At 73.2% G+C, this 52672-nt stretch carries 48 protein-coding genes (1 of these 48 only partly in view); 27 read left to right on the forward strand and 21 right to left on the reverse strand.

The genetic code is table 11. The features are described from left to right. Positions 1-434, reverse strand: partial view of a hypothetical protein gene (locus ACIQGQ_RS22405; protein WP_402398393.1) — the 5' portion only. The gene continues 217 nt to the left of window position 1, outside the view; 434 of the gene's 651 nt are visible here — the first part of the coding sequence; it begins with the start codon at positions 432-434; its stop codon lies off the left edge, out of view. A gap of 965 nt (positions 435-1399) precedes the next feature. Here ACIQGQ_RS22405 and ACIQGQ_RS22410 point away from each other — a divergent pair. From ACIQGQ_RS22410 to ACIQGQ_RS22425, 4 genes are all read left to right on the forward strand, one after another. Next, positions 1400-2614 carry a helix-turn-helix domain-containing protein gene (locus ACIQGQ_RS22410; protein ID WP_402398394.1) on the forward strand — a complete coding sequence of 405 codons (1215 nt, stop codon included), beginning with the start codon at positions 1400-1402 and terminating at the stop codon, positions 2612-2614. A gap of 213 nt (positions 2615-2827) precedes the next feature. Further along, positions 2828-3091, forward strand: coding sequence for a hypothetical protein (locus ACIQGQ_RS22415; RefSeq protein WP_366298186.1), 264 nt, complete (start codon positions 2828-2830; stop codon positions 3089-3091). A 65-nt stretch (positions 3092-3156) separates the two neighbouring features. Further along, on the forward strand, positions 3157-3984 hold the full coding sequence (locus tag ACIQGQ_RS22420) for a hypothetical protein (RefSeq protein ID WP_402398395.1): 828 nt from the start codon (positions 3157-3159) through the stop codon (positions 3982-3984). A 58-nt stretch (positions 3985-4042) separates the two neighbouring features. Then, complete coding sequence (locus ACIQGQ_RS22425; RefSeq protein WP_402398396.1) at positions 4043-6130, forward strand: MDR family MFS transporter; 2088 nt, start codon at positions 4043-4045, stop codon at positions 6128-6130. A gap of 38 nt (positions 6131-6168) precedes the next feature. On the opposite strand, the gene ACIQGQ_RS22430 is transcribed toward ACIQGQ_RS22425, so the two are convergent. From ACIQGQ_RS22430 to ACIQGQ_RS22445, 4 genes are all read right to left on the reverse strand, one after another. Then, positions 6169-6603, reverse strand: a complete 435-nt coding sequence (locus tag ACIQGQ_RS22430; RefSeq protein ID WP_402398397.1) for a YchJ family protein — start codon at positions 6601-6603, stop codon at positions 6169-6171. 85 nt (positions 6604-6688) lie between these two features. Continuing rightward, positions 6689-7498 carry an SAM-dependent methyltransferase gene (locus ACIQGQ_RS22435; RefSeq protein WP_402398398.1) on the reverse strand — a complete coding sequence of 270 codons (810 nt, stop codon included), beginning with the start codon at positions 7496-7498 and terminating at the stop codon, positions 6689-6691. A gap of 125 nt (positions 7499-7623) precedes the next feature. Next, on the reverse strand, positions 7624-7860 hold the full coding sequence (locus ACIQGQ_RS22440) for a DUF397 domain-containing protein (RefSeq protein WP_352274759.1): 237 nt from the start codon (positions 7858-7860) through the stop codon (positions 7624-7626). Then, complete coding sequence (locus tag ACIQGQ_RS22445) at positions 7860-8720, reverse strand: helix-turn-helix transcriptional regulator (RefSeq protein ID WP_352274760.1); 861 nt, start codon at positions 8718-8720, stop codon at positions 7860-7862. The genes ACIQGQ_RS22440 and ACIQGQ_RS22445 overlap by 1 nt, the downstream gene beginning before the upstream one ends. 206 nt (positions 8721-8926) lie before the next feature. Here ACIQGQ_RS22445 and ACIQGQ_RS22450 point away from each other — a divergent pair, with 206 nt between their 5' ends. The 3 genes from ACIQGQ_RS22450 to ACIQGQ_RS22460 all read left to right on the forward strand — a co-directional run bounded on the left by ACIQGQ_RS22450 (position 8927) and on the right by ACIQGQ_RS22460 (position 13591). Beyond that, positions 8927-9385, forward strand: coding sequence for an ATP-binding protein (locus ACIQGQ_RS22450; RefSeq protein ID WP_402398399.1), 459 nt, complete (start codon positions 8927-8929; stop codon positions 9383-9385). Next, positions 9379-9810 carry a hypothetical protein gene (locus ACIQGQ_RS22455; RefSeq protein WP_402398400.1) on the forward strand — a complete coding sequence of 144 codons (432 nt, stop codon included), beginning with the start codon at positions 9379-9381 and terminating at the stop codon, positions 9808-9810. The genes ACIQGQ_RS22450 and ACIQGQ_RS22455 overlap by 7 nt, the downstream gene beginning before the upstream one ends. A 202-nt stretch (positions 9811-10012) precedes the next feature. Continuing rightward, the gene (locus tag ACIQGQ_RS22460; protein ID WP_402398401.1) at positions 10013-13591 is read left to right on the forward strand and encodes a WGR and DUF4132 domain-containing protein; all 3579 of its coding nucleotides are present in this window, start codon (positions 10013-10015) and stop codon (positions 13589-13591) included. A 57-nt stretch (positions 13592-13648) separates the two neighbouring features. Here the strand turns inward: ACIQGQ_RS22460 and ACIQGQ_RS22465 are convergent, their stop codons facing one another. The 6 genes from ACIQGQ_RS22465 to ACIQGQ_RS22490 all read right to left on the reverse strand — a co-directional run bounded on the left by ACIQGQ_RS22465 (position 13649) and on the right by ACIQGQ_RS22490 (position 19764). Next, on the reverse strand, positions 13649-14995 hold the full coding sequence (locus ACIQGQ_RS22465) for a 6-phospho-beta-glucosidase (RefSeq protein ID WP_402398402.1): 1347 nt from the start codon (positions 14993-14995) through the stop codon (positions 13649-13651). Positions 14996-15138: 143 nt separating this feature from the next. Next, positions 15139-16713 (reverse strand): cytochrome P450, encoded by a 1575-nt coding sequence (locus tag ACIQGQ_RS22470; protein ID WP_402398403.1) that lies wholly within the window; start codon positions 16711-16713, stop codon positions 15139-15141. A gap of 64 nt (positions 16714-16777) precedes the next feature. Next, positions 16778-17392 (reverse strand): ATP/GTP-binding protein, encoded by a 615-nt coding sequence (locus ACIQGQ_RS22475; RefSeq protein WP_352274766.1) that lies wholly within the window; start codon positions 17390-17392, stop codon positions 16778-16780. Beyond that, positions 17373-17744, reverse strand: coding sequence for a DUF742 domain-containing protein (locus ACIQGQ_RS22480; protein ID WP_402398404.1), 372 nt, complete (start codon positions 17742-17744; stop codon positions 17373-17375). Before ACIQGQ_RS22480 ends, ACIQGQ_RS22475 begins: the two co-directional genes overlap by 20 nt. Then, on the reverse strand, positions 17741-18148 hold the full coding sequence (locus ACIQGQ_RS22485; protein WP_402398405.1) for a roadblock/LC7 domain-containing protein: 408 nt from the start codon (positions 18146-18148) through the stop codon (positions 17741-17743). The genes ACIQGQ_RS22480 and ACIQGQ_RS22485 overlap by 4 nt, the downstream gene beginning before the upstream one ends. Further along, entirely contained in the window at positions 18145-19764 is a 1620-nt protein-coding gene (locus ACIQGQ_RS22490; RefSeq protein WP_402398406.1) for an ATP-binding protein, read from the reverse strand. The genes ACIQGQ_RS22485 and ACIQGQ_RS22490 overlap by 4 nt, the downstream gene beginning before the upstream one ends. Before the next feature lie 420 nt (positions 19765-20184). On the opposite strand from ACIQGQ_RS22490, the gene ACIQGQ_RS22495 reads away from it, so the two are divergent. Continuing rightward, positions 20185-21051, forward strand: a complete 867-nt coding sequence (locus ACIQGQ_RS22495; RefSeq protein ID WP_402398407.1) for an IclR family transcriptional regulator — start codon at positions 20185-20187, stop codon at positions 21049-21051. A 26-nt stretch (positions 21052-21077) separates the two neighbouring features. Here ACIQGQ_RS22495 and thrS read toward each other — a convergent pair whose 3' ends face one another. The 3 genes from thrS to ACIQGQ_RS22510 form a co-directional block, all read right to left on the reverse strand. After that, positions 21078-22292 (reverse strand): threonine--tRNA ligase, encoded by a 1215-nt coding sequence (gene thrS, locus ACIQGQ_RS22500; protein ID WP_402398408.1) that lies wholly within the window; start codon positions 22290-22292, stop codon positions 21078-21080. 214 nt (positions 22293-22506) lie between these two features. Further along, a complete protein-coding gene (locus ACIQGQ_RS22505) occupies positions 22507-23013 on the reverse strand; it encodes a MarR family winged helix-turn-helix transcriptional regulator (protein ID WP_402398409.1) in 507 nt (168 codons plus the stop codon). Further along, positions 23010-24671, reverse strand: a complete 1662-nt coding sequence (locus ACIQGQ_RS22510; protein WP_402398410.1) for an FUSC family protein — start codon at positions 24669-24671, stop codon at positions 23010-23012. The genes ACIQGQ_RS22505 and ACIQGQ_RS22510 overlap by 4 nt, the downstream gene beginning before the upstream one ends. A 139-nt stretch (positions 24672-24810) precedes the next feature. On the opposite strand from ACIQGQ_RS22510, the gene pcaB reads away from it, so the two are divergent. Continuing rightward, positions 24811-26187: a 3-carboxy-cis,cis-muconate cycloisomerase gene (gene pcaB / locus ACIQGQ_RS22515; RefSeq protein WP_402398411.1), complete on the forward strand. Its 1377-nt coding sequence runs from the start codon at positions 24811-24813 to the stop codon at positions 26185-26187. A gap of 118 nt (positions 26188-26305) precedes the next feature. On the opposite strand, the gene ACIQGQ_RS22520 is transcribed toward pcaB, so the two are convergent. Next, positions 26306-27508 carry an amidohydrolase gene (locus ACIQGQ_RS22520; RefSeq protein WP_402398412.1) on the reverse strand — a complete coding sequence of 401 codons (1203 nt, stop codon included), beginning with the start codon at positions 27506-27508 and terminating at the stop codon, positions 26306-26308. A gap of 32 nt (positions 27509-27540) precedes the next feature. Then, positions 27541-28254, reverse strand: coding sequence for a GntR family transcriptional regulator (locus tag ACIQGQ_RS22525; protein ID WP_402398413.1), 714 nt, complete (start codon positions 28252-28254; stop codon positions 27541-27543). 233 nt (positions 28255-28487) lie between these two features. On the opposite strand from ACIQGQ_RS22525, the gene ACIQGQ_RS22530 reads away from it, so the two are divergent. The 5 genes from ACIQGQ_RS22530 (at position 28488) to ACIQGQ_RS22550 (ending at position 33259) form a co-directional block, all read left to right on the forward strand. Beyond that, positions 28488-30005: an APC family permease gene (locus ACIQGQ_RS22530; protein ID WP_402398414.1), complete on the forward strand. Its 1518-nt coding sequence runs from the start codon at positions 28488-28490 to the stop codon at positions 30003-30005. 86 nt (positions 30006-30091) lie between these two features. Continuing rightward, positions 30092-30514, forward strand: coding sequence for a hypothetical protein (locus ACIQGQ_RS22535; protein WP_402398415.1), 423 nt, complete (start codon positions 30092-30094; stop codon positions 30512-30514). Positions 30515-30606: 92 nt separating this feature from the next. Continuing rightward, positions 30607-31251 carry a DUF3105 domain-containing protein gene (locus tag ACIQGQ_RS22540; RefSeq protein ID WP_402398416.1) on the forward strand — a complete coding sequence of 215 codons (645 nt, stop codon included), beginning with the start codon at positions 30607-30609 and terminating at the stop codon, positions 31249-31251. Between the two features lie 50 nt (positions 31252-31301). Further along, positions 31302-31916, forward strand: coding sequence for a DUF305 domain-containing protein (locus ACIQGQ_RS22545; RefSeq protein WP_402398531.1), 615 nt, complete (start codon positions 31302-31304; stop codon positions 31914-31916). A 98-nt stretch (positions 31917-32014) separates the two neighbouring features. After that, a complete protein-coding gene (locus ACIQGQ_RS22550; protein ID WP_402398417.1) occupies positions 32015-33259 on the forward strand; it encodes an ROK family protein in 1245 nt (414 codons plus the stop codon). A gap of 25 nt (positions 33260-33284) precedes the next feature. Here ACIQGQ_RS22550 and xylA read toward each other — a convergent pair whose 3' ends face one another. Beyond that, positions 33285-34454: a xylose isomerase gene (gene xylA, locus ACIQGQ_RS22555; RefSeq protein ID WP_402398418.1), complete on the reverse strand. Its 1170-nt coding sequence runs from the start codon at positions 34452-34454 to the stop codon at positions 33285-33287. Positions 34455-34660: 206 nt separating this feature from the next. Between xylA and xylB the strand changes: the two genes are divergently transcribed. From xylB to ACIQGQ_RS22580, 5 genes are all read left to right on the forward strand, one after another. Then, positions 34661-36142, forward strand: a complete 1482-nt coding sequence (xylB, locus tag ACIQGQ_RS22560; RefSeq protein WP_402398419.1) for a xylulokinase — start codon at positions 34661-34663, stop codon at positions 36140-36142. A 75-nt stretch (positions 36143-36217) separates the two neighbouring features. Next, a complete protein-coding gene (locus ACIQGQ_RS22565) occupies positions 36218-37492 on the forward strand; it encodes a VWA domain-containing protein (RefSeq protein WP_402398420.1) in 1275 nt (424 codons plus the stop codon). Next, positions 37492-38355 carry a hypothetical protein gene (locus ACIQGQ_RS22570; protein WP_402398421.1) on the forward strand — a complete coding sequence of 288 codons (864 nt, stop codon included), beginning with the start codon at positions 37492-37494 and terminating at the stop codon, positions 38353-38355. The genes ACIQGQ_RS22565 and ACIQGQ_RS22570 overlap by 1 nt, the downstream gene beginning before the upstream one ends. Positions 38356-38573: 218 nt before the next feature. After that, a complete protein-coding gene (locus tag ACIQGQ_RS22575) occupies positions 38574-39941 on the forward strand; it encodes a cytochrome P450 (RefSeq protein WP_402398422.1) in 1368 nt (455 codons plus the stop codon). Positions 39942-40122: 181 nt separating this feature from the next. After that, positions 40123-40656 (forward strand): DUF4232 domain-containing protein, encoded by a 534-nt coding sequence (locus ACIQGQ_RS22580; protein ID WP_402398423.1) that lies wholly within the window; start codon positions 40123-40125, stop codon positions 40654-40656. Between the two features lie 18 nt (positions 40657-40674). On the opposite strand, the gene ACIQGQ_RS22585 is transcribed toward ACIQGQ_RS22580, so the two are convergent. After that, entirely contained in the window at positions 40675-41931 is a 1257-nt protein-coding gene (locus ACIQGQ_RS22585) for a cytochrome P450 (protein WP_402398424.1), read from the reverse strand. Next, positions 41928-43232 carry a cytochrome P450 gene (locus ACIQGQ_RS22590; protein ID WP_402398425.1) on the reverse strand — a complete coding sequence of 435 codons (1305 nt, stop codon included), beginning with the start codon at positions 43230-43232 and terminating at the stop codon, positions 41928-41930. Before ACIQGQ_RS22590 ends, ACIQGQ_RS22585 begins: the two co-directional genes overlap by 4 nt. A gap of 283 nt (positions 43233-43515) precedes the next feature. Between ACIQGQ_RS22590 and ACIQGQ_RS22595 the strand changes: the two genes are divergently transcribed. The 7 genes from ACIQGQ_RS22595 (at position 43516) to ACIQGQ_RS22625 (ending at position 50247) form a co-directional block, all read left to right on the forward strand. Beyond that, the gene (locus tag ACIQGQ_RS22595) at positions 43516-44328 is read left to right on the forward strand and encodes an SAM-dependent methyltransferase (protein ID WP_402398426.1); all 813 of its coding nucleotides are present in this window, start codon (positions 43516-43518) and stop codon (positions 44326-44328) included. Between the two features lie 199 nt (positions 44329-44527). Next, positions 44528-45508 (forward strand): sphingomyelin phosphodiesterase, encoded by a 981-nt coding sequence (gene sph, locus ACIQGQ_RS22600; protein WP_402398427.1) that lies wholly within the window; start codon positions 44528-44530, stop codon positions 45506-45508. A gap of 62 nt (positions 45509-45570) precedes the next feature. Further along, positions 45571-46287 (forward strand): response regulator transcription factor, encoded by a 717-nt coding sequence (locus ACIQGQ_RS22605; RefSeq protein WP_402398532.1) that lies wholly within the window; start codon positions 45571-45573, stop codon positions 46285-46287. Then, on the forward strand, positions 46277-48265 hold the full coding sequence (locus tag ACIQGQ_RS22610) for a sensor histidine kinase (RefSeq protein WP_402398428.1): 1989 nt from the start codon (positions 46277-46279) through the stop codon (positions 48263-48265). The genes ACIQGQ_RS22605 and ACIQGQ_RS22610 overlap by 11 nt, the downstream gene beginning before the upstream one ends. 101 nt (positions 48266-48366) lie before the next feature. Next, complete coding sequence (locus ACIQGQ_RS22615) at positions 48367-48813, forward strand: hypothetical protein (RefSeq protein WP_402398429.1); 447 nt, start codon at positions 48367-48369, stop codon at positions 48811-48813. Between the two features lie 100 nt (positions 48814-48913). Next, positions 48914-49564 (forward strand): class F sortase, encoded by a 651-nt coding sequence (locus tag ACIQGQ_RS22620; RefSeq protein WP_402398430.1) that lies wholly within the window; start codon positions 48914-48916, stop codon positions 49562-49564. A gap of 191 nt (positions 49565-49755) precedes the next feature. Continuing rightward, complete coding sequence (locus ACIQGQ_RS22625; protein ID WP_402398431.1) at positions 49756-50247, forward strand: hypothetical protein; 492 nt, start codon at positions 49756-49758, stop codon at positions 50245-50247. Positions 50248-50328: 81 nt separating this feature from the next. On the opposite strand, the gene ACIQGQ_RS22630 is transcribed toward ACIQGQ_RS22625, so the two are convergent. Next, entirely contained in the window at positions 50329-51135 is an 807-nt protein-coding gene (locus ACIQGQ_RS22630) for a RimK family alpha-L-glutamate ligase (protein ID WP_402398432.1), read from the reverse strand. Next, a complete protein-coding gene (locus tag ACIQGQ_RS22635) occupies positions 51132-52079 on the reverse strand; it encodes a RimK family alpha-L-glutamate ligase (RefSeq protein WP_402398433.1) in 948 nt (315 codons plus the stop codon). The genes ACIQGQ_RS22630 and ACIQGQ_RS22635 overlap by 4 nt, the downstream gene beginning before the upstream one ends. Positions 52080-52540: 461 nt before the next feature. Between ACIQGQ_RS22635 and ACIQGQ_RS22640 the strand changes: the two genes are divergently transcribed. Beyond that, positions 52541-52672: tectonin domain-containing protein (locus ACIQGQ_RS22640; protein WP_402398533.1), on the forward strand; the 132-nt coding region annotated here is incomplete at its 3' end.

The following is a 52672-nucleotide window of genomic DNA, read 5'->3' on the forward strand; positions in this document are numbered from 1 at the left end:
ACGAGGTTGACCTTGACCCCGCTCAGGGATCCGGAGGAGATGCCCCCGCTGTAGCTGGCGGCATCGATGCTGATGACGGCACCGGAGGCGAGCGAGGCCTGGAAGCTGGAGCCGAGCGGTCCGGGGCACGGGGAGGCGGCGGAGCCCCAGGTCACCGCGGTGATCTTCGCGAGTCCGGCGCCGGTGCCGTACGTACCGCTCGGGGCGGTGCCGCTGGCGGGGGACACCGAGCAGTCCACCTGCTGGCCGGTGGTGGTGTCGACCAGGGTCGCCGACGTGCCGGCCTTGAGCGACGCGGTGAAGGTGCCGGCCGAGTTGGCGTTGGTCACGGTCCACCCCGCGAGGGCGGTGGCCGAGGCGGACGTCGCGGCGAAACCGAGTGCGGCGGCGGCGACGGTGGTGGCGAACAGGGCGCGGCTGAGGGTCTTACTCACGGAACTTACCTCCGGGAAGTGGAGTTGGACGTACCCGATTACCTCGCTCCGGAGCCAGGGAATGGCTCGCGGCGAGGGCGGCTCACATCGTGGAACGCAGCGGTCGATGGACTCGACTGCGTGATCGAACTCCGTGCGGCTCGAACGTTACGAGCCAGTAGACCGACGCGGCAATACCCGACGCAGAAATTCCGCGGCCGGGTCGGTAAAAGCATTCCAGCTTAGCGACAACTCAGCAGATCGCCGCGATCTTCTATCGGAAAGTGAGTAGTTACGGCCATGTCATATGCCCCTCGGGGGTCCCGACACTCACCCCGGACACACTCGGCGGTACCCGTCGCGACCCCCGATCACCCTCCTACCCGCCGGTAAGATCGTCCCTTGCGCGGCCGAATGACGCTCCGGCCAGGCATGCACCATCCACCGGCCCCGCACGCCCGGCCGTCGCGAGGCAGCGGCCCCGCACGCCCGTAACCGGACGTTCCCCTTCCGTCAAAAGCTCCGACGAATTACCATTCCGATCGATCGGACGATCCCCCGGACCGTGAATCCCGGAGTATTTTCCGGGCAATGAATACACGCCCCCGAATACCCGTCCCACCAGAAGTGCGACCACCCGCACACCATCCCCGATCGCACCACTCCGGACGGATGCGCACCAGCCGCACGAATCCCCGCCAATCCCCCGGCCAAGAATCCGTTACCCACGGTTACTTTCTTGTCGCCCCCGGAGTAGTTGTCCGAAAAACATTGTCTTGAAGTGAGCAGTCGCGTCCCACCTGCACCGAAGCACCACAACAAGGCCGGGATATGTGCCCCTTGCACTTCGATCTTGCCGAAGTGGTGGGCACGGTCGCCGACTTGGTCTATCTTCATCGCGAACTTGGTACGCACCTGATCGGTTCGTGGGAGCGCTCTCCCCCGCCTGACCCCCCACCGGGCGCCGGATAAACGAGGGGACAGTCATGCCAGCACTCGTACAGCCGTCGGACACGGGGGATCCGCTCGGACCGCTCCCGCAGGAGTTCGCCGCCATCATGCGGCCCGAGCTGCCGAGCCTCATCAAGGAGATCGGCGTCGAGGTCACCCGCGCCTATCCGGAGTACGCCCGGCTGCTGAACGGCCCCAACGGACAGGCCATCCGGGTCGGCGTGGAGCAGAGCCTCTCCTCCTTCGTGGACCTGGTCGCCGAGCCGACCGCCTCCACCTCGCTCCGCGACGACATGTGCCGCCGGTTCGGCCGCTTCGAGGCGTACGAGGGGCGCACGATGGAGACGCTCCAGGGCGCGTACCGGCTCGGGGCCCGGATCGCGCTGCGGCGGGCCAAGAAGGTCGGCAAGAGCTACAACTTCTCCCCCACCCTCATGCTCAGCTTCGCCGACGCGCTCTTCGCCTACATCGACGAGCTGGAGTCCCTGTCGCGCGAGGGCTTCCTGGAGGTGCAGTCGCAGTCCGGCGAGCAGAGCGAGGCCATGCGCCGCCGGCTGCTCCACCTGATCCTCGCCGGGCGCCCCGCGCCGCGCACCGCCATCGCCGAGCTCTGCGAGCAGACCGGGTGGGCGCTCCCCGAGCAGGTCACCCTGGTCGCCGTACGCCCCCCGGCCACCCTGGACCGGTCCGTGGTGGACCGCGACATACTGGCCGATCTCAGCGACCCACAGCCGCACTTACTCATCCCCGGCCCCTTCGACGAGGCCCGCGGACGCATGCTGGACGAGGCGCTGCTCGGCGCCCACGCCGCGATCGGCCTGACCGTGCCCACCGCCCTGGCCTCGGACTCGATCCGCTGGGCCCGCCGGGTACTCGAACTCGTCGACACCCAGGTCATCGACGACGCACCGGTCGTCCTGTGCGAGGACCACCTCACCACCCTGTGGCTGCTCTCCGACCCGGCACTGGTCGACCAGCTCGCCCAGCGCGAACTCGCCCCGATCGCCGGGATCAGCACCACCCGCCGGGAGCGGCTGGTCGAGACCCTGCGGATCTGGCTCGACACCCGGGGCACCGCGGCCCACATGGGCGAGCTGCTGGACGTACACCCCCAGACCGTCCGGTACCGGATGCGCAACCTGGAGTCCATCTTCGGCCGGCAACTGACCGACCCCCAGAGCAGGTTCTCCACCGAGGCCGTCCTGCGGGCGCTCCAACTGCGTTCCCGCAGCGAGGAACCGACACCCTGAACCGCACTCCGCGCCGAATCACTTTCCTCGCGCCACGTCAACTTACCTGCGGGTAATGGTAAATAGCCGGTCACTCTCAAACGGTTGCCACACGGAGACGTTCTCCACGCGAAACCCGGAACTGCGTCCCGTACACATGGAGGGGTCGGTCGCCGCACCCGGCGGCCTCGCCCCGCACCACCTCCTGGTCGACCATTTCCGAGAGGGCCCCACATGACCGCCTCCCATCTGCTCGTCCCCGTGCCGATCCCCGACCGGGTCGTCGCGCTGATCGGGTCCTGCATCCCGCAGCACATCCTCCAGGCGGAGTTCGAGGCCGCGTGCGCCGCGCGCGAGGTGCGCGGCTTCCGCGGGCCGCTCCTCTGCGACGAGGACCGGGCCGACCGCGAGCAGGCACTCTCCGAACTGGCCCGCGCCAACAAGATCCTCGCCGCCCACCACCCCCGTCTCCCGGTACGCCCCGACAGTTCCTGGTGAACACCCCGGGGGGAGAATGCCGGGCACGATCCACCGCCCGCCGCTCCCTCCCCGAAGGAACCGCCATGCCCACCGGACCGCGCCCGTCCGTCCTGTACGTCACCGACCTCGCCTACCCGGCCCGCGGCCGGCGCTACGGGGACGAGGACATCTCGCTGACCGCGCGGCTTCGGGAGGACTTCGCCCTCGCGCTCTGCCACCCCCGGGACGCCGCCGCGCTGCTGGACGGCTTCGACGCGGCCGTCATACGCAACAGCGGCCCGGTCCTGGACCACCAGGAGGCGTACGCGGCCTTCCGTTCCCGGGCCCGGGAGCTGGGCACCCGGGTCTACAACCCCCTGCACGGCCGCGGCGACATGGCGGGCAAGCAGTACCTGGTCGATCTGAGCCGGGCCGGACACCCGGTGATCCCGACGGTGGACCGCTCGGCCGACCTGGGAGAGCTGCCCGACGCCCCGGAGTACGTGGTCAAGCCGAAGCTGGGCGCGGACTCGGCCGGGCTCCGGTTCGTTCCGGAGCCCGGCCTCCCGGACGGCGAGGACGGCACCTGGCTCGTCCAGCCCCGGATCGACTTCCGCTACGAGGTGTCCTTCTACTTCATCGACCACGACTTCCAGTACGCGCTGTACGCGCCGGACCCGGAACGGAGGTGGGAGCTCGTGCCCTACGCACCGGACGCGGCGGACCTGGCGTTCGCCCGCGGCTTCGTGGAGTGGAACAGCCTGGACCACGGTATCCAGCGGGTCGACGCCTGCCGGACCGCCGGGGGCGAACTGCTCCTCGTCGAGCTGGAGGACCTCAACCCGTACCTCTCGCTGGACCGGGTCGACGCGTCGGTGCGGGAGGCGTTCGCCGTACGGATGACGGCGTCGCTGCGGGACCTGCTGGGCTGACCACCCGTCCGGCCGTCCCCCACATGCGCGAGGCCCGGGGCGGTGTGAGGGTGCAGGCGTGACCACTGCCAGCGAGACCGCCCCCGCCACGCGGAGCGCCACCGCTCCGGCCGTACTCGATCCGCGCCGCCGGAACATCGTCTTCGCGACGATCGTGCTGGGCATCCTGCTGGCCGCCCTGGACCAGACGATCGTCGGCACCGCGCTGCCGACGATCGTCTCGGACCTGGGCGGCGCCGCCCACATGTCCTGGGTGGTCACCGCGTATCTGCTGGCGGAGACGGTGGCGACGGTCCTGGTCGGCAAGTTCGGCGACCTCTTCGGCCGGAAGATCATCTTTCAGTTGTCGGCGGTCATCTTCATCACCGGCTCGTTCCTCTGCGGCCTGGCGACCAACATGACCCTGCTGATCGTCTGGCGCGGCCTCCAGGGCATCGGGGCGGGCGGGCTGATGGTCACCTCGATGGCGCTGATCGCCGATGTGATCCCGCTGCGCGAGCGCGGGAAGTACCAGGGTGCGATCGGCGCGGTCTTCGGGGTGTCGACGGTGGTGGGGCCGCTGCTCGGCGGGCTCTTCACCGACCATCTGAGCTGGCGCTGGGCCTTCTACGTCAATGTGCCGATCGCGATCGCGGTGGTCGTCGCGGCGGCCCGGACGATCCCGGCGGTGAAATCGGCGGGCCGGCCCGTGATCGACTACCTGGGCATCGCGATGGTCACGGTCGGCGCGAGCGCGCTGATCCTGGCGACGAGCTGGGGCGGGAACGAGTACGCCTGGGGCTCGCCCGTCATCCTCGGGCTCTTCGCGGGCGGCCTGGTCGCCCTGGTGCTCTTCTGCCTGGTGGAGTTCCGGGCCGCCGAGCCGATGCTGCCGATGCGGCTCTTCCGGAACCCGGTGTTCACGGTCTGCTCGGTACTGAGCTTCGTCGTGGGCTTCGCGATGCTCGGCGCGATGATCTTCCTGCCGACGTATCTCCAGTACGTGGACGGCGACTCGGCGACCCTGTCCGGGGTACGGACGCTGCCGATGGTGATCGGGCTGCTCGTCGCCTCCGTCTTCAGCGGCAACGTGGTCTCGAAGACCGGCCGGTACCGGATCTCCCCCATCGTGGGCTCGGCCGTGATGGCGGTGGGGCTGTACCTGCTGTCCCGGATGGGGCCGGAGACCGGGGTCTGGCTGGAGTCGCTCTACATGCTGATCCTCGGCGTGGGTATCGGGCTGGCCATGCAGGTGCTGACCATCGCCGTGCAGAACACCGTCGACTACGCGGACCTGGGGACGGCGACGTCGGGCGTGACGTTCTTCCGTACCCTCGGCAGCTCCTTCGGCACCGCGGTCTTCGGGACGATCTACGCCAACGCCCTCAAGCCCAACCTCACCGACGGCATCACCGCCGCGGCCCAGGCCGGTGGCGACCCGGCGACGCTGGCGAAGGCCGCGCAGAGCCCGGCCGGGCTGCACGCCCTGCCGCCCGCCCAGTCCGCGCCGCTGGCCCAGGCGTACGCGGACAGTCTGCACACCGTGTTCCTGTGGACGGTTCCGGTCGCGGTGCTGGGGCTGGTCGTGGCGTTCTTCCTGAAGGAGGTGAAGCTGCGGGACACCGCCCGGGTGGGCTCGACGGACATGGGCGAGGGCTTCGCGCAGCCCAGCGCCGGCGACTCGGCCCGGCTCCTCGAATTCGCCGTCGCCAAGATCCTGCACGGGGCCGGTCCGGAGACCGCCCGGCAGATCGTCGCCGAGTCGGACACCCGGCTGGACATGGCGGGCGCCTGGGCGGTGATGCAGGTCGAGCTGTTCACCCGGATGGTGGGCCACGCGGGGCTGCGGCTGATCGCGGCCCGGCACCGGCTGCCCCACGAAGTGCTGGTGCCGGTCTTCGACCGGATGATCGAGGAGGGCTATCTCACCGGGGACGGCCATCTCTTCGCGCACACCGCGGCCGGGCGCCGGGAGGCGGCGGTGATCACCGAGGCATGGGCGCGGTGGCTCGGCGAGCGGCTGGACGAGCACGGGGCGCGCCCGGACGACCGGCGGCTGCGGGCGGCGGTGGACGTGATCGCCAAGCGGCTGCTGGCCGAGGACCTGGAGCAGGCGCTCTCGCCGTCACCGCCGCGGAAGAGGGCGCTGGCGGGAACGGGGGGCTGACCGCGCGTCCGCCCGGTCAGGGGCCGCCCGGCAGGCTCTCAGTCGAGGAACTCCCCGTCCACGTAGACCCAGGCGCCCTCGTGGCGGGCGAAGCGGCTCTTCTCGTGGAGGGTGCCCGGCCGTCCCCGCTCGGTGAAGTGGGCGCGGAAGGTGACCGTGCCCGTGGCGTGGAACGGGCTGCCGTCCGTCGTGCCCAGCACCTCCAGACGCACCCAGCGCGTTCGGGGGTCGAAGTCGACGGCGGGCGGCCGGGTGCCGGGGTGCCAGCTGCGCAGCAGATACGCCTCGTCCCGGACCACGAAGGCCGCGTACCGGGAGCGCATCAGCGCTTCGCAGGTCGGCGCGGCGACTGCCCCGGTGTGCATCCGGCCGCAGCACTCCGCGTACGGGGCGGGCAGGCCGCACGGGCACGGGGACTGCGCGGTGACCTCGGGGGTGGTGCTCCGGGCGGGGCGTGTGGGGCGTCGTGACATGGGTCCATTGTGGCCCGCGCCCCGGCCCGTCCGGGGCGCCGGGGTACGGCGGCCGCGGACGGGGCGGACCGGTGGGCGGACGCGGTCAGGGCTTGCGGGCCACGCCCGCGTAGCCGGGGATCGGCTCGTCGCCGGGGACCTCGACGACCTCGCCGAGCTCGGGGTGCCAGTCCGCGGACAGGGAGAGGCCGGGTTCGACGAGGTCGAGGCCGTGGAAGAACTCGGCGATCTCGGCGTGCGAGCGCAGCCGCAGCGTCATCCCCCGGGACCGGTACATGGCGGACGCCTGCTCGGCGCGCTCCGGGTCGAAGTCGCCGGTGGTGTGCGAGAGCACCAGGTAGCTTCCGGAGGGGAGCCGCTCCACGAGGCGGTCGACGAGTTCGGCGGCGCCGTCCTCGTCGTCCACGAAGTGGAGCAGGGCGAGCAGCGACAGGGCGATCGGCCGGTCGAAGTCGAGGACCTTCCCTGCGGCTTCGAGGATGGTCTCCGGCCTGCGGGCGTCGGCCTGGATGTACTCGGTGGAGCCCTGCGGGGTGGAGCGCAGCAGCGCCGCCGCGTGGGCGAGGACGATGGGGTCGTTGTCGCAGTAGACGATGCGCGCGTCCGGGGCGGTGCGCTGGGCGATCTGGTGGAGGTTCGGCTCGGTCGGTATGCCGGTGCCGATGTCGAGGAACTGGCGGATGCCCCGCTCGGCGAGCCACCGGGTGGCCCGGTGCATGAAGGCGCGGTTCACCCGGGCCATGTCCCGCCCCCGCGCGTCGAGGGCGAGCAGTTGGCGGGCCATCTCCTCGTCGACGGGGTAGTTGTCCTTGCCGCCGAGGAACCAGTCGTACATCCGGGCCGGGTGGGGCTTGGTGGTGTCGATCTCGATACTCAGGGGGTCGTGCCCGGTCATAGCGCGCTCCGTGGGTGCGTAGGTCGGGGGGACAGCATCGGTGGACAACAGGATTCCGCGGGCGGGACGGCTGCGGCGCAACGGATTCGGGCGGCCCCGGGCCGGGGCCCGGGACCATCCTCGGTTCAGGTGAGTAGGAAGTCCGCCTGGCCGGACTTGGCGCCCTGGATGAAAGCCGCGATCTCCCGGGGGGTGTATATGAGGGCGGGCCCGTCGGGGTCCGCGGACTGGCGTACGGCGACCCTGCCGTCGGACAGCTTCATCGCCTCGACGCAGTTCCCTCCGTTCCCCCCGCTCCACGGCTTGTGCCAGCCCTCGGTGCCGAGTGCGGCGGCCGGCATGCCGTTGTAAATGGGATCCATCACAGCTCCTTGCGGAAGTCCCGGAGGATTTCCTTCGTGCGTTGTGCAGTCGCGGCCTGGGCCGCCATGCGGTCCATGACTTCGAGGTAGGAGGCCACCTCGGGGCGCGCGTCGAAGTAGACGGCGCCGGTCAGGTACTCGCTGTAAACCATGTCGGGCAGTTCGGGGACGGCGAAGCGGAAGAGGACGAACGGGCCGTAGGTGCCCGGGTGGTGCCCCGTCGAGAACTCCGCGATCTGGAGCGTCACATGCGGCATCTCGGTCGCTTCGAGCAGCCGGTCGATCTGCGCGCGCATGGCGTCGACGCTGCCGACGGGCCGGCGCAGCACCGTCTCGTCCATGATCACCCAGAGCCTCGGGGCGTCGGGGCGGGTGAGCAGGGACTGGCGCTCCATCCGCAGCGCCACGTGGCGTTCGATGTCCTCGGGCCTGGTCTGTCCGACGGCTCCGGTGCGCATCACCGAGCGGGCGTAGTCCTCGGTCTGGAGCAGTCCGGGCACGAAGTGCGGCTCGTACATGCGCAGCAGGCTCGCGGCGCCCTCCAGGCTGACGTACATGCTGAACCAGTCGGGCAGCACGTCGTGGAACCGCTGCCACCAGCCCGGCTTGTTCGCCTCCTCGGCGAGCTCCACGAAGGCGTCCGACTCGTCCTCGGGCACCCCGTAGGCCTTGAGCAGCACCTGTACGTAGGGGATCTTGAGCGCGACCTCGGCGGTCTCCATCCTGCGGATGGTCGCGGGCGCGACTCTGAGCACCTTGGCGGCCTGGTCGCGGCTCAGGCCGACGCGCTGCCGCAGATCCTGCAGGCGCTTGCCGAGAACGACCTGACCCACGGTCGGGGCGGACCGCGGTTCGCTCACTTCAGACCTCCCCATGCGCTGTTCCGAGCAGTGTGCCATGCGTCGGCCGAGCAGAACACAGCCACTCTGAAATTTTCAGAGTGCCCCTTGCCAAGTGTTCACGACAGGGGGAGAGTTGGTGAGTGAACCAGTTCACGAAGTCTCGCCCGCCCTCATTCGCGTGGGAGCGCGGAGCGTGACGCAGCCCCCACTGTGAGGAATCGGTTGTGGCACCTGGCAGTGCGCTCATCCCCCGGCTCATGGATCTCAGTCCCGGGACGGAGGCGCTCCGGTACTGCTTCGCCCTGCCCGCGTGCCCCGAGTCGGTGGCCGGTGCGCGCAGACTGACCCGGGCCCGGCTCGACCAGTGGCGGCTCGACGCGGATGCCCGCGACTCGGCGATCCTGATCGTCTCGGAGCTGGTCACCAACGCGGTGGTGCACACCATGAGCGCCCGGGTCGTCTGCGAGCTGCGCCGTCTCGACCGGAAGCTGCGGATAGCCGTGCAGGACCAGGGACACCAGCCGGGCGGACCGCGGCTGCGCCGGGGTTCCGACGACGAGCACGGGCGCGGTCTGGTGCTCGTCGACGCGATGTGCAGCGCCTGGGGTTCGCGCGACGCGGGGAACGGCTCGGGCCGCATCGTCTGGGCCGAGCTGGCGCACGGCCCGGGGCTCCCGTGCTGAGGGACGCGATGTCGCATCTGCTCACGGGCTGGCGGGGGGCCGATCCGGGCCCGTCCGGGACGGTACGGCTGCCGGTGCCGCCCTCGCTCTCGGCCACCCTGGGCTGCGACGCGGTGGGGGTGCCGGCCCGGTACGGATTCCGGCTGCTGTCCCATCTGCCGCGCACCGGCTGCGTCTTCGCGGAGGACGACCACTGGTGGTGGATCGTGCCCGCCGGTTCCGACCTGGACCTCGACTGGCCCGCGCAGACCGCCTACGCGAAGGGGGCGTTCGTCCCCGCTGCCCGGCCCCGGCTGATCCACCGGCCGGACAGCCATACGCCGTACACCCCGCCGATCCCCCTGTTCCTGATGGTGTGCCAGGTGATGGGTGTGGCGCCGTCGTGGGCACAGTCGGGGGACGAGCGCGCCGTCTCCGCCCCCTGACCCGGCGGGTCCGTGATTGACTCCGGCCGACGTTCCGGGCCGTCCCTCCGTCCGGCCGGTCCTGCCGACCGCTCCGGCAGCACCGGGACGACCGCCGGACGTTCTGGTCACGCTGCGTTGTCAGTGGGTCGTTCTACTGTGGCATGAGTGATCGAAAGACCCGCGCGGGAGCGGGCATCGGGCGGAAAAAGGGGGCGGAGCCGTGCGCCGCTGGGAGTTGGTCGAGGGCAGTACGTCGAAGTTCTGGGAGACCGGGGCCGAGGGCGCCGTGGTGACGGTCCGGTACGGCCGGTGCGGCAGCGGCGGACGCACCCGGTCCAAGGAGTACGCCTCCCCCGAGGCCGCCGCGGCCCAGATCGCCCGGACGATCGACGAGAAGGAGAAGAAGGGCTACCGCGAGGTCGGTTCACCGGACGCGGCGCCCCCGTCCCGGGCCTCCGACGCTCCGGTTCCGGCCCGGGGCCCCGTCGTCCTCCCCGACGAGGACACCTTCGTCCTGCCCGCCGAGTGGAAGCGGGTGATCCACCCTCGGCGCGGCGGAACGCACGGCGCCCCCGTCGAGCGGCAGCCGGAGATCCACGACCTGCTGGACGCGAGGATCAAGGACGAGGCCGTCTGGATCGAGGAGTTCGTGCGCTCGCCGCGTTCGGACCCCTCGCTGGCCGAGGCGCTGCGGGCCCATCTCGACGGCTCCCCCTCCCCGCTCGGCGCGGCCGCGCTGACCGCGGTCCTCAACGGCTCCGGCTGGGCGGAGTACTGGGCCGCCCGGTACGGACTGCCGTTCGCCGCACGGGCAGCCACCGAGGTGTTCTCGGTCGACGCCGACTGGCGGCAGAGCGGCCGCAGCCGCACCGACCACCGGCTGCGGGCCCTTCCCGGCCCCCGCCAGGCCCACTGGGCCTGGCACCACCGCACGCCGATCGACCGGGTCCGCGCCCTGCTCGCCGCGGCGGACGAGGACGTCTACCGGGCCACCGTCGAGGCGCTCGCCCCGTGCCGCACCGACACCCTGCGCACGATCGTCGTCTCCTACCTGGTGCCGGGCGAGACCGGCTGGGTGGACGAGCTCTGCACGGACCCCGGGGTCGGCGCGGAGCAGGACCGCACCCTGCGCTCCATGGTGTTCAGCTCGCTCTACTTGGCGGACCAGCTGGCGCTGCTCCCCTACGCCCCGGACTTCACCCTCGGCCTCTCGATGATCGCCACGGTCGCCGAGGGGGTGGGTACGGCCGTCGCCGGGCCACTGGCCGAATCGCTCGGCGGCAGCCACTACTACGCGGACAGCATGAAGCTCGCCGCCGAGGCCCTGGCCGAGCTCCCCACCGACGAGGCGTTCCTCGGGCTGCTGACCCACGCGGACTCGAAGCACGTCCGCCCCTCGCTCCTCGAAGCCATGCGCCGCTACCCGGTGCGCGCCGTACGGCTGCTGGCCTCCGCGGCGAGCGGCCGGCCGGCCACGGCCTCCTGGTCGTCGCAGCTGTTGCGGAGTCATGTCGGAGCCCGGCGCGAGGTGGTGTCGGCGGCGCTCGAAAGCCTCGCTCCCGAGGTCGTGAGGATCGTCGAACCGCTGCTCAACCCGGTGGGCCTGATCCCGGACGCCCCGCTGGACGCCCTGCCGCCCCTACTGACGGCGCCGCCGTGGTCGCGCCCCCGTACCGCCGCGAAGCCCACGGTCGTGCCCGGCCTGACCCCGGTGTCCGAGCCCCGCGTGGAGTGGCTGCCCGGGGAGCGGGAGTCCTGGGCGTCCGCCTCCAGCTGGTACACCGCCAGGCGCGGCGACCTGGCGGAGACGCTCGACGCCGTGCGCCACGATCCGTCCGGGGACGGGCTGCGGCCCGCCTGGGCGTTCGTCCACGGCCCCGAGGAGACGGTCGCCCCGCTGCTCGCCGTCTGGGACCCGACCGATCTGTGGGAGGGCGAGGACACCCTCAGGCCGATCGCCGCCCGGTTCGGCCCGGCCGCGCTGCCCCTGCTGGTACGCGCCGTGCCCCGGCAGCCCGGCCCCCTCGCCCCGCTGCTCCTCCCCTTCGTCGACGTGCCCGTCGCCCGGCTCATGGCGGACTGGGCGGTGCGGCTCAAGTCCACCGCGACGACCGCCCGTTCCTGGTTCGCCCGGCACGGTGTCGCGGCCGCCCCGCTCCTGGTCCCGGACGCCGTGGGCCGGGCGGGCGCCGCCCGGCGGGCCGCCGAGCAGGCGCTGGCGCTGATCGCCTCGGTGCACGGCGACGACGTGGTGCGCGGGGCCGCCCGGACGTACGGCACGCAGGCGGCGGCAGCGGTGGAGGAGCTGCTCTCGGTGGACCCGCTGGAGCGGGCGCTGCCCGCCAGGATGCCGGTCCTGCCCGGCTGGGCGGATCCGGCGGTGCTGCCGCAGATCGTGGTCCGCTCCGGCGGGGCGCTGCCCTCCGCGTCGGTGCGGCACGCCCTGATGGCGCTGGCGCTGTCGAAGCCCGACGAGGTGCATCCCGGCGTCGCCGCGCTGACCGGGACGGCCACCGCCGCCTCGCTCGCCGGGTTCGCCTGGGCCCTGTTCGAGCAGTGGCGGCTGGCGAACATGCCCGCCAAGGAGTCGTGGGCGCTGCACGCGCTGGGCCTGCTGGGCGACGACGGGACGGTCCGCCTGCTCACCCCGATCGTCCGGACCTGGCCCGGTGAGGGGGCGCACCACCGGGCCGTGGAAGGGCTCGACGTGCTGGCGTCCATCGGCAGCGACGTGGCGCTGCTGCATCTGCACGGCATCTCGCAGCGGGTGAAGTTCAAGGCGCTCAAGGTGCGGGCCCGGGAGAAGATCGCGGAGGTCGCCGCGGGGCTCGGGCTGACCGGGGAGCAGCTGGCCGACCGCCTGGTCCCGGACTTCGGTCTGGACGCCGACGGTTCGACCGTCGTCGACTACGGCACCCGCTCGTTCCGGGTCGGCTTCGACGAGCAGCTGCGGCCGTACGTGGTGGACGGTGACGGCAAGCGCCGCAAGGACCTCCCGAAGCCGGGTGCCCGGGACGACGCCGAGCTGGCCCCCGCCGAGCGCAAGCGCTTCATGGCGCTGAAGAAGGACGTCCGTACGGTCGCCCCGGACCAGGTGCGGCGGCTGGAGGCCGCGATGGTGGGCGGCCGTTCCTGGACCGCCCAGGAGTTCCGGGAGCTGTTCGTCGGTCATCCGCTGCTGGGGCACCTGGTGCGCCGCCTGGTGTGGCTGAGCGGGGCGGAGGATGCCGGCCCCGTCGCGTTCCGGGTCGCGGAGGACCGTACGTTCACGGATGTCGAGGACGGCGTCTTCGCGCTGCCGGACGGGGCGGCGGTGCGCCTCGCGCATCCGCTGCACCTCGGCGACGCGCTCACCGCCTGGTCGGAGGTGTTCGCCGGTCACGGGATCCTCCAGCCCTTCCCGCAGCTCGGGCGCGCCGTGCTCACCCTGGCCGAGGAGGAGTCCGGCGGGTACCGGCTTCCCCGGTTCGAGGGGGTGGAGGTGCCGGTCGGGAAGGTGCTCGGGCTGGAGCGGCGAGGCTGGCGGCGCGGGGCGCCGCAGGACGCCGGGGTGGAGCGCTGGATCTCCAAGCAACTGGCGAACGACTGCTACCTGGTGATCGCGCTCGATCCCGGGATAGCGGTCGGTGTGGTCGACATGTTCCCCGAACAGACCCTGGAGACCGTCTGGCTCGACGACCGCCCCGACGACCACTGGCGGGTCCGCGACCACGCGCTCCGCTTCGCCGGGCTGGACCCGGTCGCCCTCTCCGAACTCCTCGGTGATCTGACCGGGCTCACCGGGGGCATGGCGCCGTAGGGAGGAGTTCCCGGGGCCCGCACGAGCCGGGCCCCGGGAGCGCGCCGCGAGCGGGGCTCAGGGCCGGTCGAGGTAGCCGAGGCCGGGGTGGACCTTGGTGTAGTTGTCGAGGAGCCGTTCGGCCACGGACACCGAGTCGACCAGCGGGTGGAGGGCGAAGGCCTTCACGGCGGCGGCCCGCGAGCAGCTCTCCGCGGCTTCCAGCACCGCGCGTTCGACCGCCTTGACGGCGGTGACGAGCCCGACGGCGTGGTACGGCAGCGGGTCGGCGGCGACCGGGCGGGCGCCGTTGGCGTCGACCAGGCAGGGCACTTCGACCACGGCGTCCTCGTCCAGCACCGGGAGCGTCGTGCGGTTGCGGACGTTGAGGATGAGCGAGGTCCGTTCGTTGCGGGCGACGGCCCGCATGAGGGCGAGCGCGACCTGCTCGTAGCCGCCGGACTCCAGGTCGCTCTCCTCCCGCTCGCCGGCCCCGGCCACCTCCCGGTTCTCCGCCATGTAGGTGGCCTCCCGCTCGGCCCGGGTACGGTCCCAGGCGTCGAGGGCGGGGGTGTCGGGGTTCTTCATCCGGGCGTAGAAGCCCTCCTGCTGTTCGCGGAGGAAGGCGCCCCGGGTCTGCTCGGCGTCCTGGTAGGCGCGGACCGCCTCCCGGTTGAAGTAGTAGTAGTGCAGGTACTCGTTGGGGACGGCGCCCAGCGACCGCAGCCAGTCGGCGCCGAAGAGCCGCCCCTCCTCGAAGGATTCGAGGAGTTCCGGATCGGCGAACAGCCTCGGCAGCTCGTCCCGGCCGTCGACGTACAGGCCCCGCACCCAGCCCAGGTGGTTGAGCCCGACGTAGTCGATCCGGGCCCGGTCCGGGTCGGCGCCCAGCACCCGGGCGATGCGGCGGCCGAGGCCCACCGGGGAGTCGCAGATGCCGATGACCCGGTCGCCCAGATGGCGGGACATGGCCTCGGTGACCAGGCCCGCCGGGTTGGTGAAGTTGATGACCCAGGCGGCCGGGGCGATCCTGGCGATGCGCCGCGCCAGGTCGACGGCGACGGGCACGGTGCGCAGCCCGTACGCGATGCCGCCCGCGCCGACCGTCTCCTGGCCGAGTACGCCCTCGTCGAGGGCGACCCGCTCGTCGGCGGCCCGGCCTTCGAGGCCGCCGACCCGGATCGCGGAGAAGACGAAGTCGGCACCGCGCAGCGCTTCGTCGAGTTCGGTGGTGGCGGTGACGGCGGGGGCGTCCGGCATCCCGGCGGCCTGTTCGGCGAGGACCCGGGCCACGGCGGCGAGCCGGTCCCGGTCGGTGTCGTGGAGGGTGACCGCGGATACGCGGCCTTCGGCCCGGTCGGCGAGCAGCGCCCCGTACACGAGTGGAACCCGGAATCCGCCGCCGCCCAGAATTGTCAGCTTCACGCTTCCGCATGGTACGGGGCGGGACCGGGCGGGGGCGGCTTCCGCCGGCGCGGGCGGGAACGCCGTCCGGCCCGGCGCCCGTGGACCACTCGGGTCCGCGGGCGCCGGGCCGGGTGCCGTCCGTCGCGGCGTGTCTTCCGGGGTCAGTCGCCGCTCCACCAGCGGGAGACGGCCCGCCACAGCCGCGCCGGGGCGGAGGCTCCGCGCTGCTGCGGGATGTGCCCGACGGTGGAGGAGCCGAAGGCCGTGCGTCCGTCCGGATCGACGGTGGCGGTGGCCGTCGCCGTGACCGCCTCCGCGGCGGCCGCGGGGGCGACCGGCGGGACGGGCGCGCGCCCCGGGGCCGTGGTGGTGTGCCGCGTCGTGGACTGCACCTCCCAGTCCGTGCGCTGCGGGTTGGGCCGCCCCATGGACGGCGGTTCCTTGTCGTCCTGCGGCGGGCGGGCCGCGAAGTCCGCCGGAAGGTCGACGAGATGCCTGCCCATGAGGTTCCCGACCCAGCGCAGTTCGCTCTCCTCGACGGCGAGTTCGAGGTCGGGCAGGCGCATCAGCAGGGCGTCGACGCCGACGTCCGCGATGGCCCGGCCGATGTCCTGTCCGGGGCATTCGTGGGGGCCGCCGCTGAACGCGAGGTGGGCGCGGTTGCCCGCCATGTCGGCGTTCAGGTCGGGCCGGACCTCCGGGTCCATGTTGGCCGGTGCGATGCCGACGATCAGCGCGTCACCGGCCTTGATCTGCTGGCCGCCGAGCTCGGTGTCGCCGACCGCCCAGCGGCCGAAGACCGAGGTGAACGGCGGCTCGTCCCAAAGGGTCTGCTCGACCGCCTCGGGCACCGTCATGTGACCGCCGCTGAGCCTGGCCCGGAAGCGCGGATCGGTGAGCACCATCCGGAGCACATTGGCGATCAGGTTGGCGGTGGCCTCGTACGCGGCGATGAGGACGAGCCGGAGGTGCTCGCTGACCTCCTGGTCGTTCAGCCCGGAGTGGTGCTCGACGAGCCAGGTGGTGAAGTCGTCCGAGGGTTCGCGCCGGCGGCGCTGGACCAGCCGGGTCAGCGCGTCGATCACGTAGGCGTTGCTGGCGACGGCGGTCGCCGTGCCGCGGGTCATGTCGCGGGCGGCCTGGACCATCCGGTCGTTGTACTCCTCGGGCATGCCGAGGATCGCGCACATCACCATCATCGGCAGCCGTTCGGCGAACTGGGAGACCAGGTCGACGCGGCCCTGCTGGCAGAAGTCGTTGACGAGCCGGTTGCTGTAGCGGTTGACGTGGCGGCGGACGCCGCGGGTGTCGATCCGGCCCATGCTGTCGGTGACGGCGCCGCGCAGGCGTTCGTGCGCCGCGCCGTCGGCGAACACGCACACCGGCTGCCAGGTGAAGATCGGGGCCAGCGGGTGGTCGGGGGCGACGCTGCCGTCCTGCAGGGCCCGCCAGCGGCGGGAGTCGCGGGAGAACTGCGAGGGGGTGCGGGTCATGTGCAGGTTCTCGCTGTGCCCGAGGACCAGCCAGGCGGGCACGTCCCCGTGCAGCAGCACGGGGGCCACGGTGCCGTGCTCGGCGCGCAGCTTGTCGTAGAGCCCGTGCGGGTCCCGCTCGGCCTCAGGGCCGTAGAGCCGGCGCAGTCCGCCGGGGCCGATGCCCAGGCCGTGGGCCGGGCATTCGGGGGGCGGGACCGGCCCGGAGGCCGCTCCGGGCTCGTATGGGAAAGGGGTGGTCACGATCGCTCCAGGGATCAGGTTTCCGGGAACCGGACGGGTGGGATGCGCGCGGGAGGGCCTGCGGTCAGGCGAGCGGAAGGGCCAGACTGTGCAGATAGCGCATCAGGGTCATCAGCACGTCGCGGCTGGAGCCGCGCAGCCGGGCGTCGCAGTCGATCATCGGTACCTCGTCGGGGAGGTCGAGGGCGCTGCGCAATGCCTCGACGGGGTGTTTCGGGGCGTCGGGGAAGGTGTTGATGGCGACGACGAACGGCACGCCGCGCTCCTCCAGCCGCCCGATAACGTCGAAACTGACCTCCAGCCGCCGGGTGTCGATGAGGACCACCGCGCCGAGGGCACCCTCGAACAGGCCGTTCCACAGGAACCAGAACCGTTCCTGGCCCGGGGTGCCGAACAGGTAGAGGATCAGTTCCTCACTGATCGAGATCCGGCCGAAGTCCATGGCCACGGTGGTGGCGGTCTTGTTCTCCACCCCGTAGTTGTCGTCCACGCCGACCCCGGCCTGGGTCATGGTTTCTTCGGTGGTCAGTGGCCGGATCTCGCTGACGGATCCGACCATGGTCGTCTTGCCGACCCCGAACCCGCCGACGATCACGACCTTCACCGCGGCTGTCGCCGTGGTCGGAAGGACGTCCTCGCTCCGGGGGCCGGTGATCGTGTCAGAGCTTCTGAAGTCCATGCATCACCGCTTCGAGAAGGGACCTGTCCGGGAGAGTGGCGCGGACGATGGGTGCGCGCGATTCGATGAGCTCGGCAGCCAGGAGCTCGGTGAGCAGCGAGGTCACCACGCTGAAGGGCAGCCCCAGGTACGCCGAGAGCTCCGCGACGGATAAGGGCGCCTGGCAGAGCCGTAGGATCACGGCCTGTTCGGGCTGGACCGTCGGGGACGGCAGTGCCTGCGCCACGATCATCGTGACCAGGTCGAGATGGGCCCGCTCACTGCCGTCCAGGTCGCCGGTGATCACGTACAGCCGTTCCGGATCGCTCAGCTCCGGATCGGCCTTGCGGCGTTCTCGTCGTGGGTGACTCATCCTGTCTGCCCGCCGTGGCGGGGCGGACTCGACAGATGGGCCCCGATCCTGACGACCAGGTCGCGCATCCGCGAACCGACGAGCCCCGCGTCGACCGTCTCACCGGCGAGGACCGCCAGGTAGGCACCGGTGCCCGCGGCCATCAGGTAGAAGAAGCCGCCGGTGACCTCGATGACGACCAACCGCATGATCCCGTCGCTGTACGGGATCTCGGAGGCGACGGCGGCGGCCAGGCTCTGCAGTCCGGCGCAGGCCGCCGCGAGGCGGTCGGCGACGTCCGGGTCACCGCCGTGCTGGGCGATGCGCAGGCCGTCGGCGGAGAGCACCACGATCTGGTGGATGTCCGGTACGTCCTCGGCCAGTTCCTTGAGCATCCAGTCCATGTTTCCCCGCTGCTGGATCACTTCAGGTCTCCCTTGTCCCACGCATCGTCAGAGTCTTCGTCGGTACTGGGGTCCTGCGGCACGCCGTTGACCGCGTTGGTGAAGGCCTCCAGCCAGAGACCGGGCGGCTGTTCCTTGGGGCCCGAGCCGCCGGGACCGCCGGCTCCGTGTCCGTTGGCGTGGCCGTTGTGCCGGCCGGCGGTGGGATCGGTGGACTGGGCCGGGAGGTTGTGCGAGCCCAGCGGCGCCCGGCCGCGGCTGCGCCGCTGCGGAAGGCCGCCCGCTGTCCACTCGGTCACCACGGGGGCGTCGTCCTCCAGGGCCGCCGCGGGGGCGGCGTGCCGGGCGGCGGGAGCGACCGGCCCGGTGGCGGGGCGCTGGGCCACGGGGGTGCGGGGCTTGCGACGGGCCGGCACCACGTGCTTCATCGCCTCCTGGTCGATGTCGCTGGTGGGCCTCGACGTGGCGCCGATGCCGTGCGCGATGCCGGGAGCCGGTCCGGTGGTGATCATGGCGCGGGGCACGATGAGCACGGCGCGGACACCGCCGTACGCGGACTGCCTCAGCGAGACCTGGAGGTCGTACATCCGGGCGAGGCGGCCGACGACGGCCATGCCGAGCCGGGGGGACTCGCCGAGGTCGTTCATGTTGGAGCCGGCCTGGGCCCTGGCGAGCATGTTCTCGGCCCGGGAGCGGGCCTCCTCGCTGAGCGAGACGCCGCCGTCCTCGATCTCGATGGCGATGCCGGTCTGCACCTCGACGGCGGTGACATGGACCCGGGTCTGCGGGGGCGAGTAGCGGGTGGCGTTGTCCAGGAGTTCGGCGCAGGCGTGGATGAGCGGCTCGACGGCGGTGCCGACGATGGCGACCTTGGCGATCGAGTGCAGGTCGACGCGGGGGTACTCCAGGATCCGCGACATGGCGCCGCGCAACACGCTGAACAGCGGTACGGGCTTGGGCCACTGACGGCTGGGGCGGGCACCGCCGAGCACCGCGATGGAGTCGGCGAGGCGGCCGATCAGCGCGGTGCCGTGGTCGATGCGGAGCAGGTCGTCGAAGACGTCGGGGTTGCGCCCGTGGTGCTCCTCCATCTCGCGCAGTTCGCTGGCCTGGCGGTGGACGATCGCCTGGACACGCCGGGCGACGTTGACGAAGGCGCGCTGCGCCGAGTCGCGCATCGCCTCCTCGTTGTCGATGATCGTCAGCACCGTGTAGACGAGGCTGCGCTGGGCGTCGGGGAGTTCGCGGTACGCCTCGTCCGCGTCGACGACGTCCCGGAGCACCTCTTCGGGTGAATTTCCCACGCGCAGCCGGTGGATGGCGGCGGGCAGGAGCTCCTTGCTGATGCGTACGGTCTCGTCGTCGTGGGTGGCGATGCGCCGCTCCAGATCGGCGAAGCGCCGTTCGTACGTGGTGCGCTGGGCGCGCAGGTCGCGGGCGCGGCGGGCGAGTTGGACGCTCAGCGCGACCACCACGACGGTGGCGACGGCGCCGCACCAGACGACCGGTATGCGGGCGGCCCCGGAGATCAGTGCCGCCGCGGCGGCGGTGGCACCGCCCATCAGGAGCACGGGCAGGAGCACGGCACGGGCGACGGGGACGTCCCGGCCGCTCGGCGGTGATTCAACACGAACCATCTAAGACCTCTGGCGGTTGATTCGGGAGGTAAGCGCGCTTGCAGGACAGTTGGGAACAAGCGCTCGAATTCATATCAACTCGACTTCACTCCGCGTGAGCTTAGTCAGATCGAATCAGTGCTTCGGCATATTCACCCAACCCCCTGCGCGAGCGCTCCGGCGGTAATACACTCACCAGTTTTTGCACGCATAGCTTCCGACCGCACACGGGGAGTTACTTTCGGCCCGGCATGGCGCGAATCCAGGGAGCCCGCCCCGGAGGGCGGGACGGGATACGGCAGTTCGGGCAGGGTTACCCCATCGGGCTGGTGCGGAGGGCGCAGTGACGTTGCGTCAACAGCGCCGCATATGCCACTGCTCATGTCCCGCAGGGCAGGACATGAGCACATGCGAGCGAACGAACTCGAAAGGAGCACACTCATGACGCGTACCCGGGTGGACGGCACGGACGACGGAGTGACGGGCCGGGCGGCCGCCGCCGAAGGCGCGCACCCCGCGCGCGGCGCCGGGAACGGGCGGGATCCGGACGGCCCCGGGGCGAGCCGGGGTTACACCATCGAGTCGCTGGACACCGGGCTGCGGCTGATGCGGCTCTTCCTCACCCATGACGCGCTCACCGTCTCGGAGGCGGCCGCGCTCCTGGCCGTGGGCCGGTCCACCGCGCACCGGGTGCTCAGCACCCTGGAGGGCCGCGGCTTCGCGATCCGCGACCTCTCCGGCCGCGGCTACTCGGCCGGTCCGGAGCTGGTAAGGATCGGCCGCCCGGCCGGCTTCGGCGCGACGGTCCGCGAGCGGGTGGCGGCGGTCCTCGCGGACGCGCTGCGCCGCACCGGCGAGACGGTGCAGTCCACGGCGCTGCTCGGCGACCGGGTCCTGGTCACCGACGGCCGCGAGTCCGCGCATCCGGTGCGGGTGGCCCCGCAGGTGGGTGGCACGTTCCCGGCGCACGCCACGGCGGGCGGCAGGATGCTGCTGGCCCGGATGACGCCGGAGCAGGTCCGCGCCCTCTACCCGGACGAGGCGCTGCCCGCGGTGGCACCGGCCGCCGCGGGCTCGCGCGCCGCGCTCCTCGCCGAGCTCGACGGGGTCCGGGCCCGGGGCTACGCGGTCGGCCGCGGGGAGGCGGTCCCGGGCCTGCACACCGTGGCGGTGCCGCTGGCCGGGGCGGGCCGGCGCGACCGGCTCGCCCTGATGGCCTCGGTGCCCGCCGACCGCGGCGGCGACCCGGCCCTCGCCCGGCTCGCCGGGGAACTCGCGCTCTCCGCAGCGCTGTTGGGCGGCGCCTGAGCCGGTTCCGGGAGGCCGGACACGGGTTACCCCCGCAGCTCGACGGCGTACGCGTCCAGTTGGGCGGTGATCCCGGCCAGCGCCTCGGCCACGGGCCGGGGTTCGAGCCGGGTGCCGTCGCGCAGCCGGAGGGCCACCTCCCCTCCGGCCGCCTCCCTGGGCCCGACGACCGCCTGGCAGGGCGCCAGCCGGGCCTCCCGGACGCGGGCGCCCAGGGTGCCGCGGTCCGGGCCGGCGATCCCGGCGCGGAGCCCGGAATCCGCACACCGCCGGGCGAGCGCCTCGGCTTCGGGCAGTTCGGCGTCGGAGACCGGGAGGATCACGAGCTGGGTGGGGGCGAGCCAGGCGGGGAGCGCCCCGCCGTGCACCTCGACCAGTTGGGCGACGGCCCGCTCCACACTGCCGATGACACTGCGGTGGACCATGACCGGCCGGTGCTTCGCGCCGTCCGGTCCGGTGTAGTGCAGATCGAAGCGGACCGGCTGGTGGAAGTCGACCTGCACGGTGGACAGGGTGGACTCGCGGCCCGCGCCGTCGGCCACCTGGACGTCGATCTTGGGACCGTAGAACGCGGCCTCGCCCTCGGCCGCCTCGTACGGGAGGCCCGAGCCGTCGAGCACCTCTCTCAGTACGGAGGTGGACCTCCGCCACATCGCGGGGTCGTCGACGTACTTGCCTCCCGGACCGGGCAGGGAGAGCCGGTAGCGGGCCGGGGTGATGCCCATCGCCCGGTACGCCCCGCCGATCAGTTCCAGTGCGGCCCGCGCCTCGTCGGCCACCTGGTCCGGGGTGCAGAAGATGTGCGCGTCGTTGAGCTGGATGGAGCGGACCCGGGTCAGCCCGCCGAGCACCCCGGACGGCTCGGAGCGGTACATCGCGCCCAGCTCGGCCATGCGCAGGGGGAGTTCGCGGTAGCTGTGGGCGCGGGAGCGGAAGACGACCGCGTGGTGCGGGCAGAGGCTGGGCCGGAGCACGAACCGCTCCCCGCCCAGCTCCATCGGCGGGAACATGTCGTCGCTGTAGTGCGACCAGTGCCCGGAGATCTCGTACAGCTCCCGTTTGCCGAGCACGGGCGAGTACACGTGGCGGTAGCCGGCCCGGCGTTCGGCGGTCCGGACGTACTCCTCCAGGGTGTGGCGGACGGTGGCGCCGTCGGGCAGCCAGAACGGCAGGCCCGCGCCGATCAGCGGGTCGGTGTCGAACAGGCCGAGTTCGCGGCCGAGTCTGCGGTGGTCGTGCACGGCGGTTCTCCTCGCGGTCGCCGGGCGGGTGACCGGGGAACAGCACGAAGCCCGGGGCACTCGCCCCGGGGCTTCGTCACTGCACAGTCGTCAGCGCGCCGGGACACTCTCCGGCGTCGTCGTCATGGCAGCGCGCTTCATGCCGTGGACGGTAGCAGCGGCGCCCCGCCCTCCGCGCGGCCTTTTCCGCGCGCCGCCGCCCGGCCGCCCCGGTTCACCGCCGGGCGCCGCCGATACGTCCCTCCAGCTGCACCAGCAGCTCGCTGAGCTGGGCGCTGAGCCGGTCGCGGGACCGCTCGTCCAGGCCGGACAGCACAGTGCGTTCGTAGGCGAGCTGCCGGGGCAGCAGCATGTCCACCAGTTCGCGGCCCCGCTCGGTGAGGCGGATGTGGTTGACCCGGCGGTCCCGGTCGTCGCCGCGCCGGTCGAGCAGGCCGCGTTCCTGGAGGACCCGCAGGCGTTTGGTGACCGCGGCTCCGGACGAGAAGGTCTCCCTGGCCAGCTCGCCGGGGGTGAGTTCGCGGTCGGTACGGCGTACGGCCCCGAGCAGGTCGAACTCGGCGCGGGTCAGGCCGGCAGCGCGCAGCGGGGCGTCCTCCGCCTGCTGGAGCAGGGCCGCGCAGCGGTTGATGCGGCCGATGAGTTCCATCGGTCCGGTGTCCAGTTCCGGGTTGACGGCCTGCCACTGCCGTACCACCGAGGCGACGATGTCGTCGGTCACACCGCTCCGTTCTCCGGGACGCGGGCGGTCGAGGCCCGCCGGGTCGCTGTCTCGGCGAGCGTACGGTGTGCGGCCTGCTCGGCGGCGCGCACCTGCGCCTGGGGCAGGGCGCGCTGCCACCATTCGCCCGCGGCGGTGTCGTCGGCCTCGCGCAGTTCGACGAGCGATCCGGCCAGTTCGCGGTGGGCGGCGTCGAGCGCCTCGGGGCCGGTCTGCGGGGCGGCCAGTGCCCGGACGGCTCCGAGGCGGGCCCGGTCGGTGGCGGCAAGGGCCTGCTCCAGCCGTCCGGCGGCCCGGCGGTTGGTGACCAGCATGGTGGCGAGCAGCCCCGCCGCGGCGCCGATGACGGTGTCCAGGACCCGGTCCCCGACGAGTTCGCCGGCCGGGTGGGTGGCGGCGAACTCCAGGACCAGCAGGGCCATCGGGGTCACGGCGACGGAGCCGAGCCAGTAGTTGCGGGTGATCAGTGCCTCGGCCATGAAGGCGAAGAACAGGCAGAGGCCGATGAGGGCGAGCGGGGTGAGACGGCTGAGCGGGAGGACGGCGGCGAAGACGAGCACGCCCAGCAGGTTCCCGAGGGTGCGCTGGACCGCCCGGTGCCAGGAGAGCGTCACGTTGGCCTGGAAGAGGGCGGCGGCGGTGACGATCGCCCAGTAGGGCCGGCCGACACCGGCGGCCTGGGAGGCGTATCCGGCCAGGGCGCAGCCCAGGAGCGCGCGGGCGCCGATGGGGAGCAGCGGGGAGCCCGGGGCGAGCCGGCGGAGCAGGGCGCGGCGGTCGGGGCCGCGCCGGACCGCCCGTTCGGCACCGGTGCCGGGGAACTCCTCGGGCGTGCCGGGGACGGGGCCGCGGGCACGGGTCGCCCGGGCCCGGGCGCGGAGCCGTTCGGGGGTGGCGGGGTCGGGGTCCGGGGCGGTGGCGAGGGCGGCCTCGGCCTCGGCGACCAGGCGTTCGAGGGCGCGGCGGGTGGGGGTGGGGCGGCCGGTGTCGAGGAGGGTCTGCCGGGCCGCGTGCACGGCGGCGGCCGCGGCGTGCCGGGTGCGGGGGCCGGGGTGGGCGAGGTGGGCCGCGGCGGCGTCGAGGGCGCGGGCGGCGGCACGGCGCTCGGGGCCCTCCCGGCGCAGCAGCGCGGGGCCGGCCGTGACCAGCCAGGCGAACGCGCCCCCGGCGAGGGTCAGCGCGAGATGGCCGGGCACCTGCCCGAGGTGCTGCGGGGCGAAGAGCGAGGCGGAGGTGACGAACGTGAAGATCACCGGTCCGGGCGGGCCGATCCGGGTCGCGTCGCAGAGCGTCTTCTGCACCGCCGCGAGCAGCGCCCCCACCGCGATCAGCACGGCGACCGAGCTGGTGAGGGAGGCCGCCACCAGGGCGGCCGCCATGCCGAGGACCATGCCGAGAACGACACCGGCGACGGCCCGGGCGCGGCGGGCGTAGGGCAGGTTGTGGCCGTACAGCGCGCAGAGCGATCCGGCCATCGTGTACATCACGAGGTCGAGCCGGTCGACGGCGTACAGCAGCAGGTCGGGTACGGCGGTGGCGACGACCACGCTCAGTGCCGGTTTGAACCACATGTCCGAGGGCCGGGCGAGGCGCAGCGGGGCGACCAGCGGGAGTCTGCGGACGGAGGGCTGCCGGGACCAGGTAGTTGTATCACTCACTCACATACCTTAGCAGGTATTACACCCGTAAAACATATGGCCCGGATGGCCGCCGGGCGCGCCAGGCTCTAGCGTGCGGAATGCGCACGCAGCGGCGCCCGGCATCGGCGCGCCCCCGCAGCCACGGAGGGACCCCCGCATGCAGCCCACCGACCCGGCGGCCGAGAGCGACGCCGGGCTGCTCGCCCCCGGCCGGGCCGGCTCCCCCGCCGAGGCGGCCGCCGGCGACCGCGCCTTCCTCCAGGCGATGCTCGACGCCGAGGCGGCGCTCACCCGGGCCCAGGCCGACCGCGGGCTCGCTCCGGCCGAGGCGGGGCGGGCCGTCACCGAGGCGGCCGACGCGGACCGTTTCGACGTACGGGAGGTGGCGCTCGCCGCCGTACCGGGCGGCGACCCGGTCCTCCCGCTGGCCCGGAGGCTCGCCGCGGCGGTGGCACCGGAGGTCCGGCCGTACGTGCACCGGGGCGCGAGCAGCCAGGACATCGTGGACACGGCCGCCATGCTCGTCGCCGCCCGGACCCTGGCCCCGGTCCTGGACGACCTGGCGCGGGCCGCGGAGGCGGCGGCCCGGCTGGCCGTCGCGCACCGCGACACCCCGATGGCGGGCCGCGCCCTCACCCAGCAGGCCGCACCGACCACCTTCGGGCTCAAGGCCGCGGGGTGGCGTTCGATGATCCTCGACGCACGGGACCGGCTGCTGGCCGTCCGCGCGTCGCTGCCCGCGCAGCTCGGCGGCGCGACGGGCACCCTGGCGGCCTTCGGGGCGTACGCGACCACCGTGGACCTGGACGGCATCGATCCCGGGCTGCCGCTGCTCCAGGCGTACGCCAACGAGCTCGGCCTCGCCGAACCGCTGCTCCCGTGGCACGCCCTGCGCACCCCGATCGCCGACCTGGCCGGGGCCCTCGCCTTCACGGCGGGCGCGCTCGGCAAACCGGCCGCCGACGTGCTCAGCCTCTCCCGCACCGAGATCGGCGAGGTCGCCGAGGAACACGGCGGCGGCAGACCCGCCATGGCGCACCGGAGCCACCCGGTGAGGGCCACCCTGATCGTGGCGGCCGCCCGCCGCGCCCCCGGGCTGGCGGCGACGCTGTACGGCTCGCTCGCGGCCGAGGACGAACGGGCGGCCGGGGCCTGGCACGCCGAGTGGGAGCCGCTGCGCGAGCTGCTGAGGCTGGTCGGCGGGGCGGCGCGGCACACCGCCGGGCTCCTCGACGGGCTGCGCGTCGCCCCCTACGCCATGCGGGAGAACCTCCAGCTCACCGGCGGGCAGATCGTCGCGGAGCGGCTGGCGGCGGTCTTCGCCGAGCGGCTCGGCCGCAGGCGGGCCGAGGAGGTCCTGGTGAACGCCGCCGAGCGGGCCCGCGCGGAGACCACCGACCTGTCCGACATCCTCGCCGACGTGCTCGACGAGGAGCCCGGACTCGCCGGGCTCGATCTGCGCGATCTCACCGACCCCGCCCGCTACACCGGCTGCGCCGGGCCCCTCACCGACCGCGCGCTCGACCGGGGCTGAGCATCCGGCACCGGGGCCGGGCGCTCACGACTGCCAGCACGGCACCCGGCACGGCCCCGCACCGTGCCACCGGGTATCCGTGCGGCTGTCTCCTCCCGACGCGCCGCACGGACGCGTTTCAGACCAGCCGGCCGTCGCGGGCGACGGTCCGGCCTCCCCGCACCACCAGGGACGGCACCGGGCGGTCCACCACGGCCTCGGCCACCGACCCGGCGGCCACCAGGACGAAGTCCGCCGGGTCCCCCGCTTCCAGCCGGGAGGCGGGCAGCCCCAGCAGGGCGGCGCCCTCCTGGGCCACCGCCTCGTAGCAGGCGGCGAGTTCGGCGTCGGTGCGGGCGTCCGTGCGGTAGGCGAGCAGATGGGCGCGGGCGATCATGTCGCCGTCGCCGAACGGCGTCCAGGCGTCGCGCACCCCGTCCGAGCCGACGCCGAGCCGCACCCCGTGCGGGGCGAGCAGCGCCGGGTCCAGGACCGGGTCGGCGCCGAGCGCGCAGGTGACCAGGGACACGCCCGCCTCGGCCAGCAGCCGGGCGACGGGCTCCAGTTCCGCACCGGCCAGCTCGGCCACGGCGAAGGCGTGCCCGATGGCGACCCGGCCCTCCATCCCGGCGGCGACGGTGCGCCGGGCGATCTCGGTGACCTGGCGGATGCCCTCGGGGCCGCCGTCGTGGAGGTGGATGTCGAGCGGGGCGCCGGTGCGGGCGGCGAGGCCGAAGACGAAGTCCAGGTGGCCGTCCAGGTCGCCGTCGATGCCGATCGGGTCGAGGCCGCCGATCACGTCGGCGCCCTCGCCGAGCGCCCGTTCCATCAGCTCGGCGGTGCCGGGCTCGCTCAACAGGCCGAGCTGCGGGAAGGCGACGACCTGGACGTCCAGGAGGTCCTTGCGGGCGTCGGCCGCCGCCCTTACCCCGCGCACCCCGTCCAGGCCGTGGACGGGGGCGACGTCCACATGGGCCCGCATGGCGCGGGTGCCGTGGGCGATCGCCCGGTCCATGAGCGCGCCGACCCGCTCCTCCACCGGCGCGGTGATCGCGGCGCGGGCCCGTACGTCGCCGTCGATCAGGTCGCGGAGGGTCGCGGCGGGCTCCCTGCTGAGCCAGGGGCCGCCCCAGGTCGACTTGTCGGGGTGGATGTGCGCGTCGACCGGCGAGGGCAGCACGAGGGCCCCGGCGGCGTCCACCCGGGCGCAGCCGTCGGGGAGCTCCGCCGGGTCGTGGCCGGCGATCCGGCCGTCGGAGACCAGCAGATCGCCGGTGCTCCCGTCGGGGCGGCGGACGGCGGTGAACAGGACGTGCGCGGGGGCGGGGACGGGTGAAGCCATGGGGCGGGTCTCCTTCGGTGGTTCGGGGGCGGTCAGGGGCAGGGAGCTGCGGACTCGGCGGCGGCGAGCATCCGCAGGGCGGCCTCGCGCGTCCCGGCGACATGGAGGCGGGCGATCCGCTCCGCCGCCTCGGCGTCGCCGCTGCTGATCGCCTCGTAGAGCCGTTCGTGCTCGCCGCACATCACGGGCCCGTCGTCCGGCTCGGAGGTGAGGCCGAAGAGCCGGCGCAGCCGCCCGTCGAGCGGGGCCATCAGGCCCTGGAGCAGCGGGTTGCCGGACATGAGGACGATCTGCTGGTGGAAGTCGGCGTGGACCGAGCCCAGCTCGTGGGTGCGGCGGGGGGAGTCCGCGACGCGGCGGGCACGCTCCAGGAGCCGTTCCAGGGTGCGCAGTCCGTCCCGGTCGGCGCGGCGGGCGGCCAGCGAGGCCGCGAGCGCCTCCAGGCGCTCGCGGATGTCGAAGAAGTCCGCGGCCTCGGCCGGTCCGAGCGGTGCCACGACCGCGCCCCGGCGCGCCCGGACGGCGATGAACCCCTCGGTCTCCAGCCGCTGGATGGCCTCCCGCACGGGGATGCGGGAGACGCCCAACTCGTCGGCGAGCTCCCGTTCGACGACACGGTGCCCGGAGGAGTAGCGGCCGTCGATGATCCGCTCGCGCAGTTCCCCGTAGACCTGTTCGCCGAGCGACTGGTGGGCCGCACCGATCGTGCCGGTGACGGCGGGGCCGGCGGTTCGGCTGCTGCTCATGGACTCGCTTCCTCATCCTGCCCGTCGGAGCCGGTCCCTTCCGGCTCCCGTGCCGCGATCATCGCAGATTCCGAAAAGCTTCCGCACCCCCTTGCCTGGTATTCGGTATACCAGATAGCTTGAGCGCCGCGCCCCGACAGGGCTGCTCTGAACTGGCTTTTTCTGCTGACCCACGCCTGAAGCAGGTATCACCTTCGGCATTTGGTCGCCCGTTTGCACCTGAGGAACCACCCATGAAGCAAGCCTCTGCGGCCGTCCCGCCGCCCACCCCCGCAGCACCTCCCGCCGCCCCTCCCCCGCCGGAGGCCCGCTCGGACGACGCGGCGGCCGGGCGCCTCGCCAAGGGCCAGATCGGCACCTTCGACCTGGTCTTCTTCGTGGTCGCGGCTGCCGCCCCGCTGACGGTGCTGGCCGGTGTCGCCCCGTTCGCCATCGGCATCGGCGGGCCGGGCACCCCGCTCGGCTACCTGGTCTCCGGCGCGCTGCTGGTGCTGTTCGCCGCCGGTTTCACCGCGATGAGCCGCTACGTGCGCAACGCCGGCGCCTTCTACGCGTACGTGGCCCGGGGGCTCGGCCGCACGCTCGGCGTGGCCACCGCCTACCTGGCGACGCTCTCGTACAACCTGGTCGCCCCCGGGGTCGCGGCCGGTTTCGGCTACTTCGCCTCGACGACGCTGAGCGACCTCACCGGGACGGAGCTGCCCTGGTGGCCGCTGTCCCTCCTCTGCGTCCTGGGCACCGGGGTGCTGGGCTGGCTGCGGGTCACGCTCAGCGCGAAGGTGCTGGGGGTGGCGCTGGTGCTGGAGGTCCTGGTGCTGCTGGTCATGGACATCGGGGTGCTGGCGGACCGGGGGACCGCCGCCCTGGACCTCACCTCCTTCGATCCGTCCGTGCTGACCTCCTCCGGCGGGATGGCGGGGATGTTCGTCCTGGTCATCGGCGCGTTCACCGGCTTCGAGGCGACCGCGATCTACGCCGAGGAGGCCCGCGACCCGGCCCGCACGGTGCCCCGCGCCACCTTCGTGGCCATCGGCTTCCTGGCGCTGTTCTACGCGGCCGGGGTCTGGATCCTGATGGGCGGGCTCGGCACGGACCGGTCGGTGGCGATGGCCCGGTCCTCGGACGGGCCGCAGCTGACGTTCCATGTGGCGGACCGGTTCGTCGGCCCCTGGCTGGCCGACTCGATGCATGTACTGATCGTGGTCAGCGCCTTCGCGGCGACCCTGGCCTTCCACAACGCGGCGGCCCGCTACCTCTACGCCCTGGGGCGCGAGGGGCTGCTCCCGCGCCGGCTCGGCCGGGTGTCGGCCCGGCAGGGGTCGCCGGCGGCCGCGGTCGTCGTCCAGACCGCCATCGGCCTGGTGATCGTCGGGGGCGGGGCGCTGATCGGTGCCGACCCGTACGGCGAGATCTTCCTGTGGACCAACAGCACCGGCGTGCTCGGCATCATGATCATGCAGGCGCTGGCCGCGCTCGCCGTCTGCTTCTTCTTCCGCCGCGACCGTCAGGGCATGTCGATCTGGCGGGTCGGGATCGCTCCGCTGATCGCCTTCGTGGGGCTCTCGGTGCTCTCGGTGCTCGCGATGCTCCACTTCGACCTGCTCACCGGGCGCACCGGCGCGGTCAACGCGGCGCTGCTGGTGCCGCTGCCGGTGGTGGTGGTCGCCGGTGTCGTGGTGGCGCTGCGCATCCGCCGCACCGACCCGGAACGGTACGGGCGGCTCACCGAGGTGGACGTCGAGCGGGGCTGACGGCACCCGGGCGGCCGGGCGGATCCCGTCCGGCCGCCGCCGCGACCACCCTTCATTGAAACTTCACACACCAGTAGGATGGCGGGATGGACGAGCTGAGCGGGCATCCGCGCCGACGCACCCGGGGCATCTGCGCCCCTACCGTGCTCGGCTGGGTGTTCGTGCTGCTCGCCATGGTCTCGTGCTGCGCGATCGCGGCGCCTTCCGCGCACGGCGGCGCCGACCACGGGGTGGCCGCCGGCCGGGTCCTCACGCCCGTCGATCCGGAGCCGGTCCGGATCGTGGTGGCCGACTCCCCGGACGACCGGGCCGCGGGCAGCTCCTGCCACGGCAGCTCCGAGCACACGATCCCGGTCGTCCTGCCCGCCCAGAGCGCCCCGGCGGCCCTGCCTTGCCTGGTCACCACCGCCCCGGCCACCCCTCTCACCGGCGCGGCCGCGATCCGCGGCCCGTCCAACGACGCCGCACACGACGTCGACCGGCTCCGCCTTCAGGTTCAACGGATCTAGGAACAGGCCCCGTTCCCCGGGGAAAGTCCCGGGGACGGTTCACGCATGCCCTGTTTCCCTCTCCCCCTTCTCCGTCGAACCCGAGGACCCCCATGGCCAACACCAAGCAGCAGAACTCCGCCGCCCGCCGCGCGAAGCTGGAGGAGGCCCGCCGCAAGGAACAAGCCCGCGAGCGGCGCAACCGCATCCTCACCATCACCGCGTCCGTCGTCGTGGTCGGCGCACTCGTCGCGGGCGGCGCCTATCTGATGTCCGCCGCCGACGACAAGGACAAGGCCGAGGCCCAGGCCAAGACCTCGCCGGTGACGGGCGAACGGACCTGGGACAAGCTCACCCAGAACCATGTCGAGAAGAAGGTCGACTACCCGATGAACCCGCCGGTCGGCGGCGATCACAACCCGGTCTGGATGAACTGCGACGCCGACGTCTACAGCAAGGCGATACCGAAGGAGAACGCGGTCCACTCCCTCGAACACGGCGCGGTCTGGGTCACGTACAACAGCAAGGCGAAGAAGGCCGACCTCGACAAGCTCCGTGAGCGCGTCGAGTCGACGCCCTACTCGCTGATGAGCCCGGTCGAGGACCAGGCCGATCCGCTGATGCTCAACGCCTGGGGCAAGCAGGTGACGGTGAAGGACGCCGCCGACTCGCGGGTCGAGCAGTTCTTCACCAAGTACGTGCAGGGCCCGCAGACCCCCGAGCCCGGTGCCGCCTGCACGGGAGGGATCGCCCAGTGACGTCCGCGTCCCCTGCCACCGCTTCCCGGCCCGCCCGTTCCTCCCGTCCGATGATGCTGGCCGGCGGGGCGGTGCTGCTGCTGGCCCTCGGGCTGGTCGCGCTCATGCTCGTACGGCCGTCGTCGTCCGCGGGGCCCGACGAGGGCGCGGCCGTGCCTTCGGACAGTTCCGTGGACGTCGGATTCGCCCGGGACATGTCGATCCACCACCAGCAGGCGGTCGAGATGTCGTTCATCGTCCGGGACCGCACCTCGGACGTGGCGGTGCGCCGGCTCGCGTACGACATCATCAACACCCAGGCCAACCAGCGCGGCATGATGCTCGGCTGGCTGGAGCTGTGGGGGCGGCCGAAGTCGTCGAGCGCCCCGCCCATGAAGTGGATGGGGCACACCTTCGAGCCGCGGGGCGACGGTTCGCTGATGCCCGGCATGGCGACCGACACCGAACTCGGCGCGCTGCGCGCGGCGAAGGGCAAGGACGCCGAGGTGATGTACCTGAAGCTGATGACCGTGCATCACCGGGCCGGGGCCGAGATGGCCCAGGCGGCCGCCAACGCGGCGGGGACCGACGCGATCCGCGCCCTCGCGGCGGGTATGGTGCGCGGCCAGGAGTCGGAGATCGCGCTGATGGCCGACATGCTGAAGGAGCGCGGCGCGAAGCCCTGAGCGGCCGCCCGCCCCGGAGCCCCCGTCCTCCCCGCCGGGTACGGGGGCTCCGGCGCACCCGGCCGTTCGTACGGGCGATCGCATAGGCTCGGCCCGACATGAAGAGGAACGTCACACCGCTGGGGCCCAAGGCCGACAAGGACACCGTGCGCCGGAGCAATCTCAGCCTGGTCCTGCGGGCGGTCCGCGACGAGCCCGACGGCGGCGCGACCCGGGCCACGGTCGCCGCCCGGGTGGGGCTGACCCGGGCCGCGGTCTCCTCACTGGTCGAGCAGTTGCTCGGGATCGGATTCCTGACCGAGTCCGGCAAGACCTTCAGCGGCCAGGCGGGCCGCCCCGGCACCGCGCTCAAGGTGGCCCGCACCGGGCCCGCCGGGCTCGGTGTGGAGGTCAACATCGACTACGTGTCGGTGTGCGTCGTCGATCTGGCGGGCACCGGGCGGGTCCGGCTCACCGAGCACCTCGACAACCGGGGCGCACCGCCCGGGGACGTGCTGGCGCGGGCGGCCGGGATCGCGGCGCGGACCCTGGATTCGGCACGCGAGCAGGAGTTGTTCCCGGTGGCGGCGACGCTCGCGCTGCCCGGTCTGGTCTCCGGGGGCACGGTGCGCCAGGCGCCCAATCTGGGGTGGAACGCGGTACCGGCCGACGAGCTGTTCGCGGCCGCGCTGGCCGCCGCGCGCCCCGGCCGTCCGGCGCTGCGGGTACGGGCGGAGAACGAGGCCAATCTGGCGGCGCTGGCCGAGCTGTGGTTCGGCGGGCTCGGGCCGGTCCGCGGCTTCCTCTATCTGACCGGGGAGATCGGGGTCGGCGGCGCCCTGGTCGTCGACGGCGAACTGTGGCGCGGGGCGCACGGGTTCGCCGGGGAGATCGGGCACGTGGTGGTCGATCCGCAGGGGCCCCGGTGCCGGTGCGGCTCGCGCGGCTGCCTGGAACGGTACGCGGGGCAGACGGCGCTCCTGCGGGCCGCCGGGATCGAGGACGGCGGGGGCGGGGCCGGGGTCGCCGAGCTGGAGCGGCGGGCCCGCGCCGGGGACGGGCCCGCGGTGGCCGCCCTGGCGGAGGCCGGGCGGATGCTGGGCCGGGTGCTGTCGGGCGCGGTGAATCTGCTGGACCCGGACGCGGTGGTGCTCGGCGGGATCTACCGGGGGCTGATGCCGTGGCTGGCGCCGCCCGCCGCCCGGGAACTGACCGGCCGGGTGGTGTCGGGGCTCTGGTCGCCGGGGAGCGGGCGGCTGCGTCCGTCGTCCGGCGCGGGGGACGCGGCCCGGGGCGCCGCCGCCCTGGTGCTGACGGAGGTGCTGGCCGACCCGGTGGCGTACGCGGCCGACCTGCCGCGCTGACCGGCCACCGGGCCCCGGGCGCGGTTCAGGCGACGCCGAGCAGATGGTCCAGGGCCAGCTGGTCCAGGGCCTCGAACGCCATGCCGCGCTCCGCCGCCGCGTCCGCGTCGAACTCCTCGAACGCCGAGCGGTCGGCCAGCAGCCCGCGCAGCCCGTCCTCGGCGGTGGGCCGGGCCAGGTCGTCGAGGCGGGCGGCCCTGAGCGCCTCGCGGACGGCGGGGTCGGCACGGAACGCCGCGGCCCGCTCCTTGAGGATCAGGTAGTTGCGCATGCACCCCGCGGCCGACGCCCAGACGCCGTCGAGGTCCTCGGTGCGCGGCGGCTTGAAGTCGAAGTGGCGCGGGCCCGCGTAACCGGCCGTCTCCAGCAGGTCGACGAGCCAGAACGCCTGGCGCAGATCACCCGCGCCGAAGCGCAGGTCCTGGTCGTACTTGATGCCGGACTGGCCGTTCAGGTCGATGTGGAAGAGCTTGCCCGCCCACAGGGCCTGGGCGATGCCGTGCGGGAAGTTCAGCCCGGCCATCTGCTCGTGGCCGGTCTCCGGGTTGACGCCGAACAGCTCGGGGCGCTCCAGGCGCTCGATGAAGGCGAGGGCGTGGCCGACGGTCGGCAGCAGGATGTCGCCGCGCGGCTCGTTCGGCTTGGGCTCGATGGCGAACCTCAGGTCGTACCCCTGCTCGGTGACGTACGCGCCGAGCAGGTCGAACGCCTCCTTCATCCGGTCGAGGGCGACCCGGACGTCCTTGGCGGCACCGGACTCGGCCCCCTCGCGGCCGCCCCAGGCCACGTAGACGGTGGCGCCCAGTTCGACGGCGAGGTCGATGTTGCGCAGGGTCTTGCGGAGCGCGTAGCGGCGCACGTCCCGGTCGTTGGCGGTGAACGCGCCGTCCTTGAAGACCGGGTGGGTGAAGAGGTTCGTGGTGGCCATGGGGACGACCAGCCCGGCCGCGTCCAGGGCCTGCCGGAACCGCTTCACGGTCCCCTCGCGCTCGGCCTCCGTCGCGCCGGGCGGGATCAGGTCGTCGTCGTGGAAGGTCACCCCGTACGCGCCCAGCTCCGCGAGCCGTCGCACGGATTCGGCCGGGTCGAGCGGGGCGCGGGTCGCGTCGCCGAACGGGTCGCGCCCCTGCCAGCCCACCGTCCACAGCCCGAAGGTGAACCGGTCGTCCGGGGTGGGCGTGAAGCGTTCCGTCATCGTCTGGCCGCCTTCGCTGCCGTCGGGCCCGGTGCCGCGCGGACACCCGGCTCTCATTTGTTCAGTGACATGACTAATGATGCACGGAGTGTCTCCGTCTCGTAAGTCCTGGGCACCGGGGTGTTCGGCACGCCCTCGCTCACGTAATTTGTTCCGCGCACGATCGAATGCGGTCTCCCGCGCAGCACCCACAGGAATGAGGCCCCATGCCGCCGCGTACCGTCGTCATCGGCGTGGACAGCTCCACCCAGTCCACCAAGGCGGTCCTCGTCGACGCCGACAGCGGCCGCACGCTCGGCGCCGGCCGGGCAGCGCACACCGTCGCCGGGGAGGCGGGCGCCCGGGAGAGCGATCCCGAGCAGTGGTGGCGGGCGCTGTGCGCGGCCGTGCGCGCCGGGCTCGCGGAGTCGGGTGCCGAGGCCCGGGAGGTGGCCGGCATCGCGGTCGCCGGACAGCAGCACGGGCTGGTCGTCCTCGACGCCTCGGGCCGCCCGCTGCGCCCCGCGATGCTGTGGAACGACACCCGCTCCGCCCCGCAGGCGGCCGCGCTCACCACCGAGCTGGGCGGCCCGGCAGCCTGGACCGCGCGGACCGGGTCGGTGCCGGTGGCCTCCGTCACCGCGTCCAAGTGGCGGTGGCTGCGGCAGCACGAGCCGGAGACCGCCGCCGCGGCCGCGGCGCTGCGCCTGCCGCACGACTTCCTGACCGAGCGGCTCGCGGGCACCGCCGTCACCGACCCGGGCGACGCCTCGGGCACCGGCTGGTACTCCACCGCGAGCGGCGGCTACGACCCCGTGCTCCTGGAACTCCTCGGCCTGGACGCCGCCCTGCTGCCCCGGGTGGCGCGGACGGGCGCGGACCGCGCCGGCGGGCTGACCGCCGAGGCGGCCGGGGCGCTCGGCCTGCCCGCCGGGATCGCCGTGGCCGCGGGCACCGGGGACAACATGGGCGCGGCCGTCGGCCTCGGCCTGGGCGCGGCCGGACTGCTGGACCACCCCGTGCTCAGCCTCGGCACCTCCGGCACCGTCTTCGCCGCCTCCCGGACCCGGCCCGTCTCACCGGCACTGTCCGGTTTCGCCGCGACGGACGGCACCTACCTCCCGCTGGCCTGCACGCTGAACTGCACGCTCGCCGTGGACCGGATCGCCGCCCTGCTCGGCCTGGACCGGGAGGAGGCGGCCCCCGGCGGCGAGGCGGTGCTCCTCCCCTACCTCGACGGCGAGCGCACCCCCGATCTGCCCCACGCCTCCGGGCTGCTCACCGGCCTGCGCCACGACACCACGCCCCGGCAACTGCTCGGCGCCGCCTACGAGGGGGCCGTCGTCACCGTACTGCGTGCCCAGGACGAGCTGGCGCGGGCCTGCGGGCTCGACCCGGCGGACCCCTCGGTGGCCGCCCGCCCGCTCCGGCTGATCGGCGGCGGGGCGCGGGGGCGGGTCTGGGTGGAGACGGTGCGGCGGCTCTCCGGGCGGCCGGTGGTCGTGCCCGGCGGCGACGAACCGGTGGCGCTGGGCGCCGCCGCACTGGCCGCCGCCGCGGCCACCGGGGCCGACCCGGTCGCGGTAGCCGTCGGCTGGGGAACCGGCGAGGGCATTCAACTTCCGCCAGTACCGAGGGACTTGGCAGCCTGGGAGCGGATCGAATCGGTGCTGGAACGGGCCTCCGGCCCTCTGCTGGGCGGTTCCTGACGGTTCCCCAGCGGGCCCGGCGACCGCCCCCTCGCCGGTTTGGGGATGCGCCGCGATCTTCAATAGGATCCGGCGATGATCATAAGAAAAAGGCTGACGGTCGGAGTGGGCATTCTGCTCGCCACCCTGACCGCCGGGCTCGGTTCGGCGCTCCCCGCCGCCGCCGGCGAACCCACTGCCCAACCCTCCCCCAAGGTCGAGCTGGTGCTCGACGTCAGCGGTTCCATGCGGACCCGCGACATCGACGGCCAGTCCCGGATGACCGCCGCCAAGCAGGCGTTCAACGAGGTGCTGGACGCGGTGCCCGAGCAGGTGGAGCTCGGCATCCGCACGCTCGGCGCCGACTACCCGGGCAACGACCGCAAGGTCGGCTGCAAGGACACCCGGCAGCTCTACCCGGTCGGCCCGCTCGACCGCACCGAGGCCAAGACCGCCGTCGCCACCCTGGCGCCCACCGGCTGGACCCCGATCGGCCCGGCCCTGCTGGGCGCCGCCGACGACCTCAAGGGCGGTGACGCCACCCGGCGGATCGTCCTGATCACGGACGGCGAGGACACCTGTGGCCCGCTCGACCCGTGCGAGGTGGCCCGCGACATCGCCGCCCGGGGCATCCACCTGGTCATCGACACCCTGGGCCTGGTGCCCAACACCAAGATCCGCGAGCAGCTGACCTGCATCGCCGAGGCCACCGGCGGCACCTACACCGCGGTCAAGCACACCGACGAACTCTCCGGCCGCGTCAAGCAGTTGGTGGACCGCGCCGCCGAACCCGTCGTCACCCCGGTGGCGACCGAGGGCGCGGGCAGCTGCACCGACGCGCCGCAGCTCAAGCCCGGCCTGTACACCGACCGCGAGACCTTCGGCCAGCACCGCTGGTACCGGGTGGATGTACTGCCCGGTCAGGAGCTGCGCGCCTCGGTCAGCGTCGCCGCCGACCGCGCCGTGAACAACGACTACGGCGTGCTGATGCGGGCGCTGACCGTGCACGGCCGCGAGATCGTACGGGGCTCGGAGTCCGGCACCGGACGCACCGACGTGATCTCCTCCGGTCTGCGCTACCCGAAGGCCGAACTGGAGGGCACCGACAGCGACAAGCCCGCCGCCGAGACGGTCTGCCTCCAGGTCGGCAACTCGTTCTCCGCCCCCGCCTCGGTGAAGACCGAGCCCGGCCTGCCGATCGAGCTGACCATCGACGTGGTGGACGGCCCGGACGACGCCGCCGACGTCGCCGCGTTCGGGCTCGGCCGCGGCTGGTGGCTGCTGGGCGTGCTCGTCCTGACCGGACTGCTCGCCGGTCTGGTATTCGGCTGGATCTCGCGCTGGCGCGTCGCCGTCTGGAGGACCAACTGATGCGTAGGACAACCCGTCTGCTCGCGGGCGCCCTGATCACCGGGCTCGCCCTGCTCACCCCGGCGGGCGCGGCGCTGGCCGACGACCCGTCGACGAGCCCGAGCCCGACCGCCTCCGGGGACGGATCCGGCGACGGCTCCGCCCCCACCGAGGCCGGGACCGCCTTCCGTACCGCGACCGCCCTCCAGCAGGGCCAGCGCGCCACCGCCGAGGCGTCCACCGGCGACTACCTGTACTGGGTGTTCCCCGCCGACGCGGGGCAGCGCGCCACCGTCACGGCGACGATCACCCTGCCGCAGGACACCGCCCGGCACGGCGCGTCGACCTGGCAGGTCGACGTGTACGACGGACTGCGCCGCCGCCAGGCGTGCATGTACGGCCGGCAGACCGGCAAGGCCGCCGCCGACGCGCGGACGGTCGAGCTGAAGTGCGTACTGCGGACCGTCCGTGCCTGGTCCGAGCCGTGGGCCAACGACCCGCTGCCGGGCAGCTACTACGTCCGGCTGACGGTCGTGGACCTGCCGTCGACGGACCTCGGTCTGCCGGTGCGGGCCGAGGTCGAGGTCACCTCCGTCGACAAGGGCGGCTCCGCCGACGTGGACGGCACCCTGTCGAAGCCGCTGGTCCCCGGGATCTCCTCCGTCGCGCAGGCCACGGACGGCTCGTCGGACGACGACGGCGACGGTTCCACCCGCACGGTCTCGCTCGGCAGTGAGCCCGAGGACGGCTGGGCCTCGGGCTGGTGGACCGACCGCTGGCTGTGGACGGTCGGCGGCGGGATCCTCGGGGCGCTCGCGGGCGTCTTCGGGTACTCCCTCACGCGCGGGCGCGGCCGCCCGTCGCACGTACCGCCGCACGCCTGACCCGCGGTTCCGTGACCGCCGGACAGCCGTCCGGCGGTCACGGACCGCCCATTCTCCGCCACCTGCCGCCCGCCCCGTCCCCAGGCGGGCGGCAGGTGGTTAGGCTCGTCAACCCACGTACCGCACAAGGCCGATGGGGTTTCCGGACGGCGGGCGGTGCGGCTGGATCCAGTCGCCGCGTACCGGTTCGGGTGCGCCATGAAGAGCGGAGACCTCCCATGTCCACGGAGACCGGCCCGGCCGTCGGCACCCCGGCGCGCGAGTACCGGATCGTCCCCGGCCCGAGGGGACTGCCGTTCCTCGGCAGCCTGCTCCGGTTCGGGCAGGACCCGCTGGCCTTCTTCGGCCGGCTGCGCTCGTACGGGCCGATGGTGAGCTGGCGGTTCGGCCCCAACTCCTGCGTGTTCGTCTCCGATCCGGAGTGCGTGGGCGAACTGCTCAGCGAGACGGAACGTTCCTTCGACCAGCCTGCCCTGGGCATCGCCTTCCGCACGGTGATGGGCAACGGCGTGGTGGTCGCCCGCGGCGCGGACTGGCGGCGCAAGCGCTCCCTGGTGCAGCCCTCGGTCCGGCCCAAGCAGGTGCGCTCGTACGCGTCGACGATGACGGACAGCACGGTGGAGCTGGCGGACGGCTGGTCGGACGGCGACCGGATCGACGTCAAGCGGGAGATGGCGGCGCTGACCCAGCGGATCGCCGTGCGCACCATCTTCGGGGTGGACACGCCGGCCGACGCCGAGTCGATGGGCCGGGCGATGGACGTGGCGCAGCGGGAGATCGGCAAGGAGTTCGCCGGGCTCGGCGCCGTCCTGCCGGACTGGGTGCCGACGCCGGGCCGGGCCCGGATCAGAAGGGCCTCCGCGGTCATCGACGCCGAGGTGGCCCGGGTCGTCGCCCGCCACCGCGACGGCGGGGAGGACCGCCCCGACCTGCTGAGCCGGCTGCTGACCGCGGTCGACGAGAAGGGCGCCCGGCTCAGCGACCGGGAGATCCGTGACGAGACGGTCACGCTGTACATCGGCGGGCACGAGACGACCAGTTCCACCCTGGTGTGGGCCTGGTACCTGCTGTCCCGCGAGCCCCGGGTGCGTGCCGCGCTCGCCGAGGAGCTGGACCGGGTGCTGGGCGACCGGGAGCCCGGTATCGAGGACTACGCGCGGCTCACGTACACGCAGTCCGTGGTCAAGGAGACGCTGCGGCTGTATCCGACGATCTGGCTGGTCACGGGGGTCGCGAAGGAGGGGGCGCGGATCGGTGGCGTCCCGATGCCGGAGGGCACCCGGGTGTGGAGCAGCCAGTGGGTGACGCACCGCGACGCGCGGTGGTTCCCGGAGCCGGAGGAGTTCCGCCCCGAGCGCTGGGACCCGGAATCCGGCGACGACGTCCCGGAGTACGCCTGGTTCCCGTTCGGCGGCGGCCCCCGGGCCTGCCTGGGCACCCGGTTCGCGATGGTCGAGGCGGTGCTGGTGCTGGCCGTGCTGGCGCGCCGCTTCGAGCTGGTGGTGGACCCAGGGGTCGTCAACCCGGTGCCGTCGCTGACCCTGCAGCCGGACCGGGACGTCCTGGCCACGGTCCGCAGGCGGTAGCGGGGCGTCCGGTGTGGGTACCCGGGGCGGTTGCACGCCGGGCGCGGCGGCACGGTATGCCCGATCTGTCGCGGAGATCGGGTCCTACGGTCCACACTGTCCATGTCGGCCGCCCCGGCCTGCGGGACGTCGACGCATGTCGATGCGTGCCGACGCATGCCGATCGAAGGGGAGAACCACCATGCGCCTCCGCTCCGCACTCACGCCCGCCCTCTGCGCCGCGGCCGCCCTGGCCCTGACCGGCACCGCGACGGCGGCCACCGCCGGATCCGCGCCCACCGGGACCGCCGCCCCCGCGACCTGCCAGGAGAAGAACCTCGACGTACGCGCCGCGCCCGGCGGGCAGCGGAACGTCGCCCGGATCAGCGTCACCAACACCGGTGACCGGTCCTGCACGGTGGACCGGATCCCCACGATCACCTTCCGCGGACTGGACGGCTCCGCCCTGCCCGTACCGCCCTCCGAGAGCGGCCCGTACGTACTGTCCGGCGGCGAGCGGGCCTACGCCGCCGTGCGCACCGCGGACCCCGCGGCCACCGAGGGCCGGGTCGTCGGCAGCCTGTCCGTCGCGGCGGACCCCTCCCACTACGGCGTGACCTTCGGCGCGGCGACCGTGGGCATGCCCCGGGGCGTCCATGTGTGGGAGCCGGTCACCACGCTGTGGCAGGAGTCGGCCGCCGCGGCGGACCGTGCGCTGGGGAACGCGCCGAACTGACCCGGGAGGGCCCCGGGCTCAGCCGTTCAGCAGGACGGGGAAGGCGGCCATGTCGTTCTGCGTCATGACCGGCAGCTTGGTCACGTCCTCGTCCGGGACGGCGGCGCGCAGCCCGGGGAAGCGGGCGAACAGCGCGGGCAGGGCGATCTGCGCCTCGACCCTGGAGAGCGCGGCGCCGGGGCAGATGTGCGGGCCGTGGCCGAAGGTCATGTGCCGGATCGGGGCCGGGCGTCCGCAGTCGAAGGCGTCGGCGTCCGCGCCGTGCTGCTCGGTGTCGCGGCCGATCGCCCGGTAGGAGATGACGACGCCCTCGCCCTTGGGGATCGTGACGTCACCGATCTGGATGTCCTCGGTGGCGAACCGCATCAGCAGGTGGGTGGTGGGCGTGTCCCAGCGCAGGGTCTCCTCGATCACGTTCTCCCAGGAGATCTCCCCGTCGAGGACCCGGCGCAGCTGGTCGGGGTGGGTGAGCAGAGCGCGTACGGCGTTGAGGACGAGCCCGATGGTGGTCTCGTGCCCGGCGGCCACCATCGCCTTGAGGTTGCCGACGACCTCCTCCTCGGTGAGCGGTTCGCCGCCCTCCTCGGCGAGGATCAGCGCACTGGTGAGGTCGTCGGCGGGGTGCGCGGTCCGTTCACGTACGAGGGCGGTGTAGAAGACGTCCAGCTCGGCGAGGAGCGCGAGCCGTTCCTCCTGCGGAGTGAGCATCGAGAAGAACGCCTTGTAGCGGCTGAGCAGCATGGGGTGTTCGGCCTCGTCGACGCCCATCAGCATGCCGACGACCCGCATCGGCAGCGGCTGGGCGAAGACCGACTTGAGGTCGACCACTCCGTCCTCGCTGCGGGCGGCCTGTTCGGCGAGGGCGTCGAGGAGTTCGCCGGTGAACCTCTCGATGTCCGGGCGGATCTCCTCCAGCCGGCGCGGGGTGAGTGCCTGGGAGGTCTTGCTGCGCAGCCGCCGGTGCTCGGCGCCGTCCACGGTGAACATGGACCGTCCGGCGTCGATCATGCCGATCAGGGGCCACTCGTGGGTGACCTCGCCGCGCTGCCAGAGTTCCCAGGCGTCGAGGTCCTTCACCAGGCGCGGGTCGACGAGCAGTTGGCGGGCGAGGGCGTGCCGGGTGACGGCGAGGGCCGGTACGCCGAGGAGTTCGATCCTGGCGACCGGACCCGCGTCACGCAGCCGGGCGGTCTCGCCGTCGAGGTCCTGGACGAGCGGGTCGATGACGACGGCCCCGGTGGCTCCGTTCGCGGCGGCGGCGTGCGGGCAGGTCACGGCAGGTCTCCTGTCGGGCGTACGGGGGCGAAGCTCACGGGCAGTGCGGTCATCCCGCGCAGGAAGGCGGACTGCCGCCGGACCAGTTCCGGCACCGGTACGGCCAGTTCCAGGTCGGGCAGGCGGTCCAGCAGCACCTCGATGCCGGTGCGGGCGATGATCTCGGCGATCTCCTGCGCGGGGAAGGGGCAGCGGTACTCGCCGTGGCTGAAGGCCAGGTGGGCGCTGTTGCCGCTGCGGCCCTGGGCGACGGTGAGGTGCTGGCGGATGTGCGGATCGGAGTTGGCCGCGCCGAGGCCCAGCAGCAGCATGTCCCCGGCGCGGATGTTCCGGTCGGCGAGCCGGGTGTCGCGGGCGGCCCAGCGCCCGGCGAGGATCTGGGTCGGCGCCTCCTCCCAGAGCACCTCGTTCATGGCCTCGGCGACGCTGTGCCGGCCACCGGTGAGCGCGACGGCGAACTGGTCGTCGGTGAGCATCAGCCTCAGCGAGTTGCCGATCCAGTCGGCCGTGGTGAGGTGGCCTGCGGCCGTGATGGCCATCAGGTCGAGCACGTATTCCTCGTCGGTGAACTCCCCTGCGTGGGCGAGCATGCGCGAGGTCACGTCGGTGCCGGGCGCGGCCCGTCGGGCCGCCAGCAGCCGCCCCATGTGCTCGCCGAACCGGAGGTGTGCCTCCTGGGCGCCGGGGCCGCCGTCGGCCAGGTCCCGGAGCACCTCGGCAATCAGTGGGCCCTCCTCGTCGGGGAACCCGAGGAGCCGGGCGAGGACGAGCACGGGCAGCGGTACGGCGAAGTCGGCGATCAGGTCGGCGGTGCCCCGGTGGCAGAATCCGTCGACCAAGCGGTCCGCCAACTCCTCGCACTGCCTGCGGAGTTCGAAGTGCTCGACCTCCTCCAGCGCCCGACCGACCATCGCGGCATGGCGCCGGTGCTCGGCGCCCGCGGTGAAGTAGATGGACGGCATCGGGCGGCCGACCATCGGCAGCAGCGGCCAGTCCTCGGGGATTTTCCCCCACTGGTTCCACAGTCCGACGTCCCGGGGGAACAACTCGCCGTCACTGGTGATCTGGTGGAGTTCCCGGTAGCCGATGACCAGCCAGGCGGGGACCCCGCCGGGCAGTTCCACGGGCACGACGGGTCCGTGCTCGGCGCGCATCGCGCGGTAGACGTTGTGGGGTTCGGTGTGGAATCCGGGCCCGCTCAGGGGCACACGGGACGCGTCGCCCCCCATGGGACAGCGGCCCACGACGGGCGGCGAAAAGTCGGAAGGGTGTTCGGGCACCGCGGATGCGGGCGTCGTCATCGTACGGAATCTCCTGCAACGAGGGCTTCGCTCGGTCTGCGGTGGTCGGCCGATCAACGCGGCTTCACTATAAGGACGTTCAGTGACTCTTCGTATGCTGTTTCTGATCATTCCTTTTACTTCTTCGGCCGAAGATACCCCCGAACATCTCCCTCACTCCCCGTCAGACCCCCCGCCGGGAGGCGGGAATCGAAACCCTGAACCTGTTCAGTTCTCACGTTCTGCCGGAGCGTAGGTTGTGCGGTGAAGAGTCTCCACCTCGGCTGAAGAACGGGCGATACCCATGACCGACCACGCAACGGTGTCCGGCCCCGAGCGGCAGAAGATCGACACATCGGTGCCGCACTCGGCCCGGATCTGGAACTACTGGCTGGGCGGCAAGGACAACTACCCGGTCGACGAGCAGGCCGGGGACGCGTACAGCGCCGTCTTCCCGGGCATCACCACCGTCGCCCGCAGCAGCCGGGCCTTCCTGGGCCGGGCGATCACCCATCTGGTCACCGAGGCGGGGATCCGACAGTTCCTGGACATCGGCACCGGCCTGCCCACCGTGGACAACACCCACGAGGTGGCGCAGCGGCTCGCCCCGGAGGCGAGGATCGTCTACGTCGACCACGACCCGATGGTCCTCGCGCACGCCCGCGCCCTGCTCACCTCGACCCCCGAGGGCACGACGGCCTACGTGGACGCCGACCTCACCGACCCGGACCGCATCCTGTCGCTCGCCGCCGGGACACTGGACCTGTCCCGTCCCACCGCCCTCATCCTGAGCAACATCCTCGGCCACATCGCCGACCACGACCAGGCGCGCGCCATCGTCACCCGACTGATGGACGCGCTGCCCTCCGGCAGCTACCTCGCCGTCAACGACGGTTCGCGCGGTGTCGATGCCGATTACGAGCGGGCCCAGGACGCTTACAACGAGACCGGGGCCATCCCCTACTTCCTGCGCCCCGTCGACCGGATCACGGCGTTCTTCGACGGTCTGGAGCTGCTGGACCCGGGCGTCGTGTCGGTCCCCTTCTGGCGGCCGGCCCCCACCGCCCCCGCCGCCCGCCCCGTCGGCGAACACGGCGGTCTCGCCCGCAAGCCGTGACACCCGGGCGGGCCGCCGCACCTCCGCGGCGGCCCGCCCGCCGGATGAGCTGATGATCCGTCACGGCCGCGGAGATCCGCCGGTGTCCATCCGTTCCCGCGGCGGCCAGACCGGCGGCACCCGATGTCTACCCATGAGTAACTCCTTTTGCTTTGATGGTCGGCGCCACCACCCGCCCTCTTCCGCATCAGGAGAAACCGTGCCGAACCCCGTGATCCGCCGTCTCTCCGGCGCCGTCCTGGCCGGCGCGCTCGCCGCGGCGACCCTGGCCGCCAACGCCCCGCAGGCCGCGGCGGCGGACACCCCGCCGCTGCGCGTCCTCACGTACAACACGTTCCTGATGAGCAAGAACCTCTACCCCAACTGGGGCCAGGACCACCGGGCGGCGGAGATCCCGAGGACGCCGTTCTTCCAGGGCAACGACGTCGTCGTGCTCCAGGAGGCGTTCGACAACTCCGCCTCGGACGCGCTGCTGCGCACCGCCTCGGACCGGTACCCGTACCAGACGCCGGTGGTGGGCCGGAGCAGGAGCGGCTGGGACGCGACCGGCGGGGCGTACTCGGCGCTCACCCCGGAGGACGGCGGGGTGACGGTGCTGAGCAAGTGGCCGATCGTGCGCAAGGAGCAGTTCATCTACAAGGACGCCTGCGGCAGCGACAGTTGGTCGAACAAGGGGTTCGTCTACGCCGAGCTGGACGTGAACGGGGCACGGGTCCACGTCGTGGGGACGCACACCCAGTCGACCGATTCCGGCTGCAAGGCGGGCGAGGCGGCCGCCAAGCGCGCCCTCCAGTTCCGGCAGATCGACGCCTTCCTCGACGCCAAGAACATACCGGCCTCCGAACAGGTCCTCGTGGCGGGCGACCTCAACGTCGACTCGCGCTCCGCCGAGTACCCGTCGATGCTCGCCGACGCGGGCCTGGCCGCCCCCGACGCCCGCACCGGGCACCCGTACTCCTTCGACACCCGGGACAACTCGATCGCCGCCGACCGCTACCCGGACGACCCGCGCGAGGACCTCGACCACGTGCTGCACCGCGCCGGGCACGTGCGCCCGGCCGGGTGGACCAACGACGTGGTCAAGGAGGAGAGCGCGCCCTGGACCGTGAGCAGCTGGGGCAAGAGCTACACGTACACCAACCTCTCCGACCACTACCCGCTGGTCGCCTCGGCGCGGTAGCCCACCGGGCCCCGGCGGCCGGTGCGCGGTCCTCTACGATCGTACGGGTGTGCGCACATGTCATGGTCGCCGAGGACGACGAGAAGCAGGCCGAGCTCGTCCGCCGCTATCTCGAACACGAAGGCCACGCGGTCACGGTCGTCGGCGACGGGCTCGCGGCCCTCGCCGGGGTCCGGCACCGCGAGCCCGATCTGCTGGTGCTCGACGTGATGATGCCGCGGGCCGACGGTCTCGACGTGGTCCGGGTGCTCCGGGCCGAGCAGCGCGAGCTGCCGGTGCTGATGCTGACGGCCCGCTCCACCGAGGACGACCTGCTGCTGGGGCTGGACCTCGGCGCGGACGACTACCTCACCAAGCCGTACAGCCCCCGCGAGCTGATGGCCCGGGTGCGGACCCTGCTGCGGCGCAGCCGCCGGGGCGGGCCGGGCGGCGCTCCCGTCCCCGGTGCGGATTCCGCGCTGCGGGTCGGGGAGCTGCTCGTCGACCCGGACCGGCACGAGGTCAGGGTCGGGGACCGGGCGGTGGAGTGCACACCGGGCGAGTTCCGGATCCTGGCCGCCATGGCGGCCGAACCCGACCGGGTCTTCACCCGGCAGCGGCTCCTGGAGGAGTTGCACGGCTTCGACCGGTACGTCAGCTTCCGCACGGTCGACGTGCACATCATGAACCTGCGCAAGAAGATCGAGCCCGCACCGCGCCGCCCGGTCCGGCTGCTGACGGTCTTCGGTGTCGGCTACAAGCTGACGGACCCGGCCGGGAGCGCCCCGCGTGCGTCGTGAGCGACGGCGGGCCCGACTGCCGTTGCGCGGGAGCCTGTTCGGCCGGCTGCTGACGGTGTCCGCGCTGGTGGCCGCGTGTTCGGTGGCGGCGACCGCATGGATAGCCGTACAGACCACCTCCGGCGCCATCAAGCAGGAGCAGGGCCAGAACCTGACGGCGGACGCCCGCATCTACAACACCCTGCTCGGGTACGCGGCGACCCATCCCACCTGGGACGGGGTCGACGGCACGGTCCGCGAGCTGGCGCGGCAGTCCGGGCGGCGGATCGCGCTCACCACCCAGCGGCGCGTACCGCTCGCCGATTCCGTCGCCCCGTCCCCGCCGTCCGCGCTTCCGCCGCAGGCCTCGGCGATCGTCGATCCGCTGTCGGTGGACACCGCGCTGTCCCGGACCGTCGAGGGGACGGGCGGCACGGCCCCGGGGGCCGAGGGTGCCGCGGCCGGAACGGGCGGCACCGCCGAGCGGGTCGACCCGAGGGCGGTCGGCCCGTTCCTCCTGCCCGCCGCCGAGCGTACGGCCCTGCTGCAGACCGCCGAACGGTACGCGGCCTGCCTGAACCGGATCGGGGTCGCGGCGGACGTGGTCCGCGGACCCAGCGGACGCCCCCGGGTGCAGCGGGTCGGCGGCGGCCCGGACCGGGCGGGGGACGACCGGTGCGGTTCCGAGGCGCTGGACGCCCCGACCGCGACCGAACGGAAGGCACTGGACGCGCTCGACGCCCTCGCCAACGCCTGCCTGAAGCGCCAGGACCGCTCCGTCATCCATCTCAACCCGGACCTGTCCTGGGACGACGGCGTCCGGCCCCGGGAGGCCGCGAGCGCGGCCGCCCGTACGGCCCCCACCCCCGTGCCGACGGTGCGGACCGGTGAGGACGACCGGGCAACCGCCTCCTGCGTGGACACGGCGCGACGGGAGCAGCTCAGCTCCTACGTCGCCTCGCCCGCCCTGCTGTTCATCGGCGCGGAGAACGGCACGACCGTTCCGGGTTTCGACCTCTCCCCCGCGAACACCGCGAAGATCGCGGGCGCGGCGGCGCTGGTCCTGGCGCTCACCGTCGGGGCCACCGTGCTCGCCGGATCGCGGCTGGTGCGGCCGCTGCGTGCCCTGACCGGTGCGGCGCAGCGGATGCGGGACGGGGAGGACTCCGAACCGGTGCTGGTCAGCGACGACAACGAGATCGGGCGGCTCGCCGCCGCGTTCAACGACATGGCCGGCCACCGGGCGCGGCTGGAGGCGCAGCGCAAGGACATGGTCAGCGACGTCGCCCATGAGCTGCGGACCCCGCTGAGCAACATCCGGGGCTGGCTGGAGGCCGCGCAGGACGGTCTGGCGGAGCCGGACCCGGCGTTCATCGCCTCGCTGCACACGGAGGCCGTGCAGTTGCAGCACATCATCGACGACCTCCAGGACCTCGCCGCGGCGGACGCCGGCGCGCTGCGGCTGCACCCCGAGCCGGTACGGGTCGAGGACGTGCTGGCGCAGGTCGTCTCGGCGCACCAGGGACGGGCCGAGACGGCGGGGGTCGCGCTCACCGCCGGGACCGGCTCCCCCGGCACGCTGTGGGCCGATCCGGTCCGGCTGCGTCAGGCGATCGGCAACCTGGTCTCCAACGCGGTGCGCCACACCTCACCGGGCGGGCGGGTCACCGTCCGCGCCCACGTGGACGGGGCGGACGGGGACGCCCCGGACGTGGTGATCGAGGTCGCGGACACCGGCAGCGGCATCCCGGCCGAGCATCTGCCGTACGTCTTCGACCGCTTCTGGCGGGCCGAGAAGTCGCGCAGCCGCCGCACCGGGGGCAGCGGGCTGGGGCTGGCGATCGTACGGAAACTCGTGGAGGGGCATGGCGGTTCGGTGGACGCGACCAGCGTCGAGGGCGAGGGCTCGGTGTTCACGATCCGGCTGCCCGCCGACACCGGCGCCCCGGGCCCGCCACCGCCCTTGACCGGGCCTGATGCGATGACCACAAGGATCTGACAGCTTCCTCACAACTCCACGCCAGCCTGTCGGCATGCCTCGCGCCCGGCACCGAACGCGTACCGGGCAGCAACGAGGCCGACCTGGAATGGAGTCACCCCATGCCCCACCGTCTCCTGCGCACCGCCGTCCTCGCCGCCGTCGCGGCGGGCGCGGTACTCGCCCCCTCCGCCGCGGCCTTCGCCGACACCACGCCCAAGCCCGCCACCCCGTCGGTGGAGCCGTCCGCCGTTCCGTCCGCGGACCGGGCCCGGGCAGCGGCGGCCGAAGCGGCGGCCGGACAGTCCGCGACCCCGTCGGTGGCACCCCGCGGCGGGGTCGCCGCGGGCGAGAGCCCGACCCCCGTCCCGGCCAGGACCGCCACCGCCGAGCCCACGGTCCGGGACGGCGCCGCTCCGCGCGGTGGCGTCGACGCCGGTGAGCGCCCGGCCGGAACCTCCGGCGACAGCACCCCGGCGCTCGCCGGGTCGGCCGCCGGGGCGCTGCTCCTCGCCGGGGCGGGCACCTTCGTGCTGCGCCGCCGCTCGGCGGCCCGCCAGAACGGCTGACCGGCCGACAACCCGCGTGTGGCGCCGTCCGTTCCCGGGCGGCGCCACCGTCGCTTCCCCGTCTCCGCCCCGTCCAGCCCCGTCCAGCCCTGGAGCGCCCATGCCCCGTACCCGCCCCCGTGTCCCGTACCCGCTCCGGTCGATCGCGCCGCCGCTGCTCGCCGCCCTGCTCCTCGCCGGCTGCTCCTCCGCCCCGGACGCCCCGTCCGCCGCCCCGCCCCGCGACGTTGCGGGTGCGGCCGCTCCCAGCACCGGGCAGCGGGCCGGGGCGGCGGACAGCGGCACGCGGGCGGGCTCCCGTTCCACGGCCGCCGCCCCCGTCCGCGTCGGCATCCCGTCGCTCGGGATCGACAGCGAGCTGATGCGCCTCGGCCTCAACCAGGACGGCACCGTCGAGGTCCCGCCCGCCGAGAAGGGCATGACGGCGGGCTGGTACACCGGTGGCGCCACGCCCGGCGAGCCCGGCGCGGCCGTCATCATCGGGCACAACGACACCCGCTACGGCAGGGCCGTCTTCCACGACCTGCGGAGGATCGCCAAGGGGGCGGACATCACCGTCCGCGACGAGCACGGTGCGAAGCTCCACTTCACGGTCACCGCCACCGAGTCGGTGGCCAAGAAGGCGTTCCCGACCCGGAAGGTCTACGGCGCCACCCGCACCAGCACCCTTCGCCTGATCACCTGCGACGGCGCCTTCGACGCCCAGGGCCACCCGGTCGACAACCTCATCGTGTACGCGGACCGGAGCTGAGAGCCCCGGGGCCGGGGCCGCCCGCCCCGGCCCTGCCCGGAGGACACCATCCAGCCAATTCTTGACGCGCACCTGACATTTGACGGTGTTTCTGGGACCGTCCCTGGCACGCCCGTCCGTACCCCCGCCGCGCACGCGGACGAGGCGCCGCTCGTCCCCCACACCCATACGGACGCGGCACGAGGAGTGACATGAGGCTCACACCGAAAATCTCCTGCGTCACCGCCCTGACCATCGCGGTCATCGCCGGCGCCGCCACCGCGGCGAGCGCCCTGGGCCCCCAGGCCTCGCAGGTGGACGGCAGCATCACGGCCGCGGGCTCCACCTGCACCTGGGCCAACGCCACCGCCAGCGCCGCCGCGCCCACCACGCTCACCATCGACCGCACCACCGTCAACAGCGGCGTGAGCTGCGGCGGCGGCGCGAGCGCCACCCTCAACAACAACCCGACCGTCACCTTCAACGACACGGCGGGCACCGCGACGTCCGACCTCATCGACATCACGGTGAAGCAGAGCATCATCTCGTGCAGCTACCGGGCGACGAACGTCGGCTGGTCCCGCGACGGTTCCACCCGCACCTACAAGAACCAGGCGTTCACCGCGTCGAAGAGCTCCGGCAGCTTCCTCTGCCCGGGATCGATCACCGCCGACCCCGGCTCCGCCTCGCTGAACTTCCACTGATCGCCGCACCGCCGCCACACCGGCCGGGCGCCTCCCCACCGCTTTCCCGCAGGAGGAGGCGCCCGGCCACCGGACCGGTCCTCAGGGCCGCCGCAGGGCCAGGGCCGCCAGTGCCTCGGGTGCCCCCTCCGGGCCCCGGATGCCCGGGAAGGCGTTGACGTCGACGACGACGGGCCCGCCCTCCCGGTCCAGCAGGTCGACACCGTAGACGTCCAGGCCGAAGACCTCGCCCGCGCGCAGCGCCGTCGCGATCCAGCCGGACGGCAGGTCGCGGACCAGCGGCGTGCGGTGGGCGCCCCGGGGCGGGCCGCCCACCGGCGTGGGCCGCACCCCGGTGAACACCTCTCCGGCGATCACCCACAGTTTGTGGTCCCAGCCGCTGTTCGGGACGAATTCCTGCAGGACGACCGGCTCGTCGGGCCAGGCGGCAGCGAGTTCCCGCAGCTCGTCCGGGCCGTCGACGCGGGCCACCAGGTCGGCGCGACGGCTGTGCCGGCTCTTGACCATGACCGGATAGGGCCGCCGCTCCGCTTCCGGCAGCGCCTCGGACAGCGCCGGCAGGGTACGGGTACGGGGCATCGGCAGGGCCCCGGCCTCGGCCGTCCCGGCGATCCGGTGCCGGTCCTGGCACAGCTCGGTCGCGGCGGCGGAGTTCACCACCCGGGCGCCGTGCGCTTCGAGGCGGCGGGCCAGGGCCAGCGCCGCGGGGGTGTGCGCCTTGAGGAGGCAGACCTCGGCGGGGCCGTCCGCGGCGATCCGTTCCCACGGGTCGCCCGGCCCGCCGTCCGGATCGAGGAAGGCCACCCGGTGCCCCGCCCCGGTCAGCAGGGCCGCCGTCGCGGCGAGCAGCGGGTGGCCCGGCTTGTCGGTCAGCAGGCACACCCTCATATCTGGACGCCTCCCGGCGCGCCCACCGGCAGGCCCGCCCCGGCCCCCGGAACCGGCCGGGGGTGGGGCAGCCCCAGGGAGAGCCGCGGCCGGGCCGGCGCATGCGCCGCCGGGACCCGTACCCCGCGCCCGGCACCGCCCCCGGCCCTGGCCAGGTCGAGCACGGCACCGGCCACCCGGGACACCGCGTCGGGCACCTGGCGGAAGCTCGGGAAGTCGTTGATGTCGACGACCACCGGACCGTCGGGGCCGAGCACCACGTCGATGCCGTACAGATCGAGGCCGAAGACCTCGCCCACCTCGGCCGCCACGGCGGCCACCTCGGAGGAGAGCGGGACCGGACCCGCGTCGTCCGGCCCGTCCGGGTGGATCGGGGAACGCCGCAGCGTCGCGTGGAACTCGCCCGCGAGGCAGTAGACCTTCAGGTCGGTGCCCGGGTTGGGTACGTAGGGCTGCGCGATCAACTGGCCCTCGCCCGGCTGCTCCGCGTCCGCCAGCCCCGCCGGGTCCGCCACCAGCCGCACCCCGCGCCCGGAGCTGCCGTCGGCGGGCTTGACCACCAGCGGGAACAGCTCCTCGGGGACGTCCGCGAACATCGAGGCCCGCGGCGCCGAATAGGTCGGCGGAACCGGCAGCCCGTGCTGGGACGCGATGATCGAGGTGAGGACCTTGTCACGGACCGCGCGTATCGACCGCGCGTCGTTCACCGTGGTCAGGCCCACGGCCGCGGCGGCCTCCAGCAGGGCGAGCCCCGGCCCGCCGGACACCGTCTTGAGCACCCAGGCGTCGTGGGTCCCCGCCCTGACCTCCTCCGAGACCCGCAGCAACGAGCCGCCCGGCCGCACCACGTCCACCTGGTGGCCCCACGACACCAGCCGCCGGACCACGTCGAGCGGCATGCCGTCACACCGGTACAGCTCCTCGACGAGGAAGCAGAGCTTCATCCCAACACCCCTCGAAGCCCCCACGGCGGTGAGGGCACAACGATGCTCCACGGTGCCCTGCGAGCACCGTCAAAAGGTCAACGCTACGTCACGCTCAAGCCAACACCATGACGGCCAGACCATCCTGACGGTACGTTGCCCGCTCCTCGGCCCGGGGGGGTATGGCCCGGGTGTGCGGCCGGCGCGGTCCGGCGGATCTCTTCTCGGGGCCCTCCGGGGAGTTCTCGTGTACGCGTCGGAGTCAACGCGGCATCCACGCGTAACCCACAGTCGGGAACCGCGTTCAGGTCATCCATGGCGAACCACTGGGCCCGGCACGTCCGGCCCGGAGGCCACTCCACCCGATAAACGCAACTTTCCGGACAAAGGAAAAGCCGTGCCGCGAAGACGTCCGCATGCTGAATCGTTCCGCCTCGGGAACGTCCGGGTGCAGCATTCCCAGAGGGAAAGGGGCCGGTGAAATGGCCGACTGGAAGCAGATCAGCGGTGCGCTTGTCCGGATCTCGGCCGGGTCCAGGACCAATGTGTGGGGTGTCAACGCGGGCGGAAACATCTACCGCTACACCAACAACGACGCCAACCCCTGGGTACAG

Source organism: Streptomyces sp. NPDC092952 (assembly GCF_044754785.1).
GTDB lineage: Bacteria > Actinomycetota > Actinomycetes > Streptomycetales > Streptomycetaceae > Streptomyces.

Coding starts and splice junctions, on each gene's coding strand:
- ACIQGQ_RS22410 (WP_402398394.1), top strand. CDS start 1,400: ATGCCAGCACTCGTACAGCCGTCGGACACGGGGGATCCGCTCGGACCG.
- ACIQGQ_RS22415 (WP_366298186.1), top strand. CDS start 2,828: ATGACCGCCTCCCATCTGCTCGTCCCCGTGCCGATCCCCGACCGGGTC.
- ACIQGQ_RS22420 (WP_402398395.1), top strand. CDS start 3,157: ATGCCCACCGGACCGCGCCCGTCCGTCCTGTACGTCACCGACCTCGCC.
- ACIQGQ_RS22430 (WP_402398397.1), bottom strand. CDS start 6,603: ATGTCACGACGCCCCACACGCCCCGCCCGGAGCACCACCCCCGAGGTC.
- ACIQGQ_RS22435 (WP_402398398.1), bottom strand. CDS start 7,498: ATGACCGGGCACGACCCCCTGAGTATCGAGATCGACACCACCAAGCCC.
- ACIQGQ_RS22440 (WP_352274759.1), bottom strand. CDS start 7,860: ATGGATCCCATTTACAACGGCATGCCGGCCGCCGCACTCGGCACCGAG.
- ACIQGQ_RS22475 (WP_352274766.1), bottom strand. CDS start 17,392: ATGGACTTCAGAAGCTCTGACACGATCACCGGCCCCCGGAGCGAGGAC.
- ACIQGQ_RS22480 (WP_402398404.1), bottom strand. CDS start 17,744: ATGAGTCACCCACGACGAGAACGCCGCAAGGCCGATCCGGAGCTGAGC.
- ACIQGQ_RS22490 (WP_402398406.1), bottom strand. CDS start 19,764: ATGGTTCGTGTTGAATCACCGCCGAGCGGCCGGGACGTCCCCGTCGCC.
- ACIQGQ_RS22495 (WP_402398407.1), top strand. CDS start 20,185: ATGACGCGTACCCGGGTGGACGGCACGGACGACGGAGTGACGGGCCGG.
- pcaB (WP_402398411.1), top strand. CDS start 24,811: ATGCAGCCCACCGACCCGGCGGCCGAGAGCGACGCCGGGCTGCTCGCC.
- ACIQGQ_RS22520 (WP_402398412.1), bottom strand. CDS start 27,508: ATGGCTTCACCCGTCCCCGCCCCCGCGCACGTCCTGTTCACCGCCGTC.
- ACIQGQ_RS22525 (WP_402398413.1), bottom strand. CDS start 28,254: ATGAGCAGCAGCCGAACCGCCGGCCCCGCCGTCACCGGCACGATCGGT.
- ACIQGQ_RS22530 (WP_402398414.1), top strand. CDS start 28,488: ATGAAGCAAGCCTCTGCGGCCGTCCCGCCGCCCACCCCCGCAGCACCT.
- ACIQGQ_RS22535 (WP_402398415.1), top strand. CDS start 30,092: ATGGACGAGCTGAGCGGGCATCCGCGCCGACGCACCCGGGGCATCTGC.
- ACIQGQ_RS22540 (WP_402398416.1), top strand. CDS start 30,607: ATGGCCAACACCAAGCAGCAGAACTCCGCCGCCCGCCGCGCGAAGCTG.
- ACIQGQ_RS22545 (WP_402398531.1), top strand. CDS start 31,302: ATGATGCTGGCCGGCGGGGCGGTGCTGCTGCTGGCCCTCGGGCTGGTC.
- ACIQGQ_RS22550 (WP_402398417.1), top strand. CDS start 32,015: ATGAAGAGGAACGTCACACCGCTGGGGCCCAAGGCCGACAAGGACACC.
- xylA (WP_402398418.1), bottom strand. CDS start 34,454: ATGACGGAACGCTTCACGCCCACCCCGGACGACCGGTTCACCTTCGGG.
- xylB (WP_402398419.1), top strand. CDS start 34,661: ATGCCGCCGCGTACCGTCGTCATCGGCGTGGACAGCTCCACCCAGTCC.
- ACIQGQ_RS22565 (WP_402398420.1), top strand. CDS start 36,218: ATGATCATAAGAAAAAGGCTGACGGTCGGAGTGGGCATTCTGCTCGCC.
- ACIQGQ_RS22570 (WP_402398421.1), top strand. CDS start 37,492: ATGCGTAGGACAACCCGTCTGCTCGCGGGCGCCCTGATCACCGGGCTC.
- ACIQGQ_RS22575 (WP_402398422.1), top strand. CDS start 38,574: ATGTCCACGGAGACCGGCCCGGCCGTCGGCACCCCGGCGCGCGAGTAC.
- ACIQGQ_RS22580 (WP_402398423.1), top strand. CDS start 40,123: ATGCGCCTCCGCTCCGCACTCACGCCCGCCCTCTGCGCCGCGGCCGCC.
- ACIQGQ_RS22590 (WP_402398425.1), bottom strand. CDS start 43,232: ATGACGACGCCCGCATCCGCGGTGCCCGAACACCCTTCCGACTTTTCG.
- ACIQGQ_RS22595 (WP_402398426.1), top strand. CDS start 43,516: ATGACCGACCACGCAACGGTGTCCGGCCCCGAGCGGCAGAAGATCGAC.
- ACIQGQ_RS22605 (WP_402398532.1), top strand. CDS start 45,571: ATGGTCGCCGAGGACGACGAGAAGCAGGCCGAGCTCGTCCGCCGCTAT.
- ACIQGQ_RS22615 (WP_402398429.1), top strand. CDS start 48,367: ATGCCCCACCGTCTCCTGCGCACCGCCGTCCTCGCCGCCGTCGCGGCG.
- ACIQGQ_RS22620 (WP_402398430.1), top strand. CDS start 48,914: ATGCCCCGTACCCGCCCCCGTGTCCCGTACCCGCTCCGGTCGATCGCG.
- ACIQGQ_RS22625 (WP_402398431.1), top strand. CDS start 49,756: ATGAGGCTCACACCGAAAATCTCCTGCGTCACCGCCCTGACCATCGCG.
- ACIQGQ_RS22630 (WP_402398432.1), bottom strand. CDS start 51,135: ATGAGGGTGTGCCTGCTGACCGACAAGCCGGGCCACCCGCTGCTCGCC.
- ACIQGQ_RS22635 (WP_402398433.1), bottom strand. CDS start 52,079: ATGAAGCTCTGCTTCCTCGTCGAGGAGCTGTACCGGTGTGACGGCATG.